Annotated in this window: 53 protein-coding genes and 1 pseudogene (2 of these 54 only partly in view); 31 read left to right on the top strand and 23 right to left on the bottom strand. The window is 68.0% G+C overall.

Annotated elements, in window-relative coordinates:
* The 12 genes from K6T50_RS17085 to K6T50_RS17140 form a co-directional block, all read left to right on the top strand.
* Positions 1-945, top strand: the 3' portion of a protein-coding gene (locus K6T50_RS17085; protein WP_222609445.1) for a DegT/DnrJ/EryC1/StrS family aminotransferase. 180 nt of this gene lie to the left of the window's left edge; the window shows 945 of its 1,125 coding nt (coding positions 181-1,125); the start codon falls outside the window, past its left edge; the stop codon is at positions 943-945.
* Positions 942-1,961 (top strand): Gfo/Idh/MocA family protein, encoded by a 1,020-nt coding sequence (locus tag K6T50_RS17090; protein ID WP_225935481.1) that lies wholly within the window; start codon positions 942-944, stop codon positions 1,959-1,961. The genes K6T50_RS17085 and K6T50_RS17090 overlap by 4 nt, the downstream gene beginning before the upstream one ends.
* The gene (locus K6T50_RS17095) at positions 1,958-3,322 is read left to right on the top strand and encodes a nucleotide sugar dehydrogenase (RefSeq protein WP_222609446.1); all 1,365 of its coding nucleotides are present in this window, start codon (positions 1,958-1,960) and stop codon (positions 3,320-3,322) included. Before K6T50_RS17090 ends, K6T50_RS17095 begins: the two co-directional genes overlap by 4 nt.
* Positions 3,319-4,128 (top strand): hypothetical protein, encoded by an 810-nt coding sequence (locus tag K6T50_RS17100; RefSeq protein WP_225935482.1) that lies wholly within the window; start codon positions 3,319-3,321, stop codon positions 4,126-4,128. The genes K6T50_RS17095 and K6T50_RS17100 overlap by 4 nt, the downstream gene beginning before the upstream one ends.
* Complete coding sequence (locus K6T50_RS17105) at positions 4,125-5,693, top strand: alkaline phosphatase family protein (protein ID WP_222609447.1); 1,569 nt, start codon at positions 4,125-4,127, stop codon at positions 5,691-5,693. Before K6T50_RS17100 ends, K6T50_RS17105 begins: the two co-directional genes overlap by 4 nt.
* A 5-nt stretch (positions 5,694-5,698) precedes the next feature.
* Positions 5,699-6,730: a DUF354 domain-containing protein gene (locus tag K6T50_RS17110; RefSeq protein WP_222609448.1), complete on the top strand. Its 1,032-nt coding sequence runs from the start codon at positions 5,699-5,701 to the stop codon at positions 6,728-6,730.
* Entirely contained in the window at positions 6,727-7,794 is a 1,068-nt protein-coding gene (locus K6T50_RS17115) for a polysaccharide deacetylase family protein (protein WP_225935483.1), read from the top strand. Before K6T50_RS17110 ends, K6T50_RS17115 begins: the two co-directional genes overlap by 4 nt.
* A 142-nt stretch (positions 7,795-7,936) precedes the next feature.
* Positions 7,937-8,944 (top strand): GNAT family N-acetyltransferase, encoded by a 1,008-nt coding sequence (locus tag K6T50_RS17120; protein WP_222609449.1) that lies wholly within the window; start codon positions 7,937-7,939, stop codon positions 8,942-8,944.
* A gap of 4 nt (positions 8,945-8,948) precedes the next feature.
* Entirely contained in the window at positions 8,949-9,881 is a 933-nt protein-coding gene (locus tag K6T50_RS17125) for a glycosyltransferase (protein WP_222609450.1), read from the top strand.
* 127 nt (positions 9,882-10,008) lie between these two features.
* Positions 10,009-11,883 (top strand): hypothetical protein, encoded by a 1,875-nt coding sequence (locus K6T50_RS17130; protein ID WP_222609451.1) that lies wholly within the window; start codon positions 10,009-10,011, stop codon positions 11,881-11,883.
* Positions 11,884-13,353, top strand: a complete 1,470-nt coding sequence (locus tag K6T50_RS17135; RefSeq protein ID WP_222609452.1) for a flippase — start codon at positions 11,884-11,886, stop codon at positions 13,351-13,353.
* Between the two features lie 128 nt (positions 13,354-13,481).
* A complete protein-coding gene (locus K6T50_RS17140; protein ID WP_222609453.1) occupies positions 13,482-14,453 on the top strand; it encodes an NAD-dependent epimerase/dehydratase family protein in 972 nt (323 codons plus the stop codon).
* A gap of 26 nt (positions 14,454-14,479) precedes the next feature.
* Here the strand turns inward: K6T50_RS17140 and K6T50_RS17145 are convergent, their stop codons facing one another.
* From K6T50_RS17145 to K6T50_RS17155, 3 genes are all read right to left on the bottom strand, one after another.
* Positions 14,480-15,199: a hypothetical protein gene (locus K6T50_RS17145; RefSeq protein ID WP_222609454.1), complete on the bottom strand. Its 720-nt coding sequence runs from the start codon at positions 15,197-15,199 to the stop codon at positions 14,480-14,482.
* Between the two features lie 253 nt (positions 15,200-15,452).
* On the bottom strand, positions 15,453-16,472 hold the full coding sequence (locus tag K6T50_RS17150) for a DUF1616 domain-containing protein (RefSeq protein ID WP_222609455.1): 1,020 nt from the start codon (positions 16,470-16,472) through the stop codon (positions 15,453-15,455).
* Between the two features lie 205 nt (positions 16,473-16,677).
* Positions 16,678-17,253: a metal-dependent hydrolase gene (locus tag K6T50_RS17155; protein WP_222609456.1), complete on the bottom strand. Its 576-nt coding sequence runs from the start codon at positions 17,251-17,253 to the stop codon at positions 16,678-16,680.
* Positions 17,254-17,597: 344 nt separating this feature from the next.
* Between K6T50_RS17155 and K6T50_RS17160 the strand changes: the two genes are divergently transcribed.
* Together K6T50_RS17160 and K6T50_RS17165 are read left to right on the top strand one after the other, a co-directional pair.
* Positions 17,598-18,956 (top strand): right-handed parallel beta-helix repeat-containing protein, encoded by a 1,359-nt coding sequence (locus K6T50_RS17160; protein WP_222609457.1) that lies wholly within the window; start codon positions 17,598-17,600, stop codon positions 18,954-18,956.
* A gap of 176 nt (positions 18,957-19,132) precedes the next feature.
* Positions 19,133-19,775 (top strand): annotated as a pseudogene (locus K6T50_RS17165) (transposase domain-containing protein).
* Positions 19,776-20,074: 299 nt separating this feature from the next.
* On the opposite strand, the gene K6T50_RS17170 reads toward K6T50_RS17165, so the two are convergent.
* Complete coding sequence (locus K6T50_RS17170) at positions 20,075-23,260, bottom strand: PKD domain-containing protein (RefSeq protein WP_222609458.1); 3,186 nt, start codon at positions 23,258-23,260, stop codon at positions 20,075-20,077.
* Between the two features lie 175 nt (positions 23,261-23,435).
* On the opposite strand from K6T50_RS17170, the gene K6T50_RS17175 reads away from it, so the two are divergent.
* From K6T50_RS17175 to K6T50_RS17185, 3 genes are all read left to right on the top strand, one after another.
* Positions 23,436-24,749 (top strand): glycosyltransferase, encoded by a 1,314-nt coding sequence (locus K6T50_RS17175; RefSeq protein WP_222609459.1) that lies wholly within the window; start codon positions 23,436-23,438, stop codon positions 24,747-24,749.
* A gap of 61 nt (positions 24,750-24,810) precedes the next feature.
* Positions 24,811-26,151 carry a phosphoglucosamine mutase gene (glmM, locus tag K6T50_RS17180; protein WP_222609460.1) on the top strand — a complete coding sequence of 447 codons (1,341 nt, stop codon included), beginning with the start codon at positions 24,811-24,813 and terminating at the stop codon, positions 26,149-26,151.
* A gap of 238 nt (positions 26,152-26,389) precedes the next feature.
* Positions 26,390-27,439 (top strand): sugar phosphate nucleotidyltransferase, encoded by a 1,050-nt coding sequence (locus tag K6T50_RS17185; protein ID WP_225935484.1) that lies wholly within the window; start codon positions 26,390-26,392, stop codon positions 27,437-27,439.
* A gap of 212 nt (positions 27,440-27,651) precedes the next feature.
* On the opposite strand, the gene K6T50_RS17190 is transcribed toward K6T50_RS17185, so the two are convergent.
* Both K6T50_RS17190 and K6T50_RS17195 read right to left on the bottom strand, forming a co-directional pair.
* Entirely contained in the window at positions 27,652-28,281 is a 630-nt protein-coding gene (locus tag K6T50_RS17190) for a DUF7344 domain-containing protein (protein WP_222609462.1), read from the bottom strand.
* A 78-nt stretch (positions 28,282-28,359) separates the two neighbouring features.
* The gene (locus K6T50_RS17195; RefSeq protein WP_222609463.1) at positions 28,360-29,445 is read right to left on the bottom strand and encodes a glucose-1-phosphate thymidylyltransferase; all 1,086 of its coding nucleotides are present in this window, start codon (positions 29,443-29,445) and stop codon (positions 28,360-28,362) included.
* Between the two features lie 355 nt (positions 29,446-29,800).
* Here K6T50_RS17195 and glmS point away from each other — a divergent pair, with 355 nt between their 5' ends.
* The 3 genes from glmS to K6T50_RS17210 all read left to right on the top strand — a co-directional run bounded on the left by glmS (position 29,801) and on the right by K6T50_RS17210 (position 32,691).
* Positions 29,801-31,615, top strand: coding sequence for a glutamine--fructose-6-phosphate transaminase (isomerizing) (glmS, locus tag K6T50_RS17200; protein WP_222609464.1), 1,815 nt, complete (start codon positions 29,801-29,803; stop codon positions 31,613-31,615).
* A 173-nt stretch (positions 31,616-31,788) separates the two neighbouring features.
* A complete protein-coding gene (locus K6T50_RS17205; RefSeq protein ID WP_222609465.1) occupies positions 31,789-32,307 on the top strand; it encodes a DUF7344 domain-containing protein in 519 nt (172 codons plus the stop codon).
* Positions 32,308-32,412: 105 nt separating this feature from the next.
* A complete protein-coding gene (locus tag K6T50_RS17210) occupies positions 32,413-32,691 on the top strand; it encodes a winged helix-turn-helix domain-containing protein (RefSeq protein WP_222609466.1) in 279 nt (92 codons plus the stop codon).
* Between the two features lie 210 nt (positions 32,692-32,901).
* Here the strand turns inward: K6T50_RS17210 and K6T50_RS17215 are convergent, their stop codons facing one another.
* Positions 32,902-33,342 carry a hypothetical protein gene (locus K6T50_RS17215; RefSeq protein ID WP_222609467.1) on the bottom strand — a complete coding sequence of 147 codons (441 nt, stop codon included), beginning with the start codon at positions 33,340-33,342 and terminating at the stop codon, positions 32,902-32,904.
* A gap of 135 nt (positions 33,343-33,477) precedes the next feature.
* On the opposite strand from K6T50_RS17215, the gene K6T50_RS17220 reads away from it, so the two are divergent.
* The 4 genes from K6T50_RS17220 (at position 33,478) to K6T50_RS17235 (ending at position 35,044) form a co-directional block, all read left to right on the top strand.
* The gene (locus K6T50_RS17220; RefSeq protein ID WP_222609468.1) at positions 33,478-33,636 is read left to right on the top strand and encodes a DUF7837 family putative zinc-binding protein; all 159 of its coding nucleotides are present in this window, start codon (positions 33,478-33,480) and stop codon (positions 33,634-33,636) included.
* Positions 33,637-33,722: 86 nt separating this feature from the next.
* Entirely contained in the window at positions 33,723-33,863 is a 141-nt protein-coding gene (locus K6T50_RS17225; RefSeq protein ID WP_222609469.1) for a hypothetical protein, read from the top strand.
* 266 nt (positions 33,864-34,129) lie between these two features.
* Positions 34,130-34,273 (top strand): hypothetical protein, encoded by a 144-nt coding sequence (locus K6T50_RS17230; protein ID WP_222609470.1) that lies wholly within the window; start codon positions 34,130-34,132, stop codon positions 34,271-34,273.
* Positions 34,274-34,672: 399 nt separating this feature from the next.
* Positions 34,673-35,044, top strand: a complete 372-nt coding sequence (locus K6T50_RS17235; protein WP_222609471.1) for a winged helix-turn-helix domain-containing protein — start codon at positions 34,673-34,675, stop codon at positions 35,042-35,044.
* A gap of 22 nt (positions 35,045-35,066) precedes the next feature.
* Here K6T50_RS17235 and fer read toward each other — a convergent pair whose 3' ends face one another.
* The 3 genes from fer to K6T50_RS17250 all read right to left on the bottom strand — a co-directional run bounded on the left by fer (position 35,067) and on the right by K6T50_RS17250 (position 37,566).
* Positions 35,067-35,813 carry a ferredoxin Fer gene (fer, locus tag K6T50_RS17240; RefSeq protein ID WP_222609472.1) on the bottom strand — a complete coding sequence of 249 codons (747 nt, stop codon included), beginning with the start codon at positions 35,811-35,813 and terminating at the stop codon, positions 35,067-35,069.
* A 188-nt stretch (positions 35,814-36,001) separates the two neighbouring features.
* A complete protein-coding gene (locus K6T50_RS17245; protein WP_222609473.1) occupies positions 36,002-36,151 on the bottom strand; it encodes a hypothetical protein in 150 nt (49 codons plus the stop codon).
* A 203-nt stretch (positions 36,152-36,354) separates the two neighbouring features.
* Positions 36,355-37,566 carry a sugar phosphate isomerase/epimerase family protein gene (locus K6T50_RS17250; protein WP_222609474.1) on the bottom strand — a complete coding sequence of 404 codons (1,212 nt, stop codon included), beginning with the start codon at positions 37,564-37,566 and terminating at the stop codon, positions 36,355-36,357.
* A gap of 319 nt (positions 37,567-37,885) precedes the next feature.
* Between K6T50_RS17250 and K6T50_RS17255 the strand changes: the two genes are divergently transcribed.
* Genes K6T50_RS17255 through K6T50_RS17270 form a run of 4 tightly spaced genes read left to right on the top strand, consistent with a single transcriptional unit; the run spans position 37,886 to position 41,030 of the window.
* A complete protein-coding gene (locus tag K6T50_RS17255; protein ID WP_222609559.1) occupies positions 37,886-38,911 on the top strand; it encodes a thiamine pyrophosphate-dependent dehydrogenase E1 component subunit alpha in 1,026 nt (341 codons plus the stop codon).
* Positions 38,911-39,936 carry an alpha-ketoacid dehydrogenase subunit beta gene (locus K6T50_RS17260; RefSeq protein WP_222609475.1) on the top strand — a complete coding sequence of 342 codons (1,026 nt, stop codon included), beginning with the start codon at positions 38,911-38,913 and terminating at the stop codon, positions 39,934-39,936. The genes K6T50_RS17255 and K6T50_RS17260 overlap by 1 nt, the downstream gene beginning before the upstream one ends.
* Positions 39,933-40,244 (top strand): lipoyl domain-containing protein, encoded by a 312-nt coding sequence (locus K6T50_RS17265; protein ID WP_222609476.1) that lies wholly within the window; start codon positions 39,933-39,935, stop codon positions 40,242-40,244. Before K6T50_RS17260 ends, K6T50_RS17265 begins: the two co-directional genes overlap by 4 nt.
* A gap of 6 nt (positions 40,245-40,250) precedes the next feature.
* Positions 40,251-41,030, top strand: coding sequence for a 2-oxo acid dehydrogenase subunit E2 (locus K6T50_RS17270; protein WP_222609477.1), 780 nt, complete (start codon positions 40,251-40,253; stop codon positions 41,028-41,030).
* 431 nt (positions 41,031-41,461) lie between these two features.
* Here K6T50_RS17270 and K6T50_RS17275 read toward each other — a convergent pair whose 3' ends face one another.
* From K6T50_RS17275 to K6T50_RS17305, 7 genes are all read right to left on the bottom strand, one after another.
* The gene (locus K6T50_RS17275; RefSeq protein ID WP_222609478.1) at positions 41,462-42,061 is read right to left on the bottom strand and encodes an adenylyltransferase/cytidyltransferase family protein; all 600 of its coding nucleotides are present in this window, start codon (positions 42,059-42,061) and stop codon (positions 41,462-41,464) included.
* Positions 42,058-43,560 carry a hypothetical protein gene (locus K6T50_RS17280; RefSeq protein ID WP_222609479.1) on the bottom strand — a complete coding sequence of 501 codons (1,503 nt, stop codon included), beginning with the start codon at positions 43,558-43,560 and terminating at the stop codon, positions 42,058-42,060. The genes K6T50_RS17275 and K6T50_RS17280 overlap by 4 nt, the downstream gene beginning before the upstream one ends.
* A complete protein-coding gene (locus K6T50_RS17285) occupies positions 43,542-44,837 on the bottom strand; it encodes an alkaline phosphatase family protein (protein ID WP_222609480.1) in 1,296 nt (431 codons plus the stop codon). Before K6T50_RS17285 ends, K6T50_RS17280 begins: the two co-directional genes overlap by 19 nt.
* Entirely contained in the window at positions 44,837-46,105 is a 1,269-nt protein-coding gene (locus K6T50_RS17290; RefSeq protein ID WP_222609481.1) for an acyl-CoA dehydrogenase family protein, read from the bottom strand. Before K6T50_RS17290 ends, K6T50_RS17285 begins: the two co-directional genes overlap by 1 nt.
* Before the next feature lie 188 nt (positions 46,106-46,293).
* Entirely contained in the window at positions 46,294-47,487 is a 1,194-nt protein-coding gene (locus K6T50_RS17295) for an outer membrane protein assembly factor BamB family protein (RefSeq protein ID WP_222609482.1), read from the bottom strand.
* Positions 47,488-47,613: 126 nt separating this feature from the next.
* Positions 47,614-48,648 (bottom strand): 3-oxoacyl-ACP synthase, encoded by a 1,035-nt coding sequence (locus K6T50_RS17300; RefSeq protein ID WP_222609483.1) that lies wholly within the window; start codon positions 48,646-48,648, stop codon positions 47,614-47,616.
* A complete protein-coding gene (locus K6T50_RS17305; protein ID WP_425601422.1) occupies positions 48,641-49,840 on the bottom strand; it encodes a branched-chain amino acid ABC transporter permease in 1,200 nt (399 codons plus the stop codon). The genes K6T50_RS17300 and K6T50_RS17305 overlap by 8 nt, the downstream gene beginning before the upstream one ends.
* Positions 49,841-49,846: 6 nt before the next feature.
* Here K6T50_RS17305 and K6T50_RS17310 point away from each other — a divergent pair, with 6 nt between their 5' ends.
* Positions 49,847-50,071: a hypothetical protein gene (locus tag K6T50_RS17310; protein ID WP_222609484.1), complete on the top strand. Its 225-nt coding sequence runs from the start codon at positions 49,847-49,849 to the stop codon at positions 50,069-50,071.
* A 37-nt stretch (positions 50,072-50,108) separates the two neighbouring features.
* Here the strand turns inward: K6T50_RS17310 and K6T50_RS17315 are convergent, their stop codons facing one another.
* From K6T50_RS17315 to K6T50_RS17330, 4 genes are all read right to left on the bottom strand, one after another.
* On the bottom strand, positions 50,109-51,185 hold the full coding sequence (locus tag K6T50_RS17315) for a branched-chain amino acid ABC transporter permease (protein ID WP_225935485.1): 1,077 nt from the start codon (positions 51,183-51,185) through the stop codon (positions 50,109-50,111).
* Positions 51,182-51,874, bottom strand: coding sequence for an ABC transporter ATP-binding protein (locus tag K6T50_RS17320; RefSeq protein WP_222609562.1), 693 nt, complete (start codon positions 51,872-51,874; stop codon positions 51,182-51,184). Before K6T50_RS17320 ends, K6T50_RS17315 begins: the two co-directional genes overlap by 4 nt.
* A 101-nt stretch (positions 51,875-51,975) precedes the next feature.
* Positions 51,976-52,869, bottom strand: coding sequence for an ABC transporter ATP-binding protein (locus tag K6T50_RS17325; RefSeq protein WP_222609485.1), 894 nt, complete (start codon positions 52,867-52,869; stop codon positions 51,976-51,978).
* On the bottom strand, positions 52,870-54,303 hold the full coding sequence (locus tag K6T50_RS17330) for an ABC transporter substrate-binding protein (RefSeq protein ID WP_222609486.1): 1,434 nt from the start codon (positions 54,301-54,303) through the stop codon (positions 52,870-52,872). It lies immediately after the preceding gene.
* 346 nt (positions 54,304-54,649) lie between these two features.
* Here K6T50_RS17330 and K6T50_RS17335 point away from each other — a divergent pair, with 346 nt between their 5' ends.
* On the top strand, positions 54,650-55,264 hold the full coding sequence (locus K6T50_RS17335; protein ID WP_222609487.1) for a hypothetical protein: 615 nt from the start codon (positions 54,650-54,652) through the stop codon (positions 55,262-55,264).
* Entirely contained in the window at positions 55,258-56,073 is an 816-nt protein-coding gene (locus K6T50_RS17340) for a nucleotidyl transferase AbiEii/AbiGii toxin family protein (RefSeq protein WP_222609488.1), read from the top strand. The genes K6T50_RS17335 and K6T50_RS17340 overlap by 7 nt, the downstream gene beginning before the upstream one ends.
* A 286-nt stretch (positions 56,074-56,359) precedes the next feature.
* On the opposite strand, the gene K6T50_RS17345 is transcribed toward K6T50_RS17340, so the two are convergent.
* Together K6T50_RS17345 and K6T50_RS17350 are read right to left on the bottom strand one after the other, a co-directional pair.
* Positions 56,360-56,575, bottom strand: a complete 216-nt coding sequence (locus K6T50_RS17345) for a hypothetical protein (RefSeq protein ID WP_225935486.1) — start codon at positions 56,573-56,575, stop codon at positions 56,360-56,362.
* A gap of 119 nt (positions 56,576-56,694) precedes the next feature.
* Positions 56,695-56,784: the 3' portion of a hypothetical protein gene (locus K6T50_RS17350; protein ID WP_222609489.1), read on the bottom strand. Its footprint extends 57 nt past the window's final position; 90 of the gene's 147 nt are visible here — the last part of the coding sequence; its start codon lies off the right edge, out of view — the gene reads right to left on this strand; the stop codon is at positions 56,695-56,697.

A 56,784-nucleotide genomic window follows, 5' to 3' on the forward strand; every position in this document is an offset into this window, starting at 1 on the left:
GCCTTCGAGGCGCTCGGGATCGGCGAGGGCGACGCGGTGGTCACGACGCCGTTCTCGTTCATCGCGAGCGCGAACTCCATCGTCCACGCCGGCGCCGAACCGGCGTTCGCCGACGTGGAGCCAACGACGCTCACGCTCGATCCCGCTCGCGTCGAGGAGGTACTCGCCGAGCGCGACGACGTGGCCGCGATCCTCGCGGTCCACATCTACGGCATGCCCGCCGACATGGACCGGTTGCGCGCGCTCGCCGACGAGTACGACGTGGCGCTCGTCGAGGACGCCGCGCAGGCTCACGGCGCGACCTACGAGGGAGAACCCGTCGGAAGCCTCGCCGACGCCGCTTGCTTCTCGTTTTACCCGACGAAGAACATGACCAGCGGGGAGGGCGGGATGATCACCACCGACGACGGGGCGCTCGCCGAGCGCGCCGCCCGCTTCTGTGACCACGGACGAACCGTCGAGTACCGCCACGGCGAGGTCGGGCACAACTTCCGGATGACGAGCCTGTGTGCGGCCATCGGCCGCGCGCAACTGGAGAAGCTCCCCGAGTACAACCTCGCGCGCCGCGGCAACGCCGCCTACCTCACCGAGCACTTCGCGGGCACGTCCGTCGAGACGCCCGCCGAACCGGACGGACGCACGCCGGTGTATCACCAGTACACTGTCCGCTCGGATCACCGCGACCTGCTGGAGTCGCACCTGGCGGACCACGGCGTCTCCTCGGCGGTGTACTACCCGCTGCCGATCCACGAGCAGCCGGCGTATCCGGACGTCGACGTGTCGCTTCCCGTCGCCGAGCGCGCGGCCGAGCGCGTCCTCTCGCTGCCGGTCCACCCCGACCTCTCGGTGGCCGACCTGGAGGCCGTCGTCGACGCGGTCGAGCGCTTCGACCACAGCGAACGGGTACCCGAGGCGGCCGCGGACGAGGGGAGGGTGGACTCGTGAGCGCCGCCAACGACGCCGCCGAGGAGGCGGCCACGGACGGACCCGTTCGGGTGGGTGTCGTCGGTGTCGGGAGCATGGGGCGCAACCATGCCCGGGTCTACCGCGAGCTCGCCGATGTCGAGTTGGTCGGCGTCGCCGACATGGACACCGAGGCGGCCGAGCGCGTCGCCCGCGAGTACGGCACGGTCGCGTACGACACCGACGACCTCCTCGGGGTCGCAGACGCGGTGAGCGTCGCGGTCCCGACGAGCGCGCACGCGCCGGTGCTCGAACGGTGTATCGACGCCGGCGTGCACGCGCTCGTCGAGAAGCCGTTCGTCGACGACCTCGCGACCGGACGCGAGCTGGCGGCCCGGGCCGAGGAGGCCGGGGTCACCGTTCAGGTGGGACACGTCGAGCGGTTCAACCCGGCGGTACGGACGTTGATGCGGATCCTCCCGAACCTCGACGTGCTCGCGGTCGACGCGCGTCGACTCGGTCCGCCGACGGACCGCGAGCTGGACGGCACCGTCGTCTCGGACCTGATGATCCACGACATCGACGTGATCAACGCGGTCATCGACGCCCGTCCCGGCACGCTCGGCGCGACCGGCGCGGCCGACGGCGACTACGCCACCGTCCAGTGCGTCTACGAGGACGGCACCGTCACGACGTTCACGGCCAGTCGGGTCACCCGTCGGAAGGTCAGACGGCTCGAGATCACCGCCCGCGAGTGTTTGGTCGTCGTCGACTACCTCGCACAGACCGTCGAGATCCACCGCAGCGAGGTGCCCGAGTACGTGGAGTCGAACGGCACGGTCCGCCACCGCACCGAGAGCGTCGTCGAGCGACCGTTCGTCGAGACGGGCGAGCCGCTGAAGGCCGAACTCGGTGCGTTCGTCGAGGCGGTCCGCGAGGGGAGCGAGCCGATGGTCACGGTCGAGGACGGCCTCGCGGCCGTCGAGTTCGCCCGGCAGGTCGAGGGCGTGATCGGAATGGAGGACGAACTCGCCGCGCGACAGGAGGCGACGCGATGAGCGAACGCGCCGAGCTCGCCGCGCCGCTGTACGGGAGCGACAGGTCCGAATCCGCCCAACGCGAGGCGTTCACCCGCGGCGAGTACCCGGTCACCGTCTACGGCCTCGGAAAGATGGGCCTCCCCATCGCGACCGTCTTCGCCGAGACCACAGGAACCGTCACCGGCGTCGATATCGACGAGTCGGTCGTCGACCGCGTCAACGACGGGGACTGTCACGTGCGAAACGAGCCCGGCCTCGACGAGGCGGTCGCCGACCTCGTCGCCGACGGGGCGCTGCGCGCGACCACCGACGGCGCCGCGGCCGCAGAGGGCGCCCGGATCCACGTCGTCATCGTCCCGACCCTGATCACCGAGGACCACCAGCCCGACACCTCGGTCGTCACGAGCGTCGCGCGCGACATCGCGGAGGGGCTGGCGCCGGGCGATCTGGTCTGCGTCGAGTCGACGCTCCCGCCGGGCACCTGTCGGGATGTGCTCGCGCCGCTGTTGCGGTACGAGAGCGGACTCGACGACGGCGAGTTCGGGATCGCGTTCTGTCCCGAGCGCACCTCCAGCGGTCGAGCGCTCGCGGACGTGCGCGGGAGCCACCCGAAGGTCGTCGGCGGCGTCGACGCCGAGAGCACGCGCGCGGCGGCGCTGGCGTACGACGAGCTGACGACGAACGAGGTGATCCCCGTCTCGGACACGACGACCGCGGAGGCGGTGAAGGTGTTCGAGGGACTGTACCGCGACGTGAACATCGCGCTGGCGAACGAGTTGGCGCGGTTCACGGGGGAACTCGGGATCGACGTGCGCGAGGCGATCGACGTGGCGAACACGCAGCCGTACTGCGACATCCACGACCCCGGCCCGGGCGTCGGCGGCCACTGCATCCCGTATTACCCGTACTTCGTGCTCAACTGGCTGGAGACGCCCGCGCCGCTGCTCGCGACCGCCCGCGAGGTGAACGACGCGACGCCGGTCCACGTTGTCGACCTCCTGGAGGCTCGGATCGAAGAGCGGGGGGACTCGCTCGCGGGGTCGACGGTCGTCGTCCTCGGGATCACCTACCGCGCCGGCGTCGCGGAGACGCGTGCGAGCCCGGCGATCGACATCTGTCGGACGCTCGACGACCGCGGCGCGACCGTGTACGCCAGCGACCCGCTCGTCGACGCCGAGGGGATCCCCGCGACGTGGGTTCACCCCGAGGAGGTCGGCGCCATCGACGCCGACGCGGTCGTGCTCGCGACCGACCACGAGGAGTTCGACGCCATCGACTGGGACGCCTACCCGTCGTCGACGGTCCTGATCGACACGCGCGACGCGCTCGACGACGACGGGCTCGAACGCGACGTGTACGTCGTCGGGAGGGGACCGTGATCGCGGACGGCTTCACCACCGAGGCGTACGTCGACCTCCTCGATGCGGCCGACGACGGGGGATACGAGTTCCTCACTGTCGCCGACTACCTCGCCACCCCGGCCGAGGACCGCCCCGCGCGGTTCCTCCTCCTCCGTCACGATGTGGACCGGAAGGTCCGCAACGCCGCGCGAATGGCTCGCATCGAGGCGGACCGTGGTATCGAGGCGACCTACTACGTCCGAACCGGAACGTTCGACCCGGGGTTCGTCCGCACCCTCGAATCGCTCGGTCACGAGGTCGGCTACCACTACGAGGACTACGTCCGCGCGGACGGCGACCTCGGGGAGGCTCACGACCGGTTCGCGCGACACCTCCACCTGTTCCGGCGCTACTGCGACGTGGAGACCGTCTGCATGCACGGCAACCCGCTATCGCCCCACGACAACCGCGACATGTGGACCGCCCCGGACGCGCCGGCGTTCGGCGCGTACGACCTCCTCGGCGAGGCGTACCTCTCGATGGACTTCGTCGACGTGACGTACTTCTCCGACACCGGCCGCACCTGGCGCGACGGCGCGTTGAAGATCAAGGACCACACCGTCGGCGACAGCGCCAAGGCGGTTTCGGTCGGCGAGACGGCGGAACTGGCGGCGCTCCTCCGTGAGGGCGCCGTCGACCGCGGCTGCCTGCTCGTCCACCCCGAACGGTGGGCCGACTCGGTCCCCGAACTGCTCGTCGAACGCACGAAAGACGGCGCGATCAACGCCGTGAAACGCGGACTGCGGCTCGTCCGCCCGCCGGCAACCCCTTCATCCACATCATGACGACGATCACCATCGGCCTCGACGGCGCGAACTGGGACCTGATCGGCGACTGGCTCGACGACGGCGACCTCCCGAACCTACAACGGCTCATCGACGACGGGGTCGGCGGCGTCTCCGAGAGCTGTCTGCCGCCGATCACCGTCCCCAACTGGAAGTGTTATTCGACCGGCAAGAACCCCGGGAAGCTGGGGGTGTACCGGTTCGACCGGATCGACACCGAGAGCCGGACGCACGTGTTCCACGACGCGACCGACTTCGAGAGCGCGGAGCTGTGGGACTACCTCAACGACGAGGGGATCTCCGCCGGGGTGATCAACAAACCCTCGACGTACCCGCCGAAGGAGCTCGACGGGTTCGTCGTCGCCGGCGGCCCCGACGCCTCCGAGACGGAGTACCGATCGCTCGAACGCGGGTTCGCGACGCCCGAACGCGTCGAGTCGTTCCTTCGCGAGGAACTCGACTACCGGGTCCACCCGAGCCCGATGATCTCCCCGAGCGAGACCGGCGAGGCCGAGGTCGAGGCGGTCCTCGACCTGATCGACCTGCGATTCGAGGCCGCGAAGGCGCTCATGGAGCGTGAGGACCCGGACTTCCTCCACCTCACGGTGTTTTACAGCATGGCGCTGCAGCACTACTTCTACGACGGCGAGCCCGTCGAGCGCGCGTGGCAGCGCATCGACGCCCACCTCGGCGACTTCCTCGACGAGGGACACGACATCCTCGTGATGTCGGATCACGGAACCTGCTACGTCGACGCGGTGTTCTACGTGAACGTCTGGCTCCAGCAGCAGGGGTATCTCGCCGTCGAGAACAACATCGACGGCGCGCTCCGGAAGGCGGGGATCACCCGGGAACGCGCGCTCTCGGTCGCGAAGCGCCTCGGCATGGTCGAGACCCTGAGCCGGGTCGTGCCCGAGGGGATCCAGAAGGTCATCCCGTGGGACGAGGGCGTCAAGCGCGACCGCGTGCTGTCGATCCTCGACTGGGACGAGACGGAGGCGGTCGCCAGCAACCAGGGACCCATCTACCTCACGCGCTCGCGCGACGACCCCGGCTACGAGGAGCTACGCACCGAGCTGATCGAGGGGCTGGAGTCGCTTCGCCACCCCGAGACGGGGACGCCGCTGGTTCGGGCGGTGTACCGCGGGGAGGAACACTACACCGGGCACGCGGCCGACCGCGCGCCGGACCTCATCCTCGACCAGGGCGAGGGCGTCCACACGAGCGACGCGATCGGTCCCGACGAGCCCGTCGCCGACTCGGGCGTCTGGCTCGGCGGCAACATGCCCGACGGCGTGTTCCTCTTTTCGGGGCCCAGCTTCCGGTCGGACGGCCTCACCGAGCGCGCCCGCATCGTCGATCTCGCGCCCACCCTGCTGCACGCGATGGGCGCGGCGGTCCCCGATGACCTCGACGGCGAGGTGCTCGACGTGTTCGCGCCCGGATGTGACCCGGCGGAGCACCCGATCCGGACGCGTGAACCGCTCTCCGGGGATCGGGCCGGCGGGGAGACCGACGACGCCGAGGTCGAGGCCCGGCTCGCGGACCTGGGCTACCTGGAGTGAGTCCCATGCGCGTTCTCGTCGACGTGAGCCACCCCGCGCACGTCCACCTCTTTCGCAACGCGATCGCGGAGCTCGACGACCGGGGACACGCGGTCCGCGTCGTCAGCCGCGAGAAGGACGTGACCACGGATCTGCTCGACGCGTACGGCATCGATCACGTCCCGCTGTCCGCGAAGGCCGGCGGCGCCGCCGGCGTCGCCCGCGAGTGGACCGCCCGCGGGGCCCGGCTCCTCCGGCAGGTTGCCGGGTTCCGCCCCGACGTGGTCCTCAGCAGGCTCAACCCGACCGCGGCGTACGTCTCCCGGCTCGTCGGCGCGCCGAACGTCGTCTTTCACGACACCGAACAGGCGGGACTGCTCGATCGCGCGACGACGCCGTTCGCGTCGGTCGTCTGCACGCCGGCGGAGTTCGCCCGCGACGCGGGAACCCACCAGATCCGGTATGAGGGGTACCACGAGCTGGCGTACCTCCACCCCGCCCGGTTCGATCCCGATCCGCGACGGCTCACGGACGCCGGCGTCGACCCCGACGAGCCGTTCTCGGTCGTCCGACTCGTCGAGTGGAGCGCCCATCACGACGCCGGCGCCGCCGGCTTCGACCCCGACACTGTCCGCGAGCTGGTAGATCGGCTTGGGGAGTCCGGCGCGGTGTACCTCTCCAGCGAGGGAGCCCTCCCCGACGACCTCGCTCCGTACGAGGCGCCCGTCGCGCCCGACGCGGCCCACGACCTGCTGGCGTACGCCGACTGCTACGTCGGCGACTCGGGGACGATGGCGACGGAGGCGGCGTTGCTGGCGACGCCGACGGTCCGGTACGACCCCTACGAGTCCAGCATGGGGAACTTCGAGACGCTCGCGGAGCTGGGGCTCGTCGACTCGATCGCTGACGAGCGCGCGGTCGTCGAGCGAGCCGTCGAGCTCGCGGCCGATCCCGACGCCGCCGACCGCTGGCGCCGCCGCCGTCGCCGCCTCCTCGGGGAGAAGATCGACGTGACGGCGTTCATGGTCGAACTCGCGGAGGAGGTGGGTACGTCGTGAGCCGCTCGGGCGACGCGGGGCGACCGGCGTTCCTCCCCGGCAACGACGACATCACGTGGCCCGACGGCCGCGAGCCCCCCGAGGAGCGCCCCGTCCCCGACGGCCACGAGTTCAGCCTCCTGCTCACCCACGACATCGACCGCCCGTACAAGACGTACCAGTCGTTGTACTACGCGGCGACCGAGTCGGACCGCCGCGCGTACCACCTCTCGACGCTGGTCCCCGGCGTCAACCCCTACTGGCGCTTCGAGGAGCTGATGGCGCTCGAGGACGATCTCGGCGTTCGCTCGGGGTGTTACATGCTCGACGAACAGCGGCTGTTCCGCGACCGCCCGGCCGCGGAGTGGCCGACGATGGAGGGCTGGCAGCTGTTCGCCGGCCGGTACGATCCCACGTCCCCCGAGATCCGCGACGCGTTCCGCGCGCTCGACGACGGCGGCTGGGAGATCGGCCTCCACGGCTCCTACGAGTCGTTCGACGACCGCGAGCGCATGCGCGACGAGAAGGAGACGGTCGAGTCGGTCGTCGGCCACGCGGTCGCCGGCGGCCGCCAGCACTACCTCAACCTCAAGACGCCCGACACGTGGGAGCACCAGCGCGCGCTCGGACTGCGCTACGACTGTAGCCTCGGGACGAGCGCCGAGCCCGGTTTTCATCACGGGCACGGGATCAGGCGCCCGTTCGGCGCCGACGACGGGTTCGTCGTGTTCCCGCTGACGATCATGGAGCAGTCGATCCCCGACCCCGGCGAGGACTTCGACGCCGCGTGGGCCGTCTGCGAGGCCCTTCTGGAGGAAGCACGCGAGGAGGGCGCGGTGATGAGCGTGCTGTGGCACCTGCGCCACTTCGCCCCCGACGAGTTCCCGGGCTACGATCGGATCTATCGGAAGCTGATCCGCCGGGCTCAGGAGCTCGGCGCGTGGGTCGGGTCGCCCGGACAGTTCTATGAGGAGATTGGTCTGGGTGGCGCTGATGGGACGGGGGGCGTCGCGGCGGCGGCCACTTCCGCGGCGACGAGGACGCCGGCCGACTCGACGGCGCGAGACCAGTCTGAGGGGCGGTAGCGACCGAACACCGACCGCCTGCACACCCGTCGCTTCCCGCCCGTTTCGCCGTTCGGTGCCTCGCGCCGTTTCGACGGATCGCCGTCGTCTCCGGTGGTACCCTCCGTATAACAATCCCCCGCTCGACCCCCCCTCTCCGTACATGGATATCCGACGGCTCTCACTGGCGGAGTGGGACGAGGCACTCCCGAACGAGGGGTTCGAGGTGTTCCACACGCCCGAGGCGCTCGAAACGCTCGACGCGCACGCGAGGGGGGAACTGCGACTCTACGGCGGGTACAAGGGCGAACAGGCGATCGGCCTCGCGCCGGTGTTCGTTCGCGAGCAGGCGTTCGGCACGGCCGCGTTGTCGCCGCCGCCCGGGTTCGGGATCCCCCGGCTCGGGCCGCTCGTCATGCCGACCAGCCCCAAACAGCGCAAGCGCGAACGCGTCAACGGCCGGTTCGCCGAGGGGCTACTGGAGGAGTTCGATGTCGACGCGTCGACGACGCTGTTCCGGATGGTGTGTCCGACCAGCTACGCGGACCCGCGTCCGTTCGGGTGGTCGTCGCTGTCGGTCGAGCCGACGTTCACCTACCACCTCCCGGTCGACGAGGACACCGACGCGATACTGAAGTCCTTCTCGAAGAGCCTCCGGCGGGAGATCCGCGACGCCGAGGACGTAGACTGCTCGTTCGAGGTCGGCGACCGCGAGGACGTGCGTCGGATCTACGAGCAGGCGCGCGACCGCTACACCGAGCAGGACCGCGGCTTCACGATGACGTGGCCCTACGTGCGCGACCTCACCGACGCGCTCTCGGCGGTCGACCGCTGTCGCCCGTACGTCGTCCGCGACGCCGACGGCGACTTCGTCAGCGGGATACTCGTGTTGTACTCAAACGACGCCGCGTACTTCTGGCTCGGCGGCGCGGTCGCGACGTTGGAGGGGACGACGGTCAACAGCGCGCTCCACTGGCGGATCGTCCGCGACATCGCCGCCGATGAACCCCTCGGATCGGTCGATACGTACGACCTGATGGGCGCCAACACCGAGCGACTCTGCCGGTACAAGAGCAAGTTCGGCGCCGACCTCGTGCCGTACTACACGGTCGAGTCCGAGGGCGCGGGAATGCGCGCTGCCAAGACAGCCTACCGGCTCATGAGCAGGTGACCTGATGCGGGTGCTCAACCTGGTCACCAACGAACGCGCGCGCTTCTTTCGAAAACAACGGGCCACGCTCACGGATCTGGGCGTGGAGGAGACCACGCTGACCGTCCCCGGCGACCACTCCTACGACAACGGCTCGACGAACGAGCGGTCCGCGGTCGACTACCTCAGGTTTCTCCCGCAGGTCGTGCGTCGCTCGTTCGGGGAGTTCGATCTCGTTCACGCGAACTACGGGCTGACGGCGCCGCACGCGCTCGCGCAGCTTCGACTCCCGGTGGTGCTGTCGCTGTGGGGGACCGATCTGATGGGCAGGTACGGCCCGATCACGAAGGCGTGCGCCCGTCGCGCGGACGAGGTCGTCGTGATGTCCGACCGAATGGCCGCGGCGCTCGATCGCCCGTGTCACGTCATCCCACACGGCGTCGACCTCGACCTGTTCGAGCCGATGCCGACAGACGATGCCCGCGCCGAGCTGGGATGGGACGCCGACGCCGACCACGTGCTGTTTCCGTACCCGCCCGCACGCGGGGTGAAGGACTACCCGCGCGCCGAGCGCGTCGTCGACCGCGTCCGCGACCGCCTCGAGGGGGAGGTCGCCTTCCACACCGTCACCGGCGAGCCGCACGAGCGGATGCCCGTGTACATGAACGCGGCGGACGTGCTGCTGCTCACCTCTCGCCACGAGGGCTCGCCGAACGCCGTGAAGGAGGCGCTGGCGTGCAACCTCCCGGTCGTCTCCACCGACGTGGGTGACGTGCCCGAGCGCCTCGACGGCGTCGCCCACTCGCGAGTCGCCCGCAGCGACGCGCAACTCGTCGACGGCGTCGTCGCGGCGCTCCGCGCCGGCGAACGCTCGGACGGTCGGGCGGCCGCCGAGGAGGTGTCGGCCGAGGAGACCGGCGCTCGACTGTTGGCCGTCTACGAGGAGGTGCTCTCGTGACCGCTCGCCTTCGAGTCCGTGTTCGCGCCCACCCCCACGTCGAACAGTACCCACTTCATAACTATTCACGGAGGCGCCAGACCTCCGCTACTCGGTGATGTCTGTAATGTCCGCATCGAAACGCCGCTTGGCCGGATTCGGGCTTGCGATCGGGTACGCGGGGCTGCTCGGCGCCGTGGTGGCGGCACACAACGCGCCAGCCACCGCCTACGAGCTGTCGCTGTACGCCGAAACGCCTGTGGCAGTTTGGGTCGGCTTTGGCGTTGCCGCCGTGGCCGGGCTGTTCATCGCGCTGTCGACACGGCCCGAGAGCCGGATCCACCACGCGAGCCTCGGACTCATCGGTCTGTCAGCTCTCACGCTCACCGCGATGCCGATCCTTCGTGGCTACCGCTTCTACGGCGCCGGCGACTCGCTCACGCATCTCGGCTGGGCTCGCGAGATCGCTGCCGGTTCCCTCCCGGCGACGGACCTCCTGTATCCAGGAATCCACACGTTCTCGGTCGCCATTACCATGCTGACCGGCGTTCCGCTCTCCCGGGCGATGCTCTACGTGACGCTCGTCGCCTTCCCGCTGGTCTTCCTCGTCACTGTCCCGCTGATCGTGAAGCTGGTCGCCGATACACCGTGGGCGTACAGCTTCGGACTCGTCACTGCGGCGATGTTCGTCCCCATAAACAACATCAGCGTCCACCCGGTCGCCCACCCCACGAGCCAGGCGATCCTGTTGGTCCCGTTGTGGATTCTGGTCACGCTTGCATACACGTACAGGCTCGATACCGACTCCGTCGTGTCCCCGGTGGGCGAGGACACCTCGTCCTCGACGGGCGCGATCACGGACGGTGGCTGGCGGAGCGGCCCGACGGCGACCGGCGTCGTGATGGTGGTGGTTTCCGGGGCACTCGTGTTGTACCACCCTCAGCAGGCGCTCAACGTCGCGATGGTGCTGGCAGCGATCGCCGTGGTGCAATTGGTCCTCAGTTGGCTTCGCCCCGGCTCGGCATTTACCGGCCACCGCTGGCTCGGCGTCCAGGCCGTGATCGTCACTGTGTTGTTCCTCCTGTGGGTGCCACGGTTCGAGCGCGCGGTCGGAACGATACGTTTCACGCTCGGCAGTTTCTTCACCGGCCAGACGGCCGCTGGGACTGTGGTCGCGGCGAAGTCCACCTCCCTGACCGCGTTGGGCGGCAGCCTGCTTACGCTGTCGACGAGGCTGTTCCTTGCCGGGGCAGTCCTCTCGCTGATCGCCGCTTTGCTCGTGTTCGCTGTGCTCCTCGGGCGAGTTGAGCGGAGCCTCACCGACACCTCGGTGCGGTATCTGACGGTGGCGCTGGTTCCGCCGTTCTTGGTGTTCCTGCTCGTATTCGCGATCGGGGCCGGCGACATGTACTTGCGGTATCAGGGGTTCATCATGGTGTTTATCACCGTGTTAGGTGCCACCGGGATCTCCCTCGCTGTCGACCGCCTCGACGCGTCGGTCAAACCGGGTACCGGACGGGCACTCGCGCTCGTGTTGCTACTGATACTGTCTCCCGTCGCTGTGATGGGGTACCATACGTCACCGTACATGTATCAGCCGACTTCCCACGTCACCGAGAGTCAACTCGACGGGTACTCGGCCTCGTTCGAGCACCGAGGTGAGGGGATCGAGTTCACGGGATTGCGTGGCGGGCCTGAACGGTACGTCGACTACTACTACGGGTCCCAGCGCGCCCGCACGACGCTGAATTTCCCCGGGTACAGCGACAGAATTACGCCAGACGTGTTCAACGGGGGGGCGTACAGGTCGACATACGACGAGCCGCGGTACCTCGGCATCACCCAGTCGGAATATGAGCGCGAGGTCGTCCTCTACGATGAACTCCGCTACTCACAGCGGGGGTTCGAACAGTTGGAGACGACACCGACGGTCAACCGCATACGGACGAACTCCGGGTTCTCCTTGTACTACATCTTGTCCGACTCGGCCGAACCTCCGTCCGACGATGGAGGCACGGACTGAATGGATTTAGCGAAACGACTGAGCCGTGGGATCCAAGCGATCTTCGCGGCCAACCTGGTCACGATGCTGGCGAAAGCTGGCCTCCTCCTGCTGTTGACGCGTGTGCTGTTGACTCCCGAGCAGTACGGCGAGTTGAACTTCGCGCTGTCGGTGCTCGGCGGCCTCGCGATCCTCGCGACGCTGGGGCTCCCGAAGTCGGCGGCCCGATACGTCACGGAGTTCGCCGAGCAGCGACCGGGGATGGTGCCGCACGTCATCGTCAGGTCGCTCGGGTTCCTCCTGTTCTTCACACTGCTCATCGCTGGGGGAACTGCCCTCTTCGGCGATGAAGTCGCCACGCGGTTCGGAGTCCCCTCACTCGTGCCGGTGCTCGGGGTCGGCGCGCTGTTCATCGCCGCCACCGCGTTGTCGGCGTACACTCGGCAGCTGTTCCAGGCGTTCAACAGCGTTGAGTGGAGCGGCGTCGTCGGAGTTATCTCAGGCGTCTCCCGGCTACTGTTCGTCGCGCTGTTCGTCTGGCTAGGGTACGGCGTGGCAGGCGCGCTGTTCGGCTACGTCGCAGGGTTGGCGTTAGGGGTTCTCATCGGAGGCGTCGTCCTCTACCGGCGCTTCTACTCGACGTACGAACCCGACGTCGACCCGGACGCGTCCGTCTCCCGTCGGATCCTAGAGTACAGCGTGCCGCTCACGGCGACCCGGAGCGCGAACGTCATCGACAAGAAGGTCGACACCGTGCTCGTCGGCGTCCTCGTTGACATGACCGCCGTCGGATTCTATACGATCGGGAAGGCCGTCTCCGACTTCGTGTCGATGCCGGCGTCCTCGCTCGGGTACACGATCTCGCCGGCCCTGAGCGAACAACGGTCTAAAGGGAGTGAGGCCAGGGCTGCACGGATCTACCAGACCACGCTCCGATACGTCCTCCTGGCGTACATCCCCGCCGTTGCTGGCTTGATCCTCGTGGCCGAACCGATGGTCCGATACGTATTCGGCTCCGGATACGACGGCGCCTCCCCGGTCGTCCAAGTCTTCGGCCTGTTCATCCTCGTCAACGCGATCAACAAGGTGACCAGCGACGGACTGGACTACCTCGGGCGAGCACGCTCTCGGGCGATCGTGAAGACGGTCATGGCACTTGCCAACGTCGTGCTCAATCTGGTCCTCATCCCACTCATGGGCGTCGTCGGCGCTGCGGTCGCCACCGTGATCACGTTCAGTTTCTACACGTTCGCCAACGTTTACATCATCCATCAGGAACTCCCGCTGAACCCCCGCGATCTCGTCGGCGTCTTCGGGGCCGCGGTGGCGGTCACCCTCGTCATGTCCATCGTCGTCTGGCTGACGCTCCCCTACGTGTCCGGGGTCCCGACGCTGATCGGGGCCGTCGTACTCGGGGCGGCGACGTGGGCCGTGCTATCTATCGCCGGTGGCCTGCTCGACCCGAACGAGGTCACCCGGCTGATCGGTTGACATCCTCCCCGCGCTAATGCCCGAGGATTCCCGACCGCCGTTGGGATACTAACCGCGGTCAGCGACGAGTTTGCCTCCGGGTTGTTTGCCGCTCTATAACAAACCCGGCCGCTGGGTACCCACAACCCATGGATACTGTCAACGGCAGGGAGACGGAGACGGCGGCGATCGACGCCGACATCACCGGACGCACGGTGCTGGTCACCGGGGGTGCCGGGTTCGTGGGAAGCCATCTCGCACGAGCGCTCGTCCGCGACAACGAGGTCCGCGTACTCGACGACTGTTCGACCGGCCAGCCGGACAACGTTCCGGGGGATGCGACGCTGTATGAGGGCGATCTCCTCGACGAGGGGCTGTTGCAGGACGCGATCGACGGCGTCGACCTCGTGTTCCACGAGGCCGGGCTGGTCAGCGTCCCGAAGTCGGTCGAGTGCCCGGTTGAGAGCAATCGGGTGAACGTCGCCGGCACGCTCGCGGTCCTCGAAGCCGCACGCTCCGTCGACGCGCGGGTCGTACTCGCCTCCAGCGTCGCCATCTACGGCGACCCGGAGACGGTCCCGGTCGACGAGTCGCACCCGACCCGTCCGACCTCCCCGTATGCGACCGACAAGCTCGCGATCGACCACTACGCACGCGTATATCACGAACGATACGGACTGGAGACGGTTTCGCTCCGGTACTTCAACGTGTACGGGCCCGGCCAGTCGACGGGCAGCTATGCGGGCGTCGTGAGCACGTTCCTCGAACAGGTGCGCTCGGGCCAGCCGATCACCGTCGAGGGTGACGGCTCCCAGACGCGTGATTTCGTCCACGTCGCCGACGTGGTCCGGGCGAACCTCGCGGCCGCAACGACCGAACACGTCGGCGAGGCGTTCAACATCGGCACCGGCGACAGCGTCACGATCCGAGAACTCGCGGAGCTGATCGCCGACGTGGCCGGCGCCACTGCAGGGATCACCCACGTCCACCCTCGACCGGGCGACGTGGAACGTAGCCGTGCGGACATCTCGAAGGCGCGTCGACTGCTCGGCTTCGAGCCGAGCGTCGACCTTCACACCGGGATCGCCGAGTTAGCCAGCCGACAGTGTCTCGAGCGATAACGGGTCGTCGGCTCTCGCTCACATCGTTACGTGACGCTGTCGAACCGAAGATAGCTGATATCCGGGTGATCGTCGTACGCGTGAGTCCACGCTTCGCCGCGGACGTACGCGTCACGTACACGTTGCCAGTCCGCGTGGCGCTTGAGGACCCGAACCGGAACCGCCCCCGTGTCGAGTAGTTTGAGGATCGACAGTCGATTGCGGCCGTCCGCGAACAGGATCTCGCCGTCGTCGGCGATGTGGACGGCGATCTCGTCTTTCATGCGCTCGGTGAGCAGTCGAGACTCCCTGCCGAGGTCGATGGGGTCAGATTCCTCCTCGAGTAACTCCGCTTGCGTTCGATACCCGTCGGTTTCGATGCGCTCGTACAGCTTGTCGACTCCCGCACATCGTTCGCGGAAGTCCGCCTCGCTGTGGCAATTCCACAACACCGATCCGGCTTCGATCTCGTCGACGACGCGCCGGTAGAACGACGTATCTGCCCAGTCGACCCCGTCGCGGAAGTGCGCACGATAGGCTTGGTACACATCGAGGTCGGTGAACTTGCACTGAGGGGTAGCCCAGTCGCCGTCCTCGACGACCGCTGCTTGGACGTACTTCGACCGGTTGAATTGCCTGACGGAGGTGATCGACGCCGGGTCGACGTCGATCAGCCGGTACGGCTCGGGCGGTGCAGCATACCGGACGGAGTTAGCGACCGTCCGAAGTCGGACGACCGCCCTCGCGTAGCGATCTCTCGCGATCAACAGTGGCAGTTGCAGCGACCAAACGCGTCGAAACAGCGCGGTACCGACTGATCGAACCACCTCACCCACTGAACTCCCGGATAACACGTCTAACACACCGCTCGGGTCCGTCCCCGTCGCTTGACTGGCGGCCAGATCCCCCTCGCTTGCTCCGTTCCCATCTCTCGCCGCGCCCCGTCTTCGTCTGTCCTCCGAGAATTCCAGTCGGGCCTCGTCTTCACTCGAACTTCCCCGCCGTGGCTGTGTCTCGTCGTTATCCACTGTCCTCGACGTCGACCCAGATGTACAGGTGTTTGTCCGCGGTGGTTCGTGACGGGAACTCCGGCGCCGCTCCCTCGTACACGAACACGCTCAGCCGGAGGTCGCTACCGAGCATCGACGGCACCAACGACAGCGTTCGGGTCGCCGTCTCGTCGTCCGCGAGGCTCACGTTCCCCCGTTCGAGAGCGTCCCGCTCGAGCACCGTCACCTCGGTGCTGTCCGCCGACAAAGACACGCGATCCAAGACGACGACGTACTCGTACGCCGTTGTGCGACCGAGGTCGTTCTCGATCGACAACACCAGCTCGAGCGGTTCGTCGTTCGCGACGGCGTCGGGATATCCCGCGGCGACCGGCCCGTCTTCGCTCGGTGTCAACAGCGCGACCTCGGTGTAAGACTCTCCGTCCGGAGGGGCGGCGAGTCCCACCGACATCCCTGCCAGCGCGAGTACCACCAGCACGCCGAGCACGACGGCCCCAGTCTTGTCGACTCGCGTTGCTCGGCGTGACCCGGCGAACGTCCGAAATTCACGCAGCCACCGGTCGACCGGGAGCCCGTAGCGGTTCTCCTCCGGAAGTGCGAGCCGCCGAGCCGCGCCGAGCGCCGACGCCAGAACGACGAACCCCACCAGCGTCACGGAGACAGTCGTTCGTGTCGGTTGGTACCCGAGCGCAGCCAGCAGAACCACGAGAAGGGGGAGAACGGCGACACTGATTCCAACGGATAGCGAGGCTCGTTCGAACCACCCGATCGTTACGCCACCGATCGGCGGGGCGGACACGGCGTCTCCGGCCGAGTTAGCCGATCCCGGAGCCAAGGCGGACAGCAGCGCATACCCCGGAAGAAACAACACGAGAGGTCCGGCCAGGACGACCATTGCGGGCCCCCGTATCGACCCCGTAAGGGCGACGGCACCGACGAGAACGGCGTAGATGGCGCTGAGAACCACGTCGACCGGGGTCCGATTGAGGTCGCCCTTCCCGCCGCGCCGGCCACCACCGCTGTCACTCATCTCTCCACACCTCGCCGAACGTGACCCGTAACAGATGGATCGATCCCATGGAGTCGGTTTGTTCCGTTCCGTGGATTGTTATGTAGACGTTAGTCGCGAGACGTGACGCTGTCTCGTGTGTTCCGAGGACACGACCGAGACGCATCCCGTGGCCTCGCGTTGGGTGCCTTCGTCGGTAGCCTCTTTCAGCAGTAGGTAACACGTATCACTCCTCGTCTGAGTCGGTAGTCCACTCCCGGATCCATCTGGCCCCGGGAGCGCCATCTCGGATCCACAGTGTCGCGGTTCCGAGTAGGAAAACGAGATCCAGTACCAGATACGTCGCTCCCGCAGGCGTCGTGAGGTATCCGAGATATGCAGCGAACAGCTCGGCCACGTACGTGAACGGGGCCGGTGTGGGGTCGTTCACAGCGGGCACCAGCGGCCACAGTAGGAACTCGACGCTAAGAGTGTCCTTGACCAGCAGTGGATACGCCATGTCGCCGAGGAGGTGTGAGACGTAACCGATGGCGACCGCGGGGGTGAAACCGACCGCGCCGACGCGCCGTTGGACAGCGCCAGTAATCGCGACCACGCCCACGGCCGTGAATGCCGAGTGACCGAGCGACCGGCCGGACGGGAAGACGGCGAGCCACCACGACAGCGGCTTGTCGATCATGTCGGGCGCCACCGCGGCGGCGACGACGGCGAGCGCCGCCGCGTCCGACGGGCGCCTTCCGCGGGCCCGTGCGTACACGGCGTACGCGAGGTACGCGACGGCGACGTGATCCCACGGCCACATCGGCTACCGACACCCGGGACGCGGCCGATCCGTCCGGGTGTCGCGGGCGTTCCCCCCGCTCAGATCGCCCCCCGCGCTCCTTGAGTCGCCGCCCACTCCTCTCGCACCGTTGCTCGATCCACTACCGTCGCCGTTCGACACCGGTCCGTCGCCGATCCCGACGTGCCCCCGAGTCATCGATCGCCACCGTGGAGACGCGGTTCGTCCTTTGTTACGACCCGGATACCCACCGAAGACCCCGCGTTCGACGGTCTCGTGGCATTCCCCCGGTCCCGGCCGTCGTCTCCCCGTAACGGAAGCCTGCCGCTTACAATGGACCTCTACCGCCTGGGTACGCCGTAGCTATGAGACCAGACTGGCGGAGCGATATCCGACGGGGCGGCATCGTCGCGCTCGTCGCCGTGATGGTGGTCGCGATGGCCGCCCCGGCGACGAGCGCGGCGACCGCGTCGGCGGCGGACAGCCTCGGTCCCGGCCCGACCACGTACATCGACGGCTGCACGACCCTCGATGACGCCGGCACGTACGTCCTCGACCGCGACGTGCGGTCGACCGACGGGGACTGCTTCACGGTGACGGCCGACGACGTACGGTTGTTGGGTGCGGGTCACGCGGTGATCGGCGAGAACGCAACCGGGTCGGCGATCGTCGTCGACGGCGCGACCGGCGTCCACGTCGAGGGCTTCGACGCGGTCGACTGGTGGCGCGGCGTCACGGTCGTCGACGCCGCGGACGTGACCGTCGAGGACGTGGCCGTCGAGAACGCGAGCGCCGACGGCGTCCGAGTCCGCGACTCCGCGGGCGTCACCGTCGTCAACGGGAGCGTCGTCGCGTCCGGCGGCCACGGGATCGCCGTGCTCGAAAGCGAGACCACGACCGTCGAGCGGATGCGCATCGTGAACAACACCGGCGACGGCGTGTCGGTTCGGCGCTCGGAGACGACGACGGTCCGCGCGAGCGCCATCGTGAACAACGGCGGGATGGGCGTCGCCGTCGCGGACGACTCCGACCCGATCGAGCGCACTCCGGACGTTCCCTCCTGGCTGCTGCCGCTCCTCGGCGGCGGCGGGTACGACGGCCTCGGCGGCCTGTTCGCCCCGACGGATGCGGCCCCCGATCGAGCGTCGGTCGTCGTCGCGGAGAACCGGATCGCGGCCAACCGCTACGAGGGGGTGTTCGTCCGTGGACAGAACGGGAGCCGGATCTCGGGTAACGTCGTCTCCGGCGCGACCGACGGGATCAGCCTCGTCAACGCCTCCGACGGGACCGTCGTCGGGAACAACGTCTCCGGCAGCACCGACGACGGCATCGCGCTCGCGTCCACGGGCGCGACGACCGTCGCGGAGAACCGCCTCGTCGACAACGCCAACGACGGCGTCTACGTGTTCGGGTCCGGGAACGTCCTGACGAACAACACGCTCGCCGGCAACGGCGACGACGGCCTCGACCTCGACAGCGGCGTCGACAACAGGGTGATCTCGAACGTCGCGCACGACAACGTCGACGACGGCGTCTTCCTCCGCGAGGCGGACAGCAACGTCGTCGCGCGCAACGTCCTCCGGGACAACGGCGACGACGGCTTCGACATCCGGGGTTCGACCGATAACGACGTCCACAACAACACCGTGTGTCGCAACGCCAACCGCGACATGCAGGTCCGCCTGGGTGTCGAGGGCAACGACGTACGCGACAACTCCTGCTGACGCTTCCGGCCCTCCACTCGCGATTCCGATTTTCGGCTATGTTCCGTCGAGGAGAGAGTCCCGCCGTTAACGGCGGGAGTGAATCCGACAACTCCGACACGAACTACCGTCGATGGAAGGCAGGATATTCAACGGACGGCGTTCAGATACGGGTGACGAGGTGGACGGAGCGAACGTTGGGTGGTCGATGCTCGAAATCGCCCGCCTCATCGGAGGGCGACTCCCTCGAGGTAGAGTTTCCCGAGCGGGAGGCGACACCCGAGTCCGCGATGACGCTCGGTATCCGACTCCGTCTGCCTGGGCGCTCACGTTCGGATACCGTCTCGATTCTCGATATATTGGGCGCCGATCGGTGCCGTTCAACAGTCTCGATCGAGTGCAACAGGCAGATCCACGGCAGATCGATGGGCCCGACCCGGATCACGTCGCGGTAGACGACCCCGTGAACCAGCTGAACGACGAGCGATTCTGGCTGTACGCAGCGGTTGATCCCGACACGAACCGTTTGCTCCACGTCGGGCTTGCTCCGACGAGAACGCGAGCGCTCACCGAGGTGGACCGTTCTGAACCCCGCGAGAACCATCCTGTCGATGATGCGGTCGTTCTCGTCGATTCTGCAGCGTGGCTGCACGCAGCTCTCCACCGACACGACCTCGAGTACAGATACGAGCACCATGGCGATCGGAGTAGCGCCGAACGTGTCTTCCGCGAACTAAAACGCCGAACTAACCAGTTCTCAACCCGTTCAGCCACGCCGACGCGAACGCCGCCGAAAACCGGCTCCAGTCGGTCTCCTTCGCATTGAACCAGCGTATCTGAACGCTACCTGTGGCACAGCCATCGACATCCTTGTTCGACCGCCAGAGCGAGACGGTTCCTACGGGAGAACGCGTGGTGTCGTAGACCGGCAACTATCCCGACTGCGGTACGGGGACCCCCGTCGTTTGCACGGGGAGGATGCCACTCCCGGCTCCAGGACGAACGACCCGATCATTGTCGCAAGGGCACCGTGATGGCGACCGACAGGACGGGACCGACCGCCGGCGACACGGTGCGGTCGTCGAAGAGTCGCGTGCTGTTCAGGTACTTCGCCTGCGGAACGAGTCCCCGGCTCGCCGTCACCGGGTACGTCGGCGCCGGCGGGCCAGCAGCGCGGCGGCGCCGGCGATCGCCACCGTCGCCGCGAGCGGCCCGAACCCCGGCGCGTTCGTCAGGGTGCTGCTGCCGGTGGCGGTCCCGTCACCTTCGGTTCCCGTGGTCGTGGGGCGGACGGCGAACGCGACCGTCCGGTCCCCGACACTGGCGTTGTACTCGCCCGCGGCGACGATCCGCCTGGTGAACGTGACCCGTGTGCTCATGCCAGGCTGGACGGTCACGTTCTCCGTCGCGACGGTCTCGTTGAACAGCCGCAGCGCGACTGTCTCCGACCCGGGCGCTCGCCCGTCGTTGCGCACCACCGCCGTGAACGTGACCTCCTCACCGGTTTCGATCTGGTCGGCGTTCGCGTCCAACTCGGCGACCGAGATGTTCGGCTGGGGCGGCGTCACGTTGATCAGGAACCGCTCGCTCCGGTCGATCTCGACCGAGTACACGTCGGGCTCCTCGAACGTCCAAGTGAACCGGACGGTCCGGCTCTGGTTGGGTTCGAGGGTGAACTGTCGGGAGTCGACCTGCTCGCCGTCGATCTCGAACTCGATCGTCTTGGTTCCGGTGCCGTTCCCGACGTTGCTCACCGTCGCCGTCGCGACGAGGGTGTCACCAGTCACCAACTCCGTGTCGCTGACGGTCGCCGTCACGTTCGTGTACTCGGGCTCGAGATCGGCCGGCGGCTCGCTCCCGGTGTCGCCGTCGGAGCTCCCGCCGGAGCTCCCCCCGACAGACCCTCCGGTGCTACCGCCGGGGTCGCCTCCGGAACTCCCGCCCGTGTTGCCGCCGGGGGGACCACTGGACGACCCGCCCGAGTCACCGCCGGAGGAGCCGCCCGAACTGCCGCCACCGGGGTTCTGGGGCGCCTCGGTGACGTTCACCGGCAGGTTCGTGCTCGCGATCGCGCTTCCGCCCATCAGCACGCTCAGCGTCACCATGTACCGCCCCGAGTCGGCGTAGGCGTGTTCGACGGACCGGCCGTCAGCAGTCGTTCCGTCGCCGAACTCCCATCTGAACTCGACGGAGGAGCCGTCCCCGACGCCCGCGTCCGCGTCGAACGCGACCGACCGCTCCTCATTGATCTCGGTCGCGTCGGCGGTGATGGACGGGTTCGGTTCCTCGACGGAGACGGTCGCGCTCGCCGTCAGTGTTTCGCCGGCGTCGCTGGTCACTCGAACCCCCGGCGTGTACGTTCCCGTCTCGTTGTACGCGTGTGAGATCGTCGGCGACGCGCTCGCGTTCGTCTCGAACTCGCCGTCGCCGTCGAGGTCCCACTCGTAGGTGACGTTCGACCCGCCGACGGCGCTCCCGCCGGCGTCGAGCGTGACCGACTCCCCGACGACGACCGATTCGGGCACCGTGAGGGCCGCCTGGGCCTCGACTGCGACGCTCGCGGTCGCCTCGTCCGTGATGTTCTCGCCGTCGGTCACGACGACGCGCGGGGTGTAGCTTCCCGTCTCGTTGTACGTGTGTGCCAGCGTCGGCTCGGTCGTGTTCGCGTCGACGTCGCCGTCGCCGTCGGGGTCCCAACGGTAGATCGCGTCGTCCCCGCCGATCGTCGACTCGCTCGCGTCGAGGGTGACTGGTCGGGTCACCAGCGACTCCGCGGGTGCCGACAACGACGCGGTGACGCCCACGCGCACGGCCGTCGTCGCGGTACTTGTCTGTCCCTGCTCGTCGACGGCGGTGACGGTCGCGTCGACGGTCCCGGCGTCCTCGTAGGCGAACGAGTACGTCGGCTCGGTCGTGTTCGCGTCGACCGTTCCGTCGCCGTCGGTGTCCCACTCGTAGCGGACGATCCCTCGGTCGTCGGTCGACTCGCTCGCATCGAGGGTGAGGTCCTCGCCGACCGCGACGTCCTCCGGTCCCGTCAGCGCCGCGCTCGGCGGCCGGTCGGGCGTCACGTCGACCGTCACGGACGCGCTTCCGGTCTGGTTCGTGTCGTCGACGGCGGTGACGGTCACCTCCCGATCGCCGGCCGACTCGAAGGCGGTGGTGAGCGTCGGATCGGTCGTGTTCGCGTCGATCGTGCCGTCCCCGTCGAGATCCCAGTCATAGCGGACGATCGTCCCGTTGTCCGTCGATCCGCTCGCGTCGAGCGTGAGCGACTGGTTCACGGTGACCGTCGACGGCGACGCCGAAAGCGCAGCGTCCGGGGCGTACGGCTCGCCGACGACGAACGTCGCCTCGGCGGTGTCGGCGTTTCCGTACGTGTCGAACGCCGTCACGCGGACGGTGTACTCGCGCTCCTCCTCGAACGCGTGACGCACGGTCGGCCCCTCGGTGACGGCGTCGACATCGCCGTCGGCGTCGAAGTCCCACTCGTAGCCCGCGACCGTACCCGCGGCGCTCGTGCCGCCCGCATCGAGCGTGACGTTCTCGCCGGCGGGGGCGTCGCTCGGCGCCCGAAGCGACGAGCTCACATCGGCGTCGACGCAGCCGCCGGCGTGAATGAACACACGGCGGTCGAGCGCGAGCGAGTGCTCGGCCCCGTCGCCGCCGTAGAGCACCCAGTCGGTGATCCGGTTCTCCTCGCTCCCGGAGTAGTTCCACTCGCCCCACGAGGGCGCCCGTTCGTTGTACCGCGGGTCGATCACGGTCGTCCCAGCCAGCGAGTCGAACCCGCGGTAGGCGCCGCCGTCGGTGCGGTTGTCCGCCCACTTCCAGTCGACCGTGGTCGTCGATGCGCCGACGTCCCACTCGTCGTCCATGAGCGGGTACTCGTCGTCGCGCACCGCCCACGAACCGCTCGGGAGCCCGCTGATCCGGTAGTTCACCGTGCTTCCGCCGGCCTCGTCGCCCCGGCGACCGTGGACGACCACCATGCTGGTGTCGTCGGGGCCGGCGTAAAACAGGAGGGCGCTCGTCCCGGTTCGCTGGAACCGATCCGTGCCGTACGAGCTGTACGTCGAGGACGCCGGACGTCCCGTGATCGACGGGTACGGGTTTCGATAGTCGTAGAACGCGGTAACGCTCTGTGAGCCGTTCTCGTGTGTCGCCACGGCGTAACACGAGTCCCCCTGCGCGACGGCGAACGTCTGATCGTCGCCGGCGGCCGCCCGCGCGGTGTCCGCGAGCGGTCCCACGGCGGGCGCGGCCACGAGAAGGAGAACGACGACCACCACTCGACACACCGCGGGTTCGGAGTACGTTCCCATTACAGCCCAACTCCCGGCAGATCCGGCTTTGTTATGGATCGGTTTCGCTCCCGGAACCCCCATCTCTGTCGTCGACGGTCGGCGGTGCGATCCCCGATTCACGGTGCAGGGTATGGGTAACAAAATCCGATGCGTCGCTTGCTGTCACCAGCCGGCGGTCACGGTTACCTACACAATGTATCGAGGACAGACGGTCGGGGTTGTCATCCCGGCGTACAACGAGGAACCGTTCGTCCGCGAGACGATCGTGACGGTCCCCGCGTTCGTCGATCGGATCTACGTCGTTGACGACGCCTCCACCGACGACACCTGGACGGAGATCCAGCGCGCGGTCGCGCTGGACCGCGCCCGATCCGACCGACGGGGCCGGTCAGAACGGAACGGAATACACGATAGGCACAATAGCTCAGATAGGCAAGAGAGTCGTACCGAACGATCCGACGGCGCCCGCGGAACCGACGAGTCGACGCGAACGGACGGCCCCTTCGACGAGCGGATCGTCGCCATCCGACACGAGGAGAACAGGGGGGTCGGCGGCGCGATCAAGACAGGCTACCTCCACGCGCGCGACGACGACATCGCCGCAACCGCCGTGATGGGCGGCGACGGACAGATGGACCCCAACGTGCTCGGGACGCTGTTCGACCCGATCGTCGACGGCGAGGCGGACTACGTCAAGGGCAACCGGTTCGTCGGGCGACGCGACCGGGGGGACATGCCGCGGCTCCGGTTCGTCGGGAACGCGATCCTCGGTGCGCTGACGAAGATCGCGAGCGGCTACTGGTCGACCGGCGACCCCCAGAGCGGGTACACGGCCATCTCACGGCGCGCCCTCCACGAGGCCGACATCGAGGGGATGTACGAGTTCTACGGCTACTGCAACGATCTGCTCGTGAAGCTCAACGTGGCCCGGCTGCGGGTCGTCGACCTCCCGAACCCGATCATCTACGGCGACGAGGAGAGTCACATCCGCTACCGGACGTACGTCCCGCGGGTGTCGTGGATGTTGCTTCGCAACTTCCTGTGGCGCTTACGGACGAACTACCTCGTGTACGACTTCCACCCGCTCGTCGTCGCATACGGCGTCGGCGCCGGCGCGAGCGCGCTCGGCGTGGTCGGGATATTCGCGTCGCTTGCGTCGTTGGCCGGCCTCGTCGGTGCCGGGTCCGCCGCGGCGTCGACGGTCGGCGTCGCCGGGCTCGTCTCCGCGCTGTTGTTCGTCGTCGGCGCGTGCGCCCTCGTCGGCGCGATGGCGATGGACATCGGCGAGAACGACCATCTGGACGACGTGCTGTTCCCCGACCGCGGGGGGCCGACTGGGGAACCGGTCGAGTCGGGCCGGAACGTCCTCCCGTCGGTCGCCGGAGGCACTGAGTCGAACGGGTCCCAGTTGCCGCGGGAGTCGGGTTCGACCATCGAATCCGACGGCGGCCGTCGGACGGAACCGTCCGACACGGACTCCGAGGCGCCTCCCGGTTCCGACGGGTAGCCGATCGGTACCCCGATAGTCGGGTTGTAACAAACTCGGATCGTCGCGCGTAGCGAATCGTATGTTCGGAACGAGCGGTATCAGGGGAACCGTGGGAGAGGAGGTCACCGCGTCGGTCGCGCTCGACGTGGGCCGAGCCGTCGCCTCCGAGGGCGCGCGACGGGTCGTGATCGGTCGCGACCCCCGATCGACCGGGCCCGCGCTCGTCGACGCGACGACCGCCGGGCTGCGCGAATGCGGCGCCGACGCCGTCTCGCTGGGTGAGGTGCCGACACCGACGGTCGCGCGGGCCGTCGAGTGGTACGGGGCCGACGCGGGGATCGCCGTCACCGCCTCACACAACCCCGCCTCCGACAACGGCCTGAAGCTGTGGACCGACGACGGCGCCGCCTACGTCGGCACCGCACAGGACGCCGTCGCCGAGCGGATCCGCGAGAACGCGTTCGACCTCGTCGGCTGGGACGCCTACGGGAGCCGCATGCGGAGTCGGCGCGCCCGATCGCGTCACGTCGACGCCGTCGTCGACGCCGTCGACGGCGACCTCGGGCTCGATGTTGTCCTCGACGTGGGCAACGGCAGCGGCCGGATCACCGCGGAGATACTCCGGGACCTCGGCTGTACCGTCCGGACGCTCGCCGCCGAACCCGACGGCTCGTTCCCGAGCCGACCCAGCGAGCCGACCGCGGACAACTGCGGGACGCTGCGGGAGGTCGTCGCCGCGACCGACGCGGACCTCGGGATCGCCCACGACGGCGACGCCGACCGGATGCGCGCGGCGACCGCGTCCGGGGAGTTCCCCTCGGGCGACGTACTCCTGGCGCTGTTCGCACGCGACATCGCCGCCGCCGGCGACCGCGTCGCCGTCCCGATCGACACGAGCATCGCCGTCGACACGACGCTGGAGGCGATCGGCGCCTCGACGGTCCACACGCGGGTGGGGGACGGCTACGTCGCCGAGCGGACCCGAGAGACGGATGTCGTGTTCGGCGGCGAGCCCAGCGGCGCGTGGATCTGGCCGGAGCTGGCCCGCTGTCCGGACGGCCCGCTCGCGGCGGCGAAGCTGGCCGAGCTGGTAGCGCGACGCGGTCCGCTCGACGACCTCGCGTCCCAAGTCGAGACCGTTCCGCTGCGCCGTGCGAACATCGAGACCGACGCGAAACACGATCTCGTCGCGCACGTCGCCGACCGCGTCGCCGGCCGGTACGCGAACGTCTCCACCGTCGACGGGGTCCGCGTCGACGTCGACGCCGGCTGGTTCCTCGTGCGCGCCAGCGGGACGCAGCCGCTCGTGCGTGTCACCGCCGAGGCCGGCGTCGAATCCGAGATGGAGTCCCTGTTCGAGACGGCGACCGACCTCGTCAGGGAGGCCGAGCGGGCCGTCGCCGTCCCGGCGTCCGACTGACTCGCCGCCGACCGTCGTCACCCCACTCGGACGAACCGACGGCCCCCGACTGGCGCTCCCACCCCTCTCACCGTTCCTCTCCTCCCGTCATCCCTTCCGTCCGATCGATCGTTGATCGTCCTGACTCCGTTCCGGACGAACCTCCCGACGTCCTCCACCGGTACACAACCACCTAACCGGCACGAGATCTCGTTGTCTGCCCATAACAAGGGGCGCTCCGGTCCTGACTTCGGCCGTCATGCATGCAGTGATACTGGCGGCCGGGCGTGGCTCCCGAATGCGGCCGCTCTCGCGGATCACGCCGAAGCCGATGCTTCCCGTCGGGGACCGCCCGCTCGTCGCACACGTCGCGGACGCGGCCGTCGCCGGCGGCGCCGACGACCTGATCTTCGTTGTCGGCGACAGCGACGGACACCTGCGGGAGTACTTCGGCGACAGCTACCGGGGGGTTCCGGTGACGTACGCCGTGCAGGACCCGCCGGCGGGCACCGCGGACGCGGTCCGGTGTGCGACGCCGTACATCGACGGCCGCTTCGCCGTCCTCAACGGCGACAACCTGTTCGAGGCCGAGGCGATCGCCCGCCTGTTCGACCACGACGCCGCGGTGTTGGCCCACCGCGTCGACGACCCGCGCGAGTACGGCGTCCTCTCGACGGACGGCTCGCGCGTCACGGGGGTCGTCGAGAAGCCCGACGATCCCCCGACGGATCTCGCGAACGCGGGCGCGTACGTCTTCCCGGGGTCGATGCGCGACGCCTTCGACGTCTCCCGCAGCAGCCGCGGCGAGTACGAGATCACCGACGCGGTGGAGTCCCTGATCGCCGAGTGCGACGTGACGGCCGTCGAGACCGCACGGTGGCTCGACGTGGCGCGTCCCGACGACTTCGTTCGGGCGAACGAGATCGTGCTCGCCGAGGGGGTCCCGGTCGAGGACGGCGACCACTGGGGCGACGGCGTGTACGTCGCGCCCGGCGCCAGCGTCGCCGACGACGCGACCGTCCACGGACCCGCGATGATCGGCGCGAACGCCGTGATCGAGTCCGACGCGGTGATCCGCGGTCCGAGCGTCGTCGGCGCCGGCGCCAGCGTCGGTCCGGAGGCGGAGCTGACGCGGTCGGTGTTGTTCCCGGGCGCGCGGGTCGGGTCCCGCGTCCTGCTCAACGGCGTCGTCCTCGGACCCCGGTGTGACCTCTCGACGGGCGCGTGCGTCTCCGGGACGCACCAGTCCGGCGAGACCACGTCGGTCGTCGCCACGCACAGCCCGCTGGAGTCGGCGCTCGGCTACTGATACCTCGTCGTTCGCGGTTTTCCGTCCCGTTTCGCGCGGCGCTCGCGCTTTGACCGACGGTCGTACCGGTCCAGTCGCTCACCGGGTAGTGTCCGCTCAGTCGTTCCCTCACCGGCGCCGCCGCTCGTCGGGATAGCGTCCGTGGGAGAACGGTCCGGCCTCGCGGTCGAGTCGTCGGCCCCCAGGCGACTACTCGGGTTCCGGTTTCGAGGTTACTCGCTCGTCAACGATCGACGACCGAGATAGAGCACGGCCGTCAGGAACCCGAACATCAACGCGCTCGCCAGGAGGTGATGCCCCATGAACTGCGCGACGCCGAAGAGGGCGCCGACGCCGACCGTCGCCGCGCCGTACGGTCGCGGATCGACGGATTCGGACTCGGATTCCTCGTCCTCGTCGCCCTCGTCGACCAGGTACTCGTACAGCGGCCCGGCCTCCGGTTCGAGTTCGACCCGACCCCGGCTCTGGTTGAAGTCGATGACCCCCGCATCGTCCATCTTCGGGAGGTGACACTGGTACAGCCCGATGTACACGCGCTTGCGCTGTTGGGCGCCGAGCGCCTGCACGTCGCAGTCGTTCTCGATCGCGGCGATGTGTTCGGCGAGCTCGCCGATCGTCGACTCGCCGTCGACCGATCTGAGATGGCTCAACACGAGTCGCCGACGTTGGTTCTTCAGGATCTCGAACGTCAGATCCAGCGGTAACGGGTCCGGCTCGGTCTCCCGTTCGGTGTCGTCCTCGCCATCGATCTCGTGTTCCGATTCGATCTCCGGCTGTGTCGTCGACTCAGCAGTCATCGTCGGCTCCTCCGTCGTCGTGGTCGCGTGGGTTGTGTTGACCATTTTCGTGGTGTGACTCGGTTCCGTCTGCGTGTCGATTCCGCTCGAATTCGTCCGCGGCTGCGATCCCCGATCGCATGGTTACGGATCCTCCGTCGTGACGTCCCTGCGGACGACTTCCCCGGGTGCCGTCGTCGCGTTCGCCCCGACGACGGTTCCCACGTTGAGGCGGGTTCCGATCCCCAGCTTCGCTCCCTCGCCGATCACCGCGCCGAACTTCCGTCTCCCCGTTCGAACGCGGCGATCGGCGTGTGTCAGCGTCACCTGCTCGCCGTCGTGGCGAAGGTTCGCCACGAGCGACCCGGCGCCCACGTTCGCGCGCGGGCCGACGACGCTGTCGCCCACGTAGCTTTGGTGGGGGACGTTTGCGTCGTTCATGATGACGCTGTTTTTGAGTTCCACGGCCGCTCCTATCTTTGTGTCATTTGAAATAAAACTGTTTGCCCTCACATAACAGTTCGGTCCGACCGTCGCGCCGGGCATCACGAGGGCGGGCCCCTCGATGACGGCGCCCGAGCGGACGGTCGCGCCCTCGCGGACGGCGATCGGTCCCGTGAGCTCCGCATCGGGGTGGATCTCGCCGGAGCGATCCGATTCGATCTTCGCGAATCCGTCCGAGCCGGCCGTTCCCGCGAGGAGCCACTCGGTCGCGTCGAGGTACTCCCACGGGCGGCGCACGTCGGCGACGTGTTCGTGTTCGATCGCGTCGATGGCCGCGTCGGCAGCGAGGTCGCGTGCGACCTCGACCGCCGCCGTCGGCGGGCGACCCTCGAACGCGTCCGCCGGTACCACCAGCGGACGGACTTCCGGGCCGTCGAGCGGCGGTAGCGGTTCCGCGGGGCGCCGGAGATACGCCGCGCTCCGGCGCCCGAGCGCGTCGAGCGCGCCCGGGGAGACGATAGCGGTCGCGGGCAGCCGGATCACGCGGTCGTGCGCGGTCGGCGGATCCGCCCGTTCCGTCGTCACGATCTCCGGGTACCGATCGAGTAGCCGCCGCTGAACGGTCGGTGCGACGCCCGTAACCAGGAGTTCGTCGACGCCGGCACGCACCATCGAATCGGCGGCCCGGACGGCGACCGGCGTCCCGGCAACCGACACCTGCGCTGCGTGTGTCGACGGCGCGTACGCGGTCCCGATCTCCCCTTTCGACGCAAGTACCCCGAGCATACCCGGCTGTTACTGTCGGACCTACTTGTATTGTTATAGAGATTATATGTGTGGTTAGGTAGCGACCCACTCGATCTCGCGCTCGACCGGCTGCCTACCCGCCAGGTCACGGGTCGACCGAGATCCGGTTGATTTGGGGGATAGAGGCGTTTAACCTCCGGTCCTCGAACGTAACAGCCTAATAACAATGCCCGACTGCCGGGATTGGCGCATGTTACCCCGGACGCTATCCGTTCGGCCTGACCATGATCTGTACACACCACCGCGCCGGACTGACGGCACGACGACAGGAGGAACACGCGCCGAGTAATCACGGGAATACCGGAGTACGTCGCCGGGGAGCGGGCGATCGCTGATGTGCGGGATTACCGCCTGCGTCGCCGACGACGATGTCGTCGATACGGTGCTTACCGGCCTGGAGAACCTCGAATACCGAGGATACGACTCCGCCGGGATCGCCACGCTCAACGGCGCCGGCGTTCGCGTCCACAAGCGCGAGGGCGGCATCGACGAGCTCGTCGCGGAGGTCGACGGCGTCGACCTCCACGGGGAGTTCGGCGTCGGCCACACACGGTGGAGCACGCACGGGGCGCCCACCGACGAGAACGCCCACCCGCACACGGACTGCACCGCCTCCGTCGCGGTCGTGCACAACGGGATCATCGAGAACTACGCCGAGCTCCGCGGCGAGCTCTCGGCGGCCGGACACCTGTTCACCAGCGAGACCGACACCGAGGTGATCCCACATCTCATCGAGGACGAATTGGCCGCGGGGAACCCCCCCGAGGCGGCGTTCCGGGCGGCCATCGACCGCCTCGAGGGGAGCTACGCTATCGCGGCTCTGGTCGACGGGACCGAGGCGATCTTCGCGACCCGGCAGGGTTCGCCCCTGGTGCTCGGTGTCGACGACGGTCGGCGGTTCCTCGCCAGCGACGTGCCGTCGTTCATCGAGTTCACCTCGCGCGTGGTGTATCTCCACGACGGCGATGTCGTCCGGCTCACGCCCGGCGATCACACGATCACCGACGCGGACGGCGACCCGGTCTCCCGACCGGTCGACACCGTCGATTGGGGGTCTGAGGACGCCGAACGCGGCGGCTACGACCACTACATGCTCAAGGAGATCAACGAGCAGCCGGAGGCGTTGGAGCGAACGATCAACGGCCGGATCACCGACGACGGGCGCGTCGCGCTCGAGGAGTTCCCGGAGGGAGCCTTCGACGGGGTTTCGGAGGTCCACTTCCTCTCGTGTGGAACCTCCCATCACGCCTCGATGTACGCCCAACAGCTCCTCCGGGACCGCGGGGTCCCCGCGTACGCGTTCACGGCCGGGGAGTACGCGACGACACCTGCGCCGGTCTCCGAGGACACGCTCGTCGTCGCAGTCACCCAAAGCGGCGAGACGGCGGACACGCTCGCGTCGCTGCGGAGCGCGAACGCGCGCGGGGCGCGGACGCTCGCGGTGACGAACGTCGTCGGATCGACGGCCGCCCGCGAGGCGGACGAGGCGCTGTTCATTCGGGCGGGCCCGGAGATCGGCGTCGCCGCGACCAAGACGTTCTCCTCGCAGGTCGCCACGCTGACGCTCGTCATCGAGCGACTCGTGGCCGATGTCACGGGCGCTCCCAGCGAGGACAGCGAGGCGGTCCTGTCGGCGTTGCAGGAGCTCCCGGACCTGGTCGATAGGGTGATCCGGCAGTCGACGGCGTCGTCGCTGGCGAACAGGTACGCCGGCAGCGACGGGCACTTCTTCATCGGCCGCGGCGTGGCGTACCCGGTCGCGCGTGAGGGGGCGCTGAAGCTCAAGGAGATCTCCTACGAGCACGCGGAGGGGTTCTCGGCGGGCGAACTGAAACACGGCCCGCTCGCGCTGGTGACCGCGGACACCCCGGTCGTCGCGGTGTTCTCCGGAAAACACGACAGGAAGACGCTCAACAACGTCGAGGAGGTCCGCTCGCGTGGCGCGCCGGTGATCGGCGTCGCCCCCGAATCGGCCGACAACGTCGCCGCCGCGGTCGACGAGTTCTTGGCCGTCCCGGAGACGCATCCGGACGTCGCGGGAATCCTCGCGAACGTCCAGCTGCAACTCGTCTCGTACTACGAGGCGAACGCGCTGAACCGATCGATCGACAAACCTCGGAACCTGGCAAAGAGTGTGACGGTAGAGTGACGGGAGGAGGCTTCGGATGTCCGACCACGGTACGTATCGACCCCCGCGAGCGACGACGAACGCGATCGCAGCCCCTGCCCGCCGTCGGGCGTGTCGGGCGCGTTCCGTCGCGGCTCCCCGGCGCCGACAGCCCGGGCGGGCCGAGGTGGTGAACCGCGGAGACCCCCGAGTAGATGTCGAGCACAAACACAGACGCACTCAGCAGGGACGAGGTCTACGACATCCTGAGCAACGGCAGGCGCCGGTTCGTCATCTACTTGCTCCGGGAGGAGGGGGAGCCGATTCCGCTCAGCGAGCTTTCCGACCGCGTCGCGGCCTGGGAGAACGATCTCCCCGTGGACGAGTTGACCGATCAGCAGATCAAGCGGGTGTACGTCTCGCTGTACCAGACGCACATTCCGAAGCTCGAGGAGTCGGGGATCGTCGAGTACGACAAGGACTCGGGGTTGGTGTCGCTCACCTCGAACGTCTCCTCGCTCGACGCCTATCTCCCGGAGGAGGACCGGCGCGAGATCCCGTGGCAGGCGATCTATCTGGGGCTCGCCGTCGTCGGTCTCGTTGTCTACGGCGTCGCGACCATGGCCGCCGGCACGATCCCACAGGCGACGCTCAACGTCGTCGGCCTGCTCGTGTTCGCGGCGTTCGGTGCCGTCGTCGCCGCACAGTATCTGTACGAACGCTCCCGCGGATAACCACCATCAAACCGTGAATACACACGCTTCCGCCGTCGTCCGTTCGACGACGGCCGCACTCTCGTCGAAGACCGCCCCCGAAGTATCGCACACGGGTGATCGCCCGTGACAACCGACTGGGACGTCATCGGCTACGTCATCAGCTCCGACCACCGTGTGGTCGTCTTAGGACGCCTCGCGGAGGGTCCGGCGACGCCGACGCGGATCGCCGAGGACGTGGAGCTGTCCGTGTCGCACGTCTCCCGGGCGCTCGGGTCGCTGCGAGAGAAGGAACTCGTCGAGCTGCTCGTCCCGGAGGAGCGCCGAAAGGGGCGCGTCTACGGTATCACCTCCGCGGGGGAGGAGGTGTGGGCCGACATCAGTACGAAGGACCTCGCGGAGTGACCGCGCGCTCGCGGTCGGTCCGAAAACGGGGGAGGAGAGGAGCAGGTGTTGGATGCCAGGGGAATGGGAATGGGGCCGTGCTGTGTCTCCCCCGAACGTGTGTATGGCATCCGGCCGCTTTGTTAGTCGGACGTGTCGTGGTGAGTCGACGCACACACGTCGATCTTACCGAACCGTCGTACGCTTGAAGGACTCCCGTCACAGACCGACTCACCGGGGAAACGCGACGGCCAGAATGACCACGACGTTGTGCGCCGCGATCGCGAGGTTACACGTGCAGCCGACCCCGTAACAGACGAGCCGTCCGGTCCGGGCGGACGATACGCCGTCGCCGGCGGCACGTCCGGTCGCCAGCCCGAACCCTCCCTCGACGAGGACGACCGTGAGACCGACCGTGAGCAGTCCGACCGCGAGCAGCCCGGGCACCGTTCCCAACTGAACGATCGCCGCCGCAGCGATCGGGTTGCGCTCGACGATCGCCGGAGACACGCCGAGGCCGATCATCGTGGTGCCGAAGTCGACGGATTTCGTCACGGTCAGGCCCACCACGCCGGCCGTCGTGACCGCGCTGACGCTGCGGTCGGTCTCGACGATCGCGTCCGGATCCTCCACCCCGGGTGCGACCTGATCGCCCCGGCCGGCTCGACGCATTCGTTCCGGACTACGCGGTCGCGACCGTTCGTTATGAAGACTGTTCGTCGCCCCGACACGACCGAATCGGTTCCCAGGGTCGGTCCGAGGCGTTTGCCGTTTACTAACAAAGGCCACCCCGGTCCGTGTCCTACCATGACACTCCGTGCTCCCGGCGACGACGCGCTCGGCGCGTGCCCGCGGTGCGGGCGGTCGATTCCCCGCGCGAGCCACCTGATCAGCTACCGGGACGGCGATTGGCCGCTGATGTTCGCGACCTGTCGGGAGTGCGACGAAGTCGTCCACCCCAGGTAGCCGGTCGACCGTCGACCGGCTGCTACGCCGGGTGCCTATCGGCGACCCAGCCCGACGGGGCCGTCCCCGCTATCAGGTGTATAACGATGGGTGGCATCGTCCTGGACCCGACCGCAATGTCGAAGAAACCCATCGCGTTCGCGGTCATCGCAGCGATCGTTCTGGTACTTGCTCGCGTCGTCGAACGACGTACCCGACCGGAGTTGGCCGACGAGTACGGGAGCTGAACGGTCGACGACAGCCCCGACGCGCCGTCCGGAGGAGATCGGTATCGACGCGTCGTCCGGAAGATCGGTAGGCGGGTGCTACGACTCGCAGCTCCGATCCCGGCGACATCCGTCCTCGACGAGGCTCAACCATACCACTGGAATCGTTCTTACAGGCATGGAACAGAGGTTCCCCGGCGATCTCAGGGTTCTATCACCCGTTTAACGACGTGCTACTTTCGGCTACCCTGAATATTACTTTATCCTATATGGTGGTATCACGGTTCGTGCCGAACTGGATCACGGACGAAGAGCAGGAACGGATTCGTAAGTTCGCCGCGACGCCGCGCTACCAGCGCGGACCGCACTTCCTCGAGCCGGAGTCCGAGGAGGACTCCGACGAGCACGAGGAGGCGCCGACGCGGCGGTAACTGCGTGACAGGGGCGGAGCTCGGTACAACGGGAACGGGGCACTCACACGCGGTTGGCCGGCGCGACCGTCGCTGACCGCCGTGATCGCCGGTGTGTCTCCGTGGCACCGCCCTCCCGAGCGGACGAATCGATCGACGTGTCGTATCGACCGTCGAACCAGCCAGGGTCGCGGTCGCCTCCCGGAGACCGCGTTTTTTGCCTCCTCAACCCGTCGTCGACGACCGGATCCGCCATCGTACGGGTCGAAACGACACAATACCGCGATTGTACGGGTGTATAACTAACGGGGCGCTTGGTCGATTCCGTTGTATGTGGCGTGTCACCCAGGTCACGACCCGTCGTCGGCCGACACCGGCCCCACGTACCGGCGTTGAGCGCGCGCTCCAGCGGGGTGGGCAGTGACCCGTTCGACGGCGTCCGATCCGGCGACCGGCATCGAGACGCCGGTGGTCCACGCGTCGCCCGCGGAGACGGCCCGGCTGTTCGACGCACTCGACAGCGAGGCGTGCCGCACGGTGGTCCGGGCGCTGGAGGATGGCCCGCTGACCGCGAAGGAGCTTCAGGCGGCCGGAGACATCCCGCTCTCGACGGTGTACCGCTGCGTGAACGAACTGGTCGACACCCCGCTCGTGGAGGAAACGACTCGCGTCAGCGAGGGCGGCCACCACGCCAGCGAGTACTCGCGCCCAGTCGAAACGCTGGTCGTCAGCTTCGGCGCGGAGCCGACGATGCACGCCGTCGACGCGCCCGTTCTCAAGCTGACCCTCTGAGGCGGCTCCCCGCGTCGCCCGGTCAGTCGTCGGCACGCGCGCGCTCGAACCGGTCGGCCGGCAGGCGCAGGTCTTCGAGCCCGGGCAGGTGCTTGACGTTGTAGACGACGCGAAGCGTCTCGGAAACCGGCCGGCCGATACACGAGAGCCGGAACCCGCGGTCGACCAGATCGTCGGTGAGCACGTTGTCGACGGTGCTGTCGAGTTCGCCCTCCACCACCGCGACGGCGCAGTTCGCGCATGCGCCGCCGCGACAGGCGAACGGCCACGCGAACCCGCGCTGTTCGGCCGCCTCGAGGAGGGTCTCGCCCGGCTCCGCGAGGAACATTCCGTAGTCGTCCGCATCGAGGTCGGCGTCCGACGCCGTCTCGAAGAGGTCGTCGTCGTCGATCTCCCACCCGTGGTCGGCGACGACCTCGTAGTTCAGATACTCGACGCGGGTGGTCGTCGCCTCGGACCCGTTTGCGGTGCCGTTTCCGTGCTCCCCGCCGGTTCGATCGGCCGGGTCGGTGCTCGTGTCGGCGCCCGACTCCGCAACCCCCGGTTCCTTCCGAGGCGGTGCCGCCCCGTTACTCTCGGGGACGGCCTCGGTGGCCGGGACCGCAGTTCCCGAGATCGCGGCCTCGTACGCCTCGCGGACGCGCTGGAACTCCTCCATCGAGCCGCCCCGATCCGGGTGCGCCTCCTTCACCCGCCGTCGGTAGGCGCGTTCGATCTCCGTATCGTCGGCGTCGGCGTCGAGCCCCAGTACGTCGTACGGAGAATCCACGACGCACGGTAGGGACGAGGGACATATAACGCCGTTCCCCGCGGCGACGCGTTCTGGACGCGGCCGACGCACGACCGCCGTGAGAATATGTCGACTCACACACTACTACGCGCGGGAACCCGGGAGTGGTCGGGATGAAACTGTCAGAGGTCCCCGGTTCCCTCATCCCCCGGCGGTCGTGTGACCGCTCAGTCGTCGAACACCGTGATTCCGTTGTCGTTCGATCGCTCGCGGATCAGCCGGCCCGACCAGTCGTGGTTCGACAGGTCCCCGACGTCGAGTCCCGCGTGGACCCGCTCGACGCGCTCGGGGCCAACCTTCCGGGCTCGGGCTTCCACTCGCGGGAGCGCACGACCGTCTCGAACAGCCACCGGCGAGATCTCGCGAGGGCACGTCGTTCGTGCCCCCGTAGGCGGTTCCTAATCAGTGTTCGGCCGTGTGCGAGTCCGCAGTGTCGAGGGGCGGTCCCGACCGACGGCGGTCGCTTGCATCCGCCGTCGGCGCCCGACCCGTTCGTGCCGGGCCCGCCCGTGCCGCGTGCCTACTCGGGCGTCTCCGTCGGCGTTCCGGTCGGAGTGCCGTCGGGGGTCCCAGTCGGAGTTCCGTCGGGTGTTCCTGTCTCGGTACCGTTCGGCGTCCCGGTCTCAGTACCGTTCGGCGGTTCGGTTCCCGGCGTCTCGGTCCCCTCGGGCGTCTCCTCCGGGGTGCCGGTCGGCTCCTCCGTTCCGTCGTCGTCTCCGTCGTCCGTGTCGGCGCCCGCATCGCCGAGCACCGAGAGCGCGCCCTCGTAGGTATGCGTGTACGCGCTCTCCATCCCGCGCCGGCGGTACTCCTCCGAGAGGATCTCGTTGCCCCACGGGCCGGCGAATCCGGCCTCCCGGCAGGCGTCGACGAATCCCTGCACGTCGAAGTCGCCGTAGCCGGGGACCCGGCGCATGTTGACGGTGTTCTCGACGAAGCCGCCGCGGCCGGTGTCGGTGAACCCGTCGTCGATCTCGACGGCGGTGATGTCCTCGGGCGACAGCGCCGCCACGTCGTCGTAGTCGATCGTCTCGATGTTCGTGATGTGCCAGGTGTCGAGGAACAGGCCGCCGTTCTCCGGACCGCTCACCCATTCGAGCGCCTGATCGAGGGTCTGCGAATTCGGATCCGGCGGCAGGATCTCCATCCCGACGAGCGTGTCGACTGCGGCCGCCTCTTCGCAGAACGTCGCGAACCGGTCGGCGAGCGCGTCCGTCTCCACCGGGTAGCCGTTGATGTTCCCGATCTTGATGTGGCGCGCATCCATCGCCTCGGCGGCATCGAGAAGGAGCTGTCGAGTCTCCTCCTCGGCTTGCCGTCGCGGATCGTCCTCCGGGAGGAGCCAGTTCACGAGGAACTCCAACTCGATCGTGTCGATCCCGGCGTCGCGTATCGTCTGCCCGATCCCTTCGAGCGTCCGACCCTCCGCCTCGACCATGTGCTGGATGTCGGCGTGGTAGAGGCCGATCCCCGTGAAGCCGACCTCCGCGAGCATCTCCACGCGGTTCTCCAGGTCCCAGGGACTCCACTCGCGTCCCGTGAACGGTTTCACGTCGCCCGCGTGTGCCCAGTAGGACGCGAGCACGTCGACGTCCGCCTGTTGTTGCTGCTGTCGTACTTCTCGCGCTCGGTCGATGTCCTCCGCCAGCGCCTCGTCCATCCCCGCGGCGCCTGCGCCGAGCGCGACTGTTCCACCCGTCGCCTTGAGTACGTCTCGTCGTTTCGGTGGCATGGTGTCGTCACTCCGTGACCTCGTTCGGGTCGCATCGCGTCGCGTCACACACGATAGCTGTGTGACACGTTACACACCGGCGTGAGTACCGAAAAGGGTAGTTGGCGATTCCGTCCGTTCGCCTCCCCGATTCGTTTCGGGCGGTTACGAGTTGCTGTGCGTTGGCACCCGGAACGCATCGGAACCGCTGACGCCGGCGAGATGACGCCATTCGGGGCAAACGTGCCCGCACGTGACAATCTGGGGTCACCTTGATATGGTGATACGTGGATAGTTGACGCGGAGCATGCCAACAGCTAGCCCGGACCAACTGCGGCGGATGTACGAGGACATGGTAACGGCGCGCCTCTACGAGGAGCGCCTCCAGGAGGAGTACATGGAGGGGAAACGACCGGGGTTCGACATCAGCGCCGGCGAGGTTCCCGGCGAACTTCACCTCGCGGCCGGCCAGGAGGCGGCCGCGGTGGGCGTGTGTCACCACCTCCGCGACGACGACACCGTCACGGCACCGCACCGACCGCACCACGTCGCCATCGCGAAGGGGGTGGACCTGAAGCGAATGACCGCGGAGATCTTCGGCCGGGAGACGGGGCTGTGCCACGGGAAGGGCGGGCACATGCACCTGTTCGACCCGGACGTGAACTTCGCGTGTAGCGGGATCATCGCGCAGGGGTGCCCGCCCGCGGTCGGCGCGGGGATGGCCGCGAAGAAGCGAAACACCGACAGCGTCGCCGTCGCGTACCTCGGCGAGGGCGCGATCGACCAGGGCGGGTTCCTGGAATCGCTCAACATGGCGAGCGTCCACGACCTGCCGGTCGTGTTCGTCATCGAGGACAACGACTGGGCGATCAGCATGCCGAAGGAGCGCGTCACGAGCCCGCAGGACGGCTCCGCCCGCGCTGACGGCTTCGACATGCACGGCGTCCGCGTCGACAGCGACGACGCCCGCGCGGTGTACGAGGCCGGCGCCGAGGCGGTCGGACGAGCCCGCGACGGTAACGGACCCACCGTCCTGGAGGTGCAGGTCCACCGCCGGATGGGCCACTTCATGGGCGACCCGGAGACGTATCGCCCCGAGGAGGATCAGGAGCGGGCGGCCGAACGCGACTCCATCGAGCGCCTCGCGGCCGACATGCGTGAGTTCGGCATCGACGACGAGGAGCTGGAGGAGATCCGCGACCGGGCGGCAGAGCGGGTCGACGAGGCGGTCACGTGGGCGAAACAACAGCCGCTGCCCGAGCCGGAGGCGGCCCACGACCACGTGTTCACGAACCCGCCGTCGGGCGTGACCGACGAGGAGCCGGAGTTCTCCGACGCCGGCGCGGCCGCAGGGGGTGACGACTGATGAGTTCCCAGGAACAACAGCAGACGGGGCGCACAGCGACGATGAGCGACGCGATGGTCGAGGCGATCGCCAGCGAGATGCGCGCCGACGAGGAGGTGTTCTACATGGGCGAGGACGTCGCCGACTACGGCGGCATCTTCGACTCCACCACGGGGCTGCTCGACGAGTTCGGCCGCGACCGCGTGATGGACGTGCCCATCAGCGAGACGGCGTACCTCGGCGCGGCCGTCGGCGCCGCTCAGGCGGGGATGCGCCCCATCGCCGAGCTGATGTTCGTCGACTTCTTCGGCGTCGCGATGGACCAGATCTACAACCAGATGGCGAAGAACACCTACATGAGCGGGGCGTCCGTCAGCGTTCCGATGGTGCTCACCACCGCCGTCGGCGGCACGTACAATGACGCCGCCCAGCACTCCCAAACGCTGTACGGGACGTTCGCGCACCTCCCCGGCATGAAGGTGGTCGTCCCCTCGACGGCGTACGACGCCAAGGGGCTGATGCACAACGCCATCCGCGACGACGACCCGGTCGTCTACATGTTCCACAAGCGGCTCATGGGGATCGGCTGGATGCCCGCCCCCGACGGGCCGAAGACGCCCGTCCCCGAGGAGGAGTACACCATCCCCTTCGGCAAGGCCGACGTGAAACGCGAGGGCGACGACGTGACGGTCGTCACGCTCGGGCTGCACGTCCATCGCGCGCTGGAGGCCGCCGAGACCCTCGCCCACGAGGGGATCGACGCGGAGGTGATCGACCTCCGGACGCTGAAGCCCCTGGACCGCGAGACGGTGCTGGAGTCCGTGCGGAAGACGGGTAGCCTCGTCGTCGTCGACGAGGACTACCAGTCGTACGGCGTCACGGGCGAGATCATCTCCAGCGTCGCCGAGTCGGACCTCGATGCGCTGGAGGCGGTCGAGCGCGTCGCCGTTCCCGACGTGCCCATCCCGTACTCGCGGCCGATGGAGGACGCGGTGATCCCCGGCGCCGAGGACGTGGCCGAAGCGGTCCGCTCGGTCGGCGAATGAGCCGGCGCGATCCGCACATCGACGGCGGCCTCACCACGGCCACTGACGGCGGCGACGACCGCGTCCCCGTCGACAGCGGGGCGCTGTGGCCCGGCGACACCGACGACGACGTGGGGCTGCTGCTCAACTGGTTCGTCTCGGAGGGGAGCCGGGTGTCGGAGGGCGACCGGATCGCCGAGTTCCAGGTCGAGAAGGTCGACGTGGACGTGCCCGCCCCCGCGTCGGGAACCCTCGCGGAGATCGTCGTCGACGAGGACGGCGAGTTCGACCGCGGCGACGTGCTCGGCTACGTCGAGCCGGAGGGGTGATCGCGGATGGCAGATGACCGCCGGGGTTCACAGCACGTCCGCACGGACGGCGGCGACGCGGCCGATACGCCACGAGACGAGCCGGCGACACGCACGGTCGCCGAGGAGCACACGCCGAGTCCGATGCGGCGGACGATCGCGCGCCGGCTCCACGAGAGCTACAGCGAGGCGGTTCACGTCACGGCGACGCGCGTCGTCGACGCCGAGGCGCTGTTCGAGGCGGTCGACGTCGCCGGCGACCGCCACGGCGTCGATCTCTCGCTGTCGGACGCGGTGTTGGCGGCGGTCTCGGCGACGCTGGATCGACATCCCTCGTTCAACGCCACGTTCGAGGACGGCACCCGCCGCGTGTACGAGGAGCACAACCTCGGATACGGCGTCGACCTCGAACAGGGGCTCGTCGCGCCCGTCCTCGCTGACGTGGGACCGCTGTCGATCGCGGAGATCCACCGCCGACGAACGGCGCTCGTAGACCGCGTGCGCGCCGGCGACTACGACACGGCCGACCTCCGCGGCGGGACGTTCACCGTCTCGAACCTCGGCCCGCTCGGGGTCGACTCGTTCACGCCGATCATCAACCCCCCGCAGGTCGCGATCCTGGGGGTGAACGCCGTGCGGGAGCGGGCGGTCCGTCCGGACGACGACGGCGGCGCCGTCGCGTTTCGCCGGCACCTCCCCTTGGATCTCAGCTTCGACCACCGCGTCGTCGACGGTGCCGACGCGGGACGGTTCCTCCGGACGCTCGCGACCGTGATCGAGGAGCCGGACGAACTGTTCGAGGGATGACCACGGACGGGGGCCGTACCGGCTCAATACTATCATATTCTCCAGACAACTTTCAGGCTATCAGACGGCACTGGGGACGATCCGTAGCTAGGGATAAATGATGGGTATGTGAAATAATATAAAATTATTTATACTATCTACCTCGTATCCGGTTGAGATGACATGTGTTCACTGTGGAATAGGAGACTGCGATCGCTACACACTGCGGTTTTCTCCTGAGGGCGGGGAAGAACGGAGGACGGAGTTAGAACTCTGCGAGGGGTGTCTCGAGCAGTTTCTCACTGAGGCGAACGCCGACCTCATCGAACCGAACATCGTACTGACTGACGACATTCCATCCGACATATTTCCCGACAGTCTTCGGTAGTACTGAGCAGGATCCGAGTCGGGAACGCCGTAGCCGGCCCTCACCTGTCGAACGTCCCCGCCGGTCACTCGTCGACTAACGACCGCACGCGCGCCGCTCCGTCGATGTCGTCGATCACCGCCTCCACGGGCGGCGGCACCGACTCACGCCAGCGACCGGCGTTGGCGTCGGACGTGGCATCCTGTCGGTTGCTGTCCCGTGCACCGCGGCCGTCGTCCTCGGCGGCCATCGATTCACGGATCGCCGTTCCGCTCACCGTGCGCTCGGCCTCGATCGTCCGCACGGCTCGCCCGTGCTCGCGCAGACGGTCCGCCTTCACCTCGTGCCACGGTTCGAGCACCCTGAGGAGGTGCAGCGCGTCCGGCGGCGCGTAGTGCTCCCACAGCTCCGGGCGGTTGATCGGGAACGGGAGTACGCGAACGGGGACGTCCAGATCCGCGGCCGCCAGCGCGTCGCGCACCATCCGGTGGCGCTCGTGGTAGCGGAACGGGTTGTTCCGCGGGTCGTCACGCTCCGGGTCGGCCGTCTCGTGGGCGACGTGTGCGGGGTCGGCGTTGGTGATCCCGACGATCAGCTCGTCACACTCGCCGGCGGCCCACTCGCAGTACGCGAGGTGGCCGTCGTGGAACGGCTGAAAGCGGCCGTGGACGTGGCCGACGGTCATCGTTCCTCCCCCGCGGCCGGCCAGCGCGCGGCCGCCTCGACGAACTGCACCGGGTCGCCGCCGGTGGCGTCGCGGATCGGCGCGTCGCCGCGGTCGAGCGTACCGATCCGGACGGGGTCGGCGCCCTCGACGCTCCGAAGTCGCTCGCTCGCTCGCGCCAGGGCGCTCGGCGTTCCGATCGCCGCGAACGGGCCGTTCGTCTCCACGGTCGCGTCGGGGATCGTCCATCCTCCCGCTGCCGCGTCGGCGACTCCCGGCAGGAACGGAAGTCGGTCGAGCCGAAGCGACCGCCCGTCGCGAGCGACCAGCCGGCCGACGCCGCCGATCCCCTCCCCGGACACGTCGGTAACGCGAGCGAGGTGTCGCGCCGGATCGAACGGTTCGTCGGGCTCCGGTCGACACGCGGCCAGCGCCTCCGCGACGGGTCGGGCGTCCCCCGTGAGCCGGTCCCGTCCCAACTCGCGGAGGCCCCGGTCGCCGTCGATATGACCGAGCGCGAACGCCGCCAACCCGCCGAGCGGCCGCGTCAGGAGTACGCCGCAGTCGTCGGGGAGCGGCGGCTCGGTCGGGTCAACGCCTCCGCGGGCGGTGACGCTCGCGCCGAGGAGCCAGCTCTCCCCCCCGTGACCGAGTACCGACGCCGGGAGCACCGATACCTCTGCTGGGATCCCCGCACGATACCAGTCGGTCGCCTGCGACGCGGGTGGGTCGACGCCGGCAGGTGACGCGACGACCGGACGGACGACGCGGTCGGCGGTCGCCCCGACGGCGTACACGTCATTGCAGGCGTTGAGGGCGGCGATCCGCGCCTGCTCCGGCGGCGTCAGGTCCGGAAACGCGTGGACCGCATCGACGTTCGCCGCGACGAAGCCCGCGGATGCGGTTCCCGACGCCCCGCCGGCCCTTCCGGCGTTGGCTTCGCCGCCGTCGCGGTCGGAGTCGGTGGCGCCGTCGCGGTCGCAGTCGTTCTCGCTGTCTCCCCGCCGGAGGTGCTCGAGCCACAGGACGCCGCCATCGAGGTCGGGAATCTGCACGGCGTGGCCCTTCCCGATCGTCACGTCCGGCCCGTCGAGGCCGGCGTAGGCGGTCGCCAGCGCGTCGCCGAGGGCGTCCGGGTCCGCGAGGTCGTCGCCGACGAACACACACGCGAGCGTCACGACGGGAGCGCCGCCCCCGTCGCCGGCGAACGGGGCCGCGGGTTGTTCCTCGCCGAGCGCGACCGTGTCGACTTCGCGATCGACCGGGTCGACGCCGGCCGATCCTCGGAGGATCGCCGCGTCGGTGTCTGGCCCCAGCCGGACGCTCGTCCCGTCGAGGGCGGCCGCGACGCGGTCGCGTGCCGGCAACACCACCCGGTCGAGTGGAGTCTTGCCGGCACAGCCGCATCGCCGCGGATCTGCCCCGGTAGCCGGCGTGACGCTGGGTGCTCCGCCCGACCGGTCGCGGTCGCGTCCGCCGTCGGCGACGACCCGGCTCCAGTTCACTCCTCGCGCGGCCACAGCGGGGTCACCTCCGTCGTCGGGTAGTCCCGGACCGCCGGCGTCCGACGCAGCCCGTCGAGCATGACGCGGTCGGCGGCCGCCCGCGCGGTCTTCAACAGCTCCCGACCGCGCACGTCCCGGAAGTGACCTCGGGCGGCCGGGCGCTCGCCGACTTCCTCAACGTCGTCGACGCGGACGGGGTCGGCGACCATCGTCACGGGCACCGGCTCGCCCGAGTGGACCACGTCCTCAGTGCTCGGCGTGGTGTGGTCGGCGGTAACGACGGTGACCAACTCGGGGTCCTCCAGCGCGCGCTCGACCACCGGCGCGAGCGACGCGTCGATGGACTCCAACTCGTCGCGCTTCGCTGACGGGCCGGCGGCGTGGGACACTTCGTCCGGCTCCGGGTAGTGGACGTGGACGAACTCGTTCTCTGCGAGCGTGTCGAGCGCTAGGTTCGCCCTGGCGTCGTACCCGTCCGGCGGGTCGACGTGGGTCATCCCGAGGGTCCGAGCCAGCCCCGTCAACACCGGCTTGGGCGTCACGCTCGCGGCCTCCAAGCCGTGGCGCCGCCGGAACGACTCGACGCGCGTCGGCGTGCCGGCCCACTTCGAGAGCACCACGTCCGCCGGTCCCGTTGCGTCCGCCAGCCCCGACCGTGTCGAGCGCGTGTACGTCCGCAGCGCGTCGGCGGTCCGGCGGGCGGCGGCCCGGTGGTCCGCGGCGCGTGTCGGCTCGCTGGCGATGACCGGGAGTCCCTCCTCGAAGGGGTCCACGTCGGTGACCGCCGGCGACACCACCGTGTCCGCAGTAATCGTCACCAGTCCCCGGTTCTTCCACGTGTATTCGAAGCTCGCGGTGCAGCCCTCGACCACCGGCACGTCGACGGAAGCGACGCCGGCCCGGTCCGCGAGCGCGGGGAAATCGGCGGCGTCGGCGGGGAGGTGTCGGTCCGTGACACGCGTTCCGGTCTCCGGGTCCAGCGACGCGAACGACGCCGAGCAGACGACGCTGCCGGCGGGGGGGTCGCGGCCGAAGCCTCGTGCCTCAAGCACGCCCCGCCCCGGTACCTCCTCGGGATCGTAGCCGAACAGCCGGGTGTGTGCGAGGTCGCTCGACAGCGGGACGCCCGGGTCGGCGACGTGCATCGTCCCGTTGATCCCGGCGGCCGCGAGGCGGTCGAGGTTCGGCGTCTCCGCGGCCTCCAGCGGCGTTCGGCCGTCCAGCTCTGGCGCCGGCCGGTCGGCCGCCCCGTCGAGCAGGAGCAGCAGGATGGAGCGGTCCGTCCCGCGCATCACTCCAAGCCGAGGGTCTTCGCGATGGTACGTTTCTGCATCTCCGTCGTCCCCGCGGGGATCCGGAGGTTACGGGCCACTCGGAACACGCGTTCGACGCCGCCGGCGCGCATGAGGCCGTAGCCGCCGAGCACCTGGATCGCGCGGTCGGCCCAGTCGAACAGTCGGTCCTCGGGGTAGTACTTCAGCATCGAGAGCTTCCGACGTGCGGTCGCCGGCTGGTCGAGGTCGTGAAGGTTCGCCTCGGCGTCATAGGCGCCCAGCAGTGCCGTCCCGAACTCGCGGACGGCGTGGATCTCCGTCGCCGTCTCGACGATGGGCCACTGCACGGCCTGATTGGTGCCGATGGACTCGCCGAAGGTCTCGCGATCCTTCGCGTACGTGAGCATCCGGTCGAGGAGGTACCGCCCCATCCCGGCACACATCCCGGCGCGGCCGGCGCGGCGCCAGTTGACCCACGACAGCGCCAACGGCAGACCGTCCCCGACCTCGCCGACGAGCTGGTCGCCGCCGACCCGGCAGTCGCGGAGATGTACGTCCGAGGTGATGCCGTCCATCATGATGTTCAGGTTCGGCTGCCCCACCTCGAAGCCGGAGTTATCGGTGTCGACGAGGAACATCCCCATCGTCTCGTGGGCCGGCCCCTCCGCCCCCTCCACCTTCGCGAGGATCTGTGCGGTGTCGGCGAACGGCCCGTTCGTGATGTAGCGCTTGTCGCCGTTGAGCACCCAGCCGTCGCCGTCGCGCTCGGCGGTGGTCGAGATGGCCGTCACGTCCGAGCCGGCGCCCGGCTCGGTGATGCCGATGCAGGCAGTCTTCCGCCCTTCGACGAGCGGTCGGAGCCACTCCTCGCGCTGGTCTTCGTCGAGATGCAACAGCGCGGGAGAGGGCCCCTCGGTCCACGCCATCATCGCCCGGGCGACGCTGGACCCGTGTCCGGTGCCGTAGCGGAACACCGCCTCCTGGACGTAGAAGTGCTCGCGGTTCGAGAGGCCGCCGCCGCCGACCTCCTCGGGGAGATGCAGCGCGTACAGCCCCGCGTCGGCGCTGCGCTTCCGGATCTCCTCCTGCATCGCGCGCGTCTCGGGCTTCATGAGGCCGTCGTCGTCGAGGTAGTCCAGGGGGCCGCCGACGTGGTCGGCGTGTTCCTCCTCGTACGGCAGCACCTCCTCCTCGATGAACTCGATCACTCGATCGACGACCGGCCGTACGTCGTCGGGGACAGTGAACTCGCCAGCGAGCGCGTCGTCCTCGGGGAACGTCGTCATATGATACCGATTCGCACTCCGGTGGATAAGTATTGGCTCGACCGTGGCCGATTACCGGTTCATCGTTCCGACAAACGGGTTTCCCCGCGTCCGAGACATCTCGAGCCGCTCCAATGAAATCCGCGGGGGAATCTAAGCTCGAAAGGTCGGCCTGTCAAATACAGGGGGAACGGACGAATCGCGCCGGATCACTCCAGCGCGAGGATCCGCTGATCGCCGTCACCGACGGCCGCGAAGACGGCGCCGTCCGCGACACTCACGCCCGAGACGTACCCGCCGTCGTGGGTGTACTCCCATCGCCGTGGGTCGATCCGTGCCCCGCCGACGCCGGTCCCGCCGTCGAACTTGTACGCGAGGATACTGTCCTCCCCGGCGATGTACAGCGTGTCACCGGCGGCTGCGGGAACGCTGCTCGCGGCGTCGTCGACCGTCCAGCGTTCCTTTCCGCCGTCGGTACCCAACGCTGTAAGGCCGCCGCCATCGGCACCGTATACCCCACCGGCAGCACGAACGAGTAGCCCCTGTGCGACCGGTCCATCCTCCGTGTGCCAGCTCACACGGCCGGCGTGGGCGGCGGTTCGTAGCTTGAGGACGCCGCCGCCGAAGGTCGCGACGTACAGCGAGTTTCCCCGTTCGGCCGTCATCGCGGTGACGCCGCCGGGGACTTTCGTGCGCCAGAGCCCCCGGCCGTCGTACACCATGAACACCTCCCCGCCACTCGTCCCCGCAGTCACGCCGGCGACGTTCGAAGCGACGAGCCTGACGATCTCCCCGTACACGGATTTCGTCCACTGGACCGTCCCCGGCGGTTCGGAACTCCCTTCCTCGAGCACCACGTCGAGGAGGGTTCCCTCGATCGTCCCGACGTAGAGGTGGTTCCAGTCGTACCCCGCTACCGGCGGTGCCGAGACCCGACTGTCCGTTTCCACGCGCCATCGCACCTCGCCCGATCCCGCATCGAGCGCGACGAGGCCCGATTCCGTTCCCACGTACGCGATTCCGTCGTGAACGGCCGGCGGCTGGTACTGGACAGCCGTGTCTCCCGGCTCCTCGTCTCGGAACCGCCACAGCGACTCGCCGTCGGCCGCATCGAACGCCTCGATACCGTACCACGTCGACTGGAAGACGGTTCCGTCGGCAACGATGGGTTGGCCGATGGGCGTTCCCTCAAGCGAGGCCGTAAAGCGTTCGCTGGGTGCGGATCGTGGAGCGGCCGCCGAGGGAACGTACCCCGACCGCAGGCGATCGGCACCGAACATCGGCCAGTCCGTGTCCGAGTCGGTTCCCGGCGTTGCCGAGGGTCCGGCGGTGCTCACACAGCCCGCGAGGGAGCCGACGGTGCCGCCGGCGAGTCCGGCAAGTACAGCGCGTCTGGAGGGCATCGTTCACACGTCCGTACGTGGACCAATATCTTTTCTGCACCGTCCCCCGGTCGGCGTCTCACGGCGGACAGTAGAACGCGTTGGTTACAAGATCGTCACTCCGAAGGCTTCGACGGGGTCGACGAGTCAGCCGGCGGTCCACTCCAGCACGGTCGCCGCCCACGTGTAGCCGGTGCCGGCCGCGAGGAACAGGATCACATCGCCGTCGGCGACGCGTCCCCTATCGAGCCCCTCGGCGAGTGCAAGCGCCTGATCGGCGCTCTGGACGTGGCCGTATTCGTCCAGGTAGTACTGGCCGCCCTCGTCGACGCCGAGTTCGTCACACAGGTACTCGTGGAACGACCGCTTCATGTGGGTGAGCGCCAGGAAGTCGATGTCGTCGCGCTCGTACCCCGAGTCGGCGATCGCGTCGTCGGCGACCGAGAGGAACGACGGCGCCGACACGTCCGCGAGCCGTTCTTTCATCCCCTCGGGATCCGGCACGGTCAGCGTGTGTTCGCCCGCGTCGACGGTCTCGCGGCTCGGCGGCTTCGCCGACCCGCCCGCCGGCATCACCACGTCGCGGGAGAAACTGCCGTCGGTCGTCGCCGCCGACTCCCGGACGACTGCCCGCGTCCGGTCATCCCTCGGATCGGCTTCAAGCACCGTCGCGGCCGCGCCCGAGCCGAAGTTGAACATGAAGCTCGCGTCCCCGTCAGTGTAGTCGACCAGGTCCTCCTCGCGGCTCGCGGTGACCAGCAGCGCGCGATCGATGTCGCCGACGCGGAGCTGGGCGGCGGTGTGCCGGATCGCGATCGGCGCACCCGCACACAGCGCATACGACTCGTGGGCGTACGCGTCATCGGCGCCGAGGCGCTCGGCCACGTCAGCGGCGGCCGACCAAACGACGTGGTCCTTGTACTCGCTGCCGTGATACAGGAGGAGGTCGAGGTCGCCGGCCTCGATCCCGGCATCCGAGAGCGCCTCGCGCCCCGCCGCGACGCACATGTCGCTCACGTGGTCGTCGTCCGGGGGGCAGACGCGTTTCTCGCGCATCCCCATCTTCACGACGACGACCTCCTCGGGGATCCCGCTGATCTCGGCGATCTCCTCCCCGGTCAACACCTCGTCGGGTACGTACGTTCCGAGGCCGGTGAGGCCGACGGTCCGCCCCTCAGCCATCGAACCACCGCCGGAGGCGACGAGGAACGGCCTTCGCTAGCGTGCCGCCCATGCGGTCGCGGGCGGTGCCGAGCAGGCCGTTCGGGACGTACAACACGAACAGGACGAACAGCAGGCCAACGTACAGCGCGGCGTGCCCGTTCAGGAACGTGTCGATAGCCTCGGCGACCGTGAGTCCGTTGTAGATCTCGGTCGCGAGCGTCGCGTCGCCGACGTTCGCGCGGAGGTACGGTAACAAGCCGCCCCCGCCGCCCACCTTGGAGAGGAACTCGCGGACGGTAGCGTCGAACAGCTCGCCGTACAGCGGCCCGGCGAGCGTGCCGAAGCCGCCGATGATCGACACCAACAGCGCGTCGCCGGCGACGAGGAAGTAGAACCCGCTCTCGGGCGTCACCGAGCGCCGGAACCCGACGAACAGCGCGCCGGCGATCCCGGCGAAGAAGCCGGAGACGACGAACGCGCCGAGCTTGTACGCGTAGGTGTTGTAGCCGATCGCCCGGGCGCGCTCCTCGTTCTCGCGGATCGCGATCAGCGTCCGCCCGAACGGCGAGTGGACGAGCCGCTGCATCGCGAGGTAACACACGAGCACCACGGCCCCGATGGCGTAAAAGGACACCTCGGTGGGCGAGAGATTGATGAAGCCGAACAGCCCCTCGATCGAATCGCCCGTGAGCTGTCCGATCGCGACCGAGAGCCCGTCGACGCCGGGGACGCCGATCCGGAACCCCTCGAACGTGCCCGTCACCGCGACGCCGTCGCGCGGCGCCGAGGAGACGAAGTCCCAGTCGCGCACGAACACGTAGAGCACCTGCGAGAACCCGAGGGTGATCATCGCGAAGTAGACGCCCGACAGGCGGAACGACACGCTCCCGATGGCGAGCGCCAGCGCCGCGGCGGCGACGCCAGCGAGCACGAGCAGGAGCATGAACGGCGTTTCCGGACCCAACAGCGGGATCTTCCCGTTGGCCGCGAGCGCGACGAGGTAGGCGCCGGTGCCGTAGAACGCCGCGTGGCCGAACGAGAGGTAGCCCGTGTAGCCGCTGATGAAGTCGAACGACATCGCAAAGAGCGCGAAGAACAACACGACGACGAGCGTCTCGATCCGCGGCAACAGCGCGACGACCTCGGCCGACAGCCCGGAGTTCACGAGCAGCGCGTACACGCCGGGATAGGCGGCGAACGCGAGTACCACAGCCAGGTGGACCAGATGGTCCTCGGCGTACTGCCGGTACCACGCGGTCTCGTCGTCGGCGCCGGCGTATCGATCGACGGCACTTGCGGTGTCGCCGTCGGCGGCCTCGGCAGCGTCGCTGTCGGCCGTGGTGCCGTCGGCCCGACCGACGCCGTCAACGGGCTCCCCACCGTCGCCGACGGATGTCTCGGCGGATCCGGTGTCCGCGTTGGTCCCGTCGCCGGCGTGTGATTCGGAGTCGTCCCCGTCGGCGGGGTCGTCGGGGGAGCTAATGGCCCCCCACCTCCGAGACGCCGTACAGCCCCTGCGGCTTCACGATCAGCGTGATCACGAGCACGAGGAACACCACCATCTCCGGCAGGCCGGTGAAGTCGACGAAGTTCTGGAACCACCACGTCATCGACGAGTCGACCAGGCCGACGATCAGCGCCGCGACGACGGTGCCGCGGAACGTTCCCAGCCCGCCGACGATCACGACGACGAACGCCGGGAGCAGCGTTTCCGCGGCCAGCGGGACCGACGCGCCCCACGATGGGTCCCACGCGAGCAGCACGCCGGCGGCGCCGGCAATGCCGGTCCCGAGCGCGAACACGACGGTGAACACCCGGTTCACGTCGACACCGAGCGCCGACAGCATCTCGCTGTCCTCGCCGCCGGCGCGCACGAACAGCCCGTAGCGCGTCCGGGTGAGAAACAGGTGGACGCCGACGACGGTCGCGACGCCGAACAGGATGTGGAACAGCTCCAGCCCGCTCGCGGAGACGCCGGCGACGCCGAGTGAGTCGGCGAGGAACGCCGGCTTCGTCCCGAGGACGTCCTGCCAGACGGTCGTCGGCTGCAACCCGTAGAACAGCACGACGATGCGCGCCAGCTCGTCGAGTACCAGCGTCACGCCGAAGGTGAGTAGGATCTGATACAGCGGCGGCCGGTCGTAGATCGGTCTGACGAGCCCGATCTCCACACCGCCGCCGAGGGCTGCGAGGGCACCGAAGGCGACGACGACGGCGACGCCGAACGCGAGCAGCCGCCCGGCCCCGCCGGTCGACTGCGCGACTACGGTCACGAGCACCAGCCCGCCGAGGTACGCGCCGAGCATCGTCAACGACCCGTGGGCGAAGTTGAGCACGCCCATCAGCCCGAACACGAGCGTCAGGCCGGCGGCGATCATCACGTAGAGGCTCGCCTCGGCGATCCCGCGGACGATCACGTCCGCGAGCGTCGTCGGCGAGAGGAACTCGATCAACGCGTCCGCGAACTGCAGGGGGAGCGCCGTCCCGACGGACGCGAGCGAGGCCAGCGACGCCACCGGAGCCAGCGATGCCATCACCTGAGCGATCGCGCTCATGCCGAGAGGTACCTCCGAAGTCGGTCGCCGTCGGCGCTGACGGCATCGGTGTCGCCCTCGTCGACGACGGTGCCGTGATCGAGCACGTAGAACCGGTCGGCAACGTCGAGCGCGAGCGGGAGGTTCTGTTCGACCAGCAGCATCGTCGTGTCGCTGGCCGCCTCGGTTAGTGCCTCGGCGACCGCCTCGACGATGAGCGGCGCCAGCCCCTCGCTTGGCTCGTCGACGAGCAGCAAGTCGTTGTCGCCGACGAGACCACGGGCGATGGAAAGCATCTGCTGTTGCCCGCCCGAGAGGTCGCCCGCCTTCGCGTCGCGTCGCTCCCGGAGGTCCGGGAACGTGTCGAATGCCAGATCCAGCGCCGCGTCGGCGTCGTCGGCGTCCGGGACGGCCACGCGGACGTTCTCCTCGACGGTGAGCTGTCCGAACATCCGCCTGTTCTCGGGGATCCACCCGAGGCCGCGGGCGGCGACCTCGTGAGTCTCGCGGCCCACGAGCTCCTCGCCGCGGTATCGGATCGATCCCTCACGCGGGGGCGTGAGCTGCAACACCGAGCGCAGCGTCGTCGTCTTCCCGACGCCGTTGCGCCCCATCAACGCGACAACCTCGCCCTCGTACACCTCCAGATCGACGCCCTCGAGCACGTGACTGTCGCCGTAGTACGTCTCGACGCCCGATAGCGATAGCAGCGGGTCGCCGCGGTCGTCGGTCGTGGACTCGCCGGCGACACGGTCGTCCGCGTCAGTACTCGCATCCGAACTCGCGTTCGACTCGGCGCTCGTGTCCGTGCTCACGCCGGTTCACCCCCGTTCGTTCCCGTGTCAGCGTCGTCGCCGGCGTCGGACGATGCGCCGTTGCTCGCGCTTCCGGGCTCGTAGCCGCCGAGATACGCCTTCTGGACGGCGGGATCGTCCCTGACGGCGGCTGGCTCGTCGTCGGCGATCACCGCACCTTGGTTGAGCACGACGACGCGGTCGGATACCTCCATCACGATGTCCATGTTGTGCTCGACGAGCAGCACGGCGTGATCCGTCGCCACGTCCTCGATGAGGTCGACGACGCGGTCGACGCTCTCGGAGGAGACGCCCGCGTTCGGCTCGTCGAGCAGGAGGACATCCGGGTCGCCGGCGAGCGCGATACCCACCTCGAGCTGGCGCTTCGCCCCGTGCGACAACGCGCTGGCGGGTTCCTCGGCGCGATCCGCCAGGTCGACGCGGTCGAGGATCGCGTACGCCTCCTCGATGTACCGGTCGAGCTGCCCGGCGTTGCGCCAGAAGTTTGTGCCGTCGCCGCCGGCGGCCTGTGCGGCGACGCGGACGTTCTCCAGCACGCTCGAGTTCGGGAACACGTTCGTCACCTGATACGACCGATGGACGCCCAGCGACGCGATCTCGTGTGGCGCGTCGCCGGTGATGTCGCGCCAGCCGTCGGCGTCTTCCGCGTCACCGTCCGCTGCGTCGGCTTCATCGCTGCCGGTCGTGACGCTCCCGTCGTTCCCGGTTCGGAATTCGACGGCGCCCTCGGTCGGTTCGAGCACCCCCGTCAGGAGGTTGAAGAACGTCGTCTTGCCGGCGCCGTTGGGGCCGATCAGCGAGCACAGCTCGTCGTCGCCGAGCGCGAAGTCCACGTCGTCGACGGCGGTGAGCCCGCCGAACCGCTTCGTGAGACCACTCGTGCGAAGCATCTACAGCGAGCAGGTCATGTCGTCGCCGTCGGCCGGGATCGTCGTTTCCTCGGCCGCGATGCGCGCGACGGGGTCGCTCGGCTGGACGGCCGCTCCCCAGGTGTCACTCCACTCGTCGGCCGTGGGGACGACGTTCGCGACAGTCATCTCCGAGCGGGCCTGGTTGTTGTACTCCTGGAAGGTGTAGGCGTCAGTCCCCTTCGGCGTCTCCGCGACGGTCATCCCGCGCAGCGCCTCGGCGATGTCGGCGCCCTCGGTCGAGCCGCCCTCCTCGACGCCCTGCACGATCGCGGAGGCCGCCGTGAACGTCCCCGACGTGAACAGGTCCGGCACCCGCCCGTAGGCGTTCACGTAGCCGTCGACGAACGCCGAGTTGATCTCGTTATCGTACTGGTTCCAGTGGTACCGGGTGGTGAACGGCCCGACGCCGAGGCCGTCGAGCTTCTCCTCGGTGAGCGGCTCGCCGAGCTGGTTCTGGAGCAGGCCGCCGACGACGTTGTTCGTGATCGCGGTCGCGAAGCCGCCGAACACGGTGAAGTCGTAATCGCCCTGGAGGTACGTCGTGAACAGGTTCGGGAGCGTCGCGACGGTGAACCCGCCGACGATCCCCTCGGCGCCCGCCTCGACGGCGTTGTCGAGCAGCCCCTCCCACTCGCTGTACCCCTGCGGGACGAACCGCTTGCCGACGATCTCGACTCCCTCGTTCGTGAGCACCTGCTCGTAGTTGTTGACGACGGCGCGGCCGAACGAGTAGTCGGCGCCGAACAGGAACACCCGCGACACGTCCGACTCCTGGGCGACGTACTTCCCGCCCGAGCGCGCGTCCATCGCCGTGTTCTCCGAGGCGCGGAAGACGTTGTCGGCGCACGTCTCCGAGTCGCCGGTGAGCGACGCCGACGCGGCCGGCCCGGCCATGTACGGGACGCCGGCCTGCTGGGCGACCGTCGTGCTCACGCGGCTGGCGGCCCCCGAGGAGGCGCAGCCGAACAGCATGTCCACCTCCTGGTCGGTGACGAGATTCGTGGCGAGCGTCTGGGCGGTGTCCGCCGAGAACTGCGTGTCGCGGATGTACAGCTCGTAGTCCACGTCGCCCACGGTGACTGTCTGGCTGCCTGTCTCGGCGGTCACCGCCGGCTCGACTCCGGCCTTGTACGCGAGCCCGCAGGAGAAGCCCCACAGCGACTGTTGGCCGTAGTACTGGAGGTCGCCCGAGATGGGCTGCAGCACACCGATCTTCACCGTCCCGGACGCCCCGCTCGAACTTCCCGTCGTTGTCCCGTCCATGTCGTCGCTCGTCTCCGTGTCCGCCGCCGCGGTATCTCCGTCGGTTTCGGTTCCGTCGCCGCCGTTCCCGCCGGCACAGCCGGCTAAACCCGCGATGCCCGTCGCACCCAGCGCGGCCAGCGTCCGGCGTCGTGTGATACGCTCACTCATACAGTGCTGTACTGTGACGTATCCGGCAAGAACTGCGGGGTTAACATGTGAACGAGGCGGCGTTCGCCGGGATCGGATCCGAGGCGAGCAGGAGTTCGAACGGCTGTACGACAGCACGGGTGAGACCTAGCGTCCGTCTCGCCGCGTCCAGCTCCGTAGAAACCTATTGGACCGACACGATCTGCGGTGAAACAGCCGGTACGTAGGATTGCATATGGAGTAAATGTCTTGGCCCTATTTTACTACTCTACCGGCGGACTTCGTGATTCTGTGGTTGAGTATTTAAGTAAGTCAGATAGACAATGCGTTGGTTAGATATATAAGTACTCGCGTTAACCAATGTATCATGGCGTTGCTGGAGCAACCCAATCGAGAACGTGGCTTCACCAAGGAGCGGATTATTCGCGTCCTGTTAAACCACACCGGAAATGATCTGACGAAGTACCGGCTGGCGCAGCTAGCAGACGCATCCGAACCGTGGACGCGGCAATACACGGAGAAACTCGAAGAAGTGGGACTGATCAAGGGAACCGAGGTTGTCGGTGCTGCTGATCTGTACCGAGTCTGGTTGGACCAACGGATTGAGCCGAATCAACTGGAAATATCACTCCAGCAGCCGATGGACCTGTTAGCAGAAACCGACCTAGAGTATGCGTTAACGACGTACCAAGCAGAAAACCTCCACCAAGGGTTCCTCTTCGCCTCCAGCACTGACTTCTACATCTCCTCCGAGGACATTAGTAACTGGCTTGAAACCGTTGAGGAGAAGGGATTACTGGGTGGTGGGAATACCCGGATCAGGGTTCTGGACGATCACGTATTCTATAAGCAACAGCGTGTCGATGGGTTCTCGACCGTATCCATCCCGCAGTTGATTCTGGATCTGCTTGCGGAGGGCGGACCGTGTGAGGAGGCCGCAGAGAAACTCATTGATTCATATCACGGTGAGCAACGATGGTGAGACAGTACTATATCCCGCAGGTAACAGCGCTGTCCGAGCAGGAGCTTCAGGCAGTGTTTGAGGCTGCTGAGCCACCTATCTGCTTGCTCGGTGGCTGGGCAGTCCATCTCCACGTCAATCCCGGCTTTCACTCCGAGCATAGTCGGGAGTACATCGGGTCGCGTGACATCGATATCGGCGTCCATGTAGACTCCGACTGGAGTGATGAAGAACTCCTTGGGACTCCGATTGGGACATCTATCTCGGCAATCGAGGACCTGGGATACACGAAAAGCCGGTTTGGGTTTGTTCAGAACTTTCTCCGTGACAGCCAAGAGCGCATCAGTGAGGACGAGGCCAGCGAATATGGGATGCACGAGGTGTTCCAAGTCTACGTTGACGTAATTCCGAATACCACAGAGTTAGACGGGTTCCGGGAGGTGTTCGGGTTCAAGCCGCCAGCAGAATCCCTGCTTGCACCGGTGTTCGAGGACGACAGGGGCGAACCATTATCTGAATATGTTTCGTGGTCACCATCCAGCCAGAAGCTGATTGTCCCACCAGCATTGTTGGCAGCGATGAAGATTCGGTCGCTTCCAGATCGGGATAAGAGCCACAAGCGGGTGAAGGATGTCTCTGATCTTCATGCCCTTCTCTGGTACGTCAAAGACTACGGTGAGATGAAAACAGACGCACTGGAGTACGTCTCGAAATCTGACTTGGGTCGGATGGAGGATGCAGTAGACGAAACCATATTCGAAAACGCAGCGCAACTCCTCCAAATCGACCAACAGCTCATCAGTGACTCGATTACACGACTAATGCAGTAGTGTCTATTTAGGGTTTCTCCGGTGGATCTCGGGAATACGTCCTACAATCGAATTTTCCCGTACCTCTACGTACCAATCCGGTCGTTTGAGCTTGAGGAGGACTCGTCTGAATAAAAATCTCGTGTTAACAACTCCGTCTCTAATCGCTGTGCTAACTGACTCGTCTGTATTTCACATGGCTACCAATCAGGAACCGCTCGTAATCCACCGGAGTCGAGGGATTTCATCCCCTCTGAGCGGAAACCCCACGTGTCAACTCCGGGCTCTCCCCAAGGCACCACCTGAGTCAGAAATCCGCGAGCCGTATCACCTCGACGGCGGTCAGGACGAACCAGGCCATCCAGATGGTAAACGTGACCAACGCTGCAGTGTAGTACGCCACGCTCGAACCGAGCGAGGACGCGACCCCGAACGCCACTGCCACACTGGCAACAGCGGCGGCGTGACGGCGCCAGTCGCGGAGGGCCTCCATGAGCACCGCGTGTGCCGGATAGCTCGCCATCGGGGACCGTTCGTCGCCCGCGGAGAAAAACCGTTCCGGGATCGACAACCCTGAACATACCGGACAGTCTACTCAAGCGCCCGTCTGGCTGAATATCCTGGACGCTGCTCCTCCACGACCTAGTCACGAGCGGCTATCCTGATGACGGCCTCGGGGCCCTCGACACGCTCGCGTCGGGGAACGGCGTACCGGCCCGCACACTCGTGGGC

Source organism: Halobaculum magnesiiphilum, assembly GCF_019823105.1.
Taxonomy (GTDB): Archaea; Halobacteriota; Halobacteria; order Halobacteriales; family Haloferacaceae; genus Halobaculum; species Halobaculum magnesiiphilum.

What these genes read in the sequence shown, in the direction of transcription:
- K6T50_RS17185 (WP_225935484.1), top strand. Translation starts at nt 26,390, where the DNA reads ATGCATGCAGTGATACTGGCGGCCGGGCGTGGCTCCCGAATGCGGCCG.
- K6T50_RS17195 (WP_222609463.1), bottom strand. Translation starts at nt 29,445, where the DNA reads ATGCTCGGGGTACTTGCGTCGAAAGGGGAGATCGGGACCGCGTACGCG.
- K6T50_RS17190 (WP_222609462.1), bottom strand. Translation starts at nt 28,281, where the DNA reads ATGGTCAACACAACCCACGCGACCACGACGACGGAGGAGCCGACGATG.
- K6T50_RS17125 (WP_222609450.1), top strand. Translation starts at nt 8,949, where the DNA reads ATGCGGGTGCTCAACCTGGTCACCAACGAACGCGCGCGCTTCTTTCGA.
- glmS (WP_222609464.1), top strand. Translation starts at nt 29,801, where the DNA reads ATGTGCGGGATTACCGCCTGCGTCGCCGACGACGATGTCGTCGATACG.
- K6T50_RS17120 (WP_222609449.1), top strand. Translation starts at nt 7,937, where the DNA reads ATGGATATCCGACGGCTCTCACTGGCGGAGTGGGACGAGGCACTCCCG.
- K6T50_RS17260 (WP_222609475.1), top strand. Translation starts at nt 38,911, where the DNA reads ATGAGTTCCCAGGAACAACAGCAGACGGGGCGCACAGCGACGATGAGC.
- K6T50_RS17170 (WP_222609458.1), bottom strand. Translation starts at nt 23,260, where the DNA reads ATGGGAACGTACTCCGAACCCGCGGTGTGTCGAGTGGTGGTCGTCGTT.
- K6T50_RS17220 (WP_222609468.1), top strand. Translation starts at nt 33,478, where the DNA reads ATGACACTCCGTGCTCCCGGCGACGACGCGCTCGGCGCGTGCCCGCGG.
- K6T50_RS17275 (WP_222609478.1), bottom strand. Translation starts at nt 42,061, where the DNA reads ATGACCGTCGGCCACGTCCACGGCCGCTTTCAGCCGTTCCACGACGGC.
- K6T50_RS17250 (WP_222609474.1), bottom strand. Translation starts at nt 37,566, where the DNA reads ATGCCACCGAAACGACGAGACGTACTCAAGGCGACGGGTGGAACAGTC.
- K6T50_RS17155 (WP_222609456.1), bottom strand. Translation starts at nt 17,253, where the DNA reads ATGTGGCCGTGGGATCACGTCGCCGTCGCGTACCTCGCGTACGCCGTG.
- K6T50_RS17175 (WP_222609459.1), top strand. Translation starts at nt 23,436, where the DNA reads ATGTATCGAGGACAGACGGTCGGGGTTGTCATCCCGGCGTACAACGAG.
- K6T50_RS17340 (WP_222609488.1), top strand. Translation starts at nt 55,258, where the DNA reads ATGGTGAGACAGTACTATATCCCGCAGGTAACAGCGCTGTCCGAGCAG.
- K6T50_RS17290 (WP_222609481.1), bottom strand. Translation starts at nt 46,105, where the DNA reads ATGACGACGTTCCCCGAGGACGACGCGCTCGCTGGCGAGTTCACTGTC.
- K6T50_RS17285 (WP_222609480.1), bottom strand. Translation starts at nt 44,837, where the DNA reads ATGCGCGGGACGGACCGCTCCATCCTGCTGCTCCTGCTCGACGGGGCG.
- glmM (WP_222609460.1), top strand. Translation starts at nt 24,811, where the DNA reads ATGTTCGGAACGAGCGGTATCAGGGGAACCGTGGGAGAGGAGGTCACC.
- K6T50_RS17160 (WP_222609457.1), top strand. Translation starts at nt 17,598, where the DNA reads ATGAGACCAGACTGGCGGAGCGATATCCGACGGGGCGGCATCGTCGCG.
- K6T50_RS17330 (WP_222609486.1), bottom strand. Translation starts at nt 54,303, where the DNA reads ATGAGTGAGCGTATCACACGACGCCGGACGCTGGCCGCGCTGGGTGCG.
- K6T50_RS17135 (WP_222609452.1), top strand. Translation starts at nt 11,884, where the DNA reads ATGGATTTAGCGAAACGACTGAGCCGTGGGATCCAAGCGATCTTCGCG.
- K6T50_RS17255 (WP_222609559.1), top strand. Translation starts at nt 37,886, where the DNA reads ATGTACGAGGACATGGTAACGGCGCGCCTCTACGAGGAGCGCCTCCAG.
- K6T50_RS17205 (WP_222609465.1), top strand. Translation starts at nt 31,789, where the DNA reads ATGTCGAGCACAAACACAGACGCACTCAGCAGGGACGAGGTCTACGAC.
- K6T50_RS17325 (WP_222609485.1), bottom strand. Translation starts at nt 52,869, where the DNA reads ATGCTTCGCACGAGTGGTCTCACGAAGCGGTTCGGCGGGCTCACCGCC.
- K6T50_RS17345 (WP_225935486.1), bottom strand. Translation starts at nt 56,575, where the DNA reads ATGGCGAGCTATCCGGCACACGCGGTGCTCATGGAGGCCCTCCGCGAC.
- K6T50_RS17300 (WP_222609483.1), bottom strand. Translation starts at nt 48,648, where the DNA reads ATGGCTGAGGGGCGGACCGTCGGCCTCACCGGCCTCGGAACGTACGTA.
- K6T50_RS17295 (WP_222609482.1), bottom strand. Translation starts at nt 47,487, where the DNA reads ATGCCCTCCAGACGCGCTGTACTTGCCGGACTCGCCGGCGGCACCGTC.
- K6T50_RS17315 (WP_225935485.1), bottom strand. Translation starts at nt 51,185, where the DNA reads ATGAGCGCGATCGCTCAGGTGATGGCATCGCTGGCTCCGGTGGCGTCG.
- K6T50_RS17095 (WP_222609446.1), top strand. Translation starts at nt 1,958, where the DNA reads ATGAGCGAACGCGCCGAGCTCGCCGCGCCGCTGTACGGGAGCGACAGG.
- K6T50_RS17150 (WP_222609455.1), bottom strand. Translation starts at nt 16,472, where the DNA reads ATGAGTGACAGCGGTGGTGGCCGGCGCGGCGGGAAGGGCGACCTCAAT.
- K6T50_RS17270 (WP_222609477.1), top strand. Translation starts at nt 40,251, where the DNA reads ATGGCAGATGACCGCCGGGGTTCACAGCACGTCCGCACGGACGGCGGC.
- K6T50_RS17265 (WP_222609476.1), top strand. Translation starts at nt 39,933, where the DNA reads ATGAGCCGGCGCGATCCGCACATCGACGGCGGCCTCACCACGGCCACT.
- K6T50_RS17335 (WP_222609487.1), top strand. Translation starts at nt 54,650, where the DNA reads ATGGCGTTGCTGGAGCAACCCAATCGAGAACGTGGCTTCACCAAGGAG.
- K6T50_RS17140 (WP_222609453.1), top strand. Translation starts at nt 13,482, where the DNA reads ATGGATACTGTCAACGGCAGGGAGACGGAGACGGCGGCGATCGACGCC.
- K6T50_RS17110 (WP_222609448.1), top strand. Translation starts at nt 5,699, where the DNA reads ATGCGCGTTCTCGTCGACGTGAGCCACCCCGCGCACGTCCACCTCTTT.
- K6T50_RS17215 (WP_222609467.1), bottom strand. Translation starts at nt 33,342, where the DNA reads ATGCGTCGAGCCGGCCGGGGCGATCAGGTCGCACCCGGGGTGGAGGAT.
- K6T50_RS17105 (WP_222609447.1), top strand. Translation starts at nt 4,125, where the DNA reads ATGACGACGATCACCATCGGCCTCGACGGCGCGAACTGGGACCTGATC.
- K6T50_RS17225 (WP_222609469.1), top strand. Translation starts at nt 33,723, where the DNA reads ATGGGTGGCATCGTCCTGGACCCGACCGCAATGTCGAAGAAACCCATC.